The organism is Bacteroides sp. AF32-8BH (assembly GCF_003435205.1).
GTDB lineage: Bacteria > Bacteroidota > Bacteroidia > Bacteroidales > Bacteroidaceae > Bacteroides > Bacteroides ovatus.
The window spans coordinates 1-41,739 of sequence record NZ_QVLZ01000040.1; the positions used below are offsets into that span (position 1 = coordinate 1).

The following is a 41,739-nucleotide window of genomic DNA, read 5'->3' on the forward strand; positions in this document are numbered from 1 at the left end:
CTGTGGATCGGAACGTACCTGATCGGACAGTTAACCCCCTGGATGCTCCAGAATCTTACCCCCGCCGGAACATTCTTCCTGTTCGCCGTTATGTGCGTACCGTATATGCTGATTGTCTGGAAACTCGTGCCGGAGACCACCGGGAAGTCGCTGGAAGAGATTGAAAGATATTGGACCCGTTCGGAATAGTAAAACAAAAAGACCTTAATAACTTAATAATAAAAGATGTATGGATTTTAAGAAACTGGCAAATCAATACAAGAATGAACTCTTGGATAATGTTCTTCCTTTCTGGCTTGAAAACTCACAAGATCATGAATATGGAGGCTACTTCACCTGTTTGGATCGTGAAGGAAGAGTTTTCGATACAGATAAATTTATCTGGCTGCAAGGCCGCGAAGTGTGGATGTTCTCTATGCTTTACAATAAAGTGGAAAAACGTAAGGAATGGCTGGATTGTGCCGTTCAAGGTGGTGAGTTTTTAAAAAAATATGGACATGATGGAGACTATAACTGGTATTTTTCCCTTGACCGTTTGGGTAGACCATTGGTAGAACCATACAATATCTTTTCATATACATTCGCTGCCATGGCTTTCGGGCAATTAAGCCTTGCAACCGGTAATCAGGAATATGCTGACATTGCCAAGAAAACCTTCGATATTATCCTTTCCAAAGTAGATAATCCGAAAGGTAAATGGAATAAACTTCATCCGGGCACTCGTAATCTAAAAAATTTTGCCCTGCCGATGATACTATGCAATCTTGCTATGGAAATTGAGCATATTTTAGGCAAGGACTATTTGGAACAAGCGATGGATACTTGTATTCATGAAGTTATGTCTGTCTTCTATCGTCCCGAACTTGGTGGTATCATTGTTGAGAATGTAGATGTGAATGGTAATCTGATAGATTGCTTTGAAGGACGGCAGATTACCCCTGGCCATGCGATTGAAGCCATGTGGTTTATAATGGATTTAGGGAAACGCCTAAACCGTCCGGAATTAATCGAAAAGGCTAAGAATATCACTCTTACAATGCTTGAATATGGTTGGGATAAAGAATATGGAGGTATCTACTATTTTATGGATCGTAACGGTTGTCCTCCCCAACAACTGGAATGGGACCAGAAACTCTGGTGGGTGCATATTGAAACACTCATATCTCTTCTGAAGAGTTATCAATTGACCGGAGATAACCAATGTCTGGAATGGTTTGAAAAAGTACACGATTATACATGGACCCATTTTAAAGATAAAGAGCATCCCGAATGGTATGGATACTTAAATCGGAGAGGTGAAGTGCTACTACCACTCAAAGGAGGAAAATGGAAAGGATGTTTCCATGTACCAAGAGGGTTATACCAATGCTGGAAAGTATTGGAACAGCTATAAACAATAATGGATATGTTAACCAATCTATATTAATAATCTAAAAATTAATTCTATGACAGAGTTTAACTCAAAAATCAAGAAGAACTCTCGTATATTGAAAATATTTATGTTTTCAATATACGCGCTATTTGCATGTGCTATCAGTAGTCATGCACAGAGTTTAGTGAAAGGAACTGTTACTGATGGTATAGGAGAACCGCTACCAGGAGTAAGTGTTGTCGTAAAAGGAACTACTAATGGCACTATTACAGATGTAAATGGAAAATATAGCATTCAGGCCACCGCAAAAGACATTTTATCATTCTCATATGTTGGAATGTCAGATCAGGAAATAAAGGTAGCAGGTCAGACGACCATTAATGTGGTTATGAAAGATGATGTGGCAGCTTTGGATGAAGTGATTGTGGTAGGATATGGTACTGCCAAGAAGCAATCTTTAACCGGAGCCGTATCTGCGGTGAAAGGCGACGAACTGCTGAAAGCACCGGCAACCAATGTGTCGAGTCTTTTAGGTGGACGTTTGCCAGGTATTTCATCTGTTCAAGTATCTGGTGAACCCGGAGACGATCAGGCTACATTACGAGTTCGTGGCTCTATTTATAATGTTACTTATATAGTAGACGGAATGCCTCGTTCTATTAATGATATTGACCCTAATGATATCGAAAGTGTATCTGTTTTGAAAGATGGAGCTTCTGCAGCTGTTTATGGATTAAAAGGAGCCGGTGGTGTTATTATTATAACTACAAAAAAAGGTCAGGAAGGAAAATCCAAAATCACTTATAATGGTTCAATAGGAGCATCTATGAATGCAAACTTCCCGCAGTTTATGAATGGACCTCAATTTGCATATTATTATAATATGGCTGACATGATGGATAAAATGGCTAATGGAAGCATTTCAAACATTAGTCAATATAATCCCGTTTTTACAAAGGCGAATGTGGAAGCTATGTTGAATGGTGATCCTACTGACGGATGGGATAATGTTAACTATATTGATAAAGTATTCGGAACCGGTATTAATCAGAAACACAATGTAACAATACAGGGAGGTAGTGATAAGATGCGTTACTTTGCTTCTGTGGGTTATTTAGGTCAAAAAGGTAACATTGACAATTTCTCTTACAAGAGATACAATTTAAGAACTAATCTTGAGACTCAACTGGCTAAGAACTTCCAGTTAAGTTTAGGTATTGCAGGAAATGTCGGTAAACGTGAAACTCCGGGATATGCTTCAGGCGGTACGGATTCTAATTCCGAATTGGGTGAACAAGGTTGGTTGTCAGTAGCTCATCAGACTATAATGATGCATCCCTATTTGCCGGAAACATATGACGGACTTTATACTGCTACTACACAGAATAACACAAGTCTGCCCAACAGTCCGTTGGCTGCTATTTATGAATCCGGATACAAGCATACCAATAGCTTTGATTTGCAGACCAACATCTCATTGCAATACAATGTGCCTTGGGTTAAAGGTTTGAGTGTAAAAGTAACCGGAGCTTATGACTATACAACTTCTCATAATAAGAATTTGAATACGCCTTACTCCACATATATACATAAAATGCCGACTTCGACAGCAGATTGGACTTGGTCTAAAGCAGACGATCCTCGCGGCACAGCAAATGGAATAAATTTAGGTGAAGGACAGTATAGTTCTCATCAAATGGTAGGCCAAGGAAGTATAAACTATGCAAGCTCCTTCGGAAAACATAATGTAGAAGCAATGGTATTGGCAGAAATCCGGGATTATAAAGAAAACAGTTTCTCCGGCTATAATAAGAACATGAGTTTCTCTGAACTACCAGAATTGAGCTTTGGACAACCGGCAGACTCTCCAATCTCGGGATACAGTGATGCAAATCGTAGTATTGGTTATGTTTTTCGTTTGAAATATGACTATGACAATAAGTATTTGGCAGAGTTTACAGGTCGATATGATGGTTCTTACAAATTTGCCGGCAATGTTAGTGGGAAACGTTGGGCATTCTTCCCGTCAGCGTCAGTAGCGTGGAGAATATCTAAAGAAGATTTTATGTCTAGTCTGACATTTCTGGATGATATGAAGATACGTGCATCTGTCGGTTTATTAGGAAACGATGCAGTGAGTCCGTATGCTTTCCTTAGTACTTACAATTTGATGGATGGTAACAAAAATGCATACCAGACAATTCTGAATGGAAAAGTAATGCAAGCATTACGCGCCTCTGTAATTGCCAATCCTACTCTAACTTGGGAGAACACCTTAACCTACAATGCAGGATTTGACTTTACGATGTGGAATGGTCTGTTGGGAATGGAGTTTGACGCATTCTATAATTATACCTATGATATTTTGACAGCAATGGGAGGCGATTACCCGCCATCTATGGGAGGATATTATTATACTTATGCCAACTATAATAAGGTGGATAGCAAAGGCGTTGAAGTAACGGTGAGCCATCGTAATAAATTAAACTTGGCAGGCAAGCCATTCTCCTATGGCGCAAGCTTCAATCTGACATTTGCAAGAAACCGTTATCTCCGTTATCCGGATAGTCCGAACACAGTAGAGTGGAGAAAACGCACAGGACGTAGTGTCGATGCTTCTGTTGTGTGGGTTGCAGATGGCTTATTCCGTTCAGAAGAAGAAATAAACAATTCAGCCTGGTATGGCACTCGTCCTAATGTCGGTGATATCAAATACAGAGATTTAAATGGTGATGGTAAAATAGACGAAGATGACAGAACACGTGTTGGACGTGGCAATCGTCCCGAATTAACTTACGGTTTGAACCTGAATTGTGCTTGGAATGGATTCGATTTAAGTGCACAATTTACTGGAGGTGCACTGTTTGATGTATCGTTGACAGGAACTTATTACAATGGATATGACGATAATACAGTCTGGACACAGGCATTTAAAGAAGGAGCCAACTCACCACTATATCTGGTTCAGAATGCATATACAGTAGAAAATCCGAATGGAACATTCCCACGACTTACACTGGGTAATCAAGGACACGGAGGAGATAATGGATTAGCTTCCACTTTCTGGTTGCGTAACGGTAGATACCTTCGTCTCAAATCCGCACAATTGGGTTACACATTCCCCAAGAGATGGATGAGTCCTGTCGGTATTCAGAATCTTAGAATTTATGTAGAAGGTTCTAATTTATTCACGATTTCCGGTCTTCCTGATGGAATCGATCCTGAATCTCCGGGAGTAAATAACGGATACTATCCTCAACAACGCACCATTATGGGCGGTATAACTTTGACTTTCTAAACCTTTAAAAGTTCTATTATGAAAACAAAAGTATTAAGTATCATATTGTTGGGAGCCTCTTTAGGGCTTGGCTCATGTAGTGATTATCTGGACATGACTCCAACAGACAGAGCATCAGATAAACTTGTATGGAGTAAACTCGACTATGCAGAACAGGCAGTCAACGATTTCTATCGCTATATAGATTATTTAGGAGCCTACAGGGATGGACAATGTTTGGCAGGAATGACAGAAGCTCTGACAGATCAGCTTAAATATGGTTCCTACAACTATATGGCTAAATGTCAGATACCTAGTGAAATTGCTTATGGAGGTTCTGTTCTCACAGTGAATTATGTTAGTACTTACCTTGGCAACTGGGGGACGATGTACGAATATGTGCGCCGTGTCAATGAAGGTATCAACAAATTAAAGAAATATGCTTCATTTGGTCAGGCTGATGAAGAACGCTTGGAAGCTGAAATGCGTTTCTTCAGAGGGTATCTCTATACAGATTTATTAAAGCGTTATAAAGAAGTGATTATATACGATGAGAATCTGGATAATATAAAAAAGGATATGCCAGTTAGTTCGGAAGCCGACGGATGGAATTTTGTATATAATGATCTAAAATATGCCGGTGAACATTTGCCTGTTGATAAAACTCCTAACGGACGTTTAACTAGCGGAGCTGCTTATGCAATGTTATCGAGAGCTATGTTGTATGCGGAAAGATGGGATGACGCTCGTATTGCAGCTGAAAAGGTGATGGGAATGGGTTATGAATTAGAAGCAAAAGAAGACTATTCAAATGCCTTTAAAGCAGGAAGCAAAGAAGCCATTCTACAATATTGTTATGATAAGAGTTCCACTGTGACTCATGACTTTGATGGATATATGGTTCCTGGAGGTGATAAAGCGCTCGACGGCAATTCCATGACTGGTGGATTCGGTACTCCGACACAAGAGATGGTTGAATCGTATGAATATGCAGATGGTAGTGGCTTCCCCGATTGGAGTGCATGGCATACTGCTGAAGGTACTACAACGACTCCTCCTTATGATAAACTAGAACCACGCTTTAAAGCTACCATTCTTTATAATGGAGCAACATGGAAAGGCAGACCGATAGAATCTTTCGTAAACGGTACTGATGGTTGGGCTGCATGGAAAACAGATGCCAAACCGGAAGGACGTTCTACTACCGGGTATTATTTACGTAAACTGGTAGATGAAGCTCATAATTTTACTTCCATACAAGCCAGTACACAGCCATGGACAGAAATTCGTTACGCAGAGGTATTACTGAATCATGCAGAAGCATGTTATCATCTGAATGGCTATACGGATAAGGCAAATAAAGACATAAAAGATATTCGTAACAGAGTGGGATTGTCTTACACAGACAAAAGTGGGGATGATTTAATGAAAGCCATCCGTCAGGAACGCAAAGTAGAACTTGCTTATGAAGGACATTATTATTGGGACATGCGTCGTTGGAAATTATCTGCGACAGCATTTACCGGTATTCGTCTTCATGGAATGAAAATAGAGAAAAATGCAAATGGGTCTTTCACTTACATTTATACAGAATGTGATGATAAAGATCGTAATTTCCCGACTAAGATGTATCGTTTCCCAATGCCACAGGCAGAGTTGGACAATAACGGTGCGGTAACTCAATATGCAGAATGGCAATAAATCTAAAATGAAAACATTATGAAAAAGAATATATTATATCTATTATTAGGGATTTTGGCTCTCACGAGTTCTTGCCAGGATCCGGAATATGTGCTTCCTACTGCGGACAGACAGGGAATCACGAGCTTGACTGCACTCTTTACTTCTGGGCCATACGTGGATAAAGAGGCTGTGGTATATACTATTGCAGATGCTTCTGTAGATAAGTATGTAATTCCTATGCCATGGTATTATCCGGAAAATAGTGATAATGAAACTTCAGAATATATGAAAGCGATGAGGATTCAGGCAAAGTTGGCACCAAACTGTACTATTGAACCGGTTCTTTCAATTCTCGATCTGACTAAAGAGAATTATTTCACTTATACAGACGCTCAAGGATATAAGAAACAAATCTGCATCACAGGCGAAAGAGTTAAGTCTACTAAGTGTCAGTTATTAAGTTTCTCAATACCGTCTGAAGACATTACAGGCATTATTGATGAAGACCACAAAACTGTATCTTTAATCTCTGCGGAAGATTTATCTTCTTGCTTGGCAGATTATTCACTGTCGGCTCATGCGACCATGTCACCGGATCCTAAAACAGAGCCTCTTAATTTTAATTCACCTGTTGAGCTTACAGTGATTGCTCACGATGGAGTGACAAAGCAAACTTATACTATTCAAAAAGCAGTACCGGATAAGATTCCTTACGGATATAGAAAAGGTAGTGAGACAGAATTATTTAAATTGGATATGGGAGTTATCGGCTTACCTTGGACTGGAGCAAATGCACCTTCTTTAGCTGTTTCCGGAAATAATCTGGTAGTTTGCTTGGGTGATGGTACCACAACTCCTGCATATTACAATGCATCTACGGGAAATAAGATTGGTAATGTAACTTTGGGTAGTGTGAGTGTTGCATCTTTAGGATGTATGACAAGTGATAGTAGGGGAAATATATTATTAGCAACGAAGGCTACTAATGGCAAGTCTTTCTCAATCTATAAGACTTCTTCTGTTACGACTGCTCCAACTTTATTGACTACTTATACTAATAATACAGGGTTAGATATGGGTACGAAAGTGTCTGTTCAAGGAGATATTAATACTAATGCCTCTATTATTGCTACTTGTGACGGAACAGCCAGTTCAGGTTCCAATAAGTTTGTTCGTTGGATTATAACAGACGGTGTATTGGGAAGTCCTCAAGTAGTAACAGTGAATGGTGTAGGTAATTGGGGAGCTCCCGCATCAAACACTAAAGTTGTGACTAAAGGAACTACTGCTCAAAGTGATTATTTTTTGTCATACTATGATTCTAACATTCTTTATTGGGTGAATGGAACAAATAATAATGCAAGTAAATCTCTGGAAGACTCCGACAATGGTAATTCTTGGGCAATGAATAACAACTGTCTGGATACAAGAAGCTTTAATAATGCACAATATCTTGTATTGGTATGTACAGCTCATTTCCCGCAATGGGGTGGAACTCCATGCTTATATATGTATGATGTAACGTCAGACGGATCATTCACTGGTACAATATCTACTTCAGATGCTCTGTCATTCAATCCTTCACTTTCCTCATACAATTCATCCGATGGTGTAGCTGCAACAGGTGATGTATTGCTTGCTCCGACAACAGATGGATATAAGCTCCGTGCTTACTACGTGGATAACAACTGTAAGGTTATCGGAGGATATGAGTTTGATTGTATCGACAAATAATTAATTGATCTCTTTATCTCATATATGATGAGAAAATACCCATTCATCATATATGGGATAAAAAAATCTGTAAATCATTTAAAGGAGTAGCTATATGTCAACAAAGAAAAAAATGTTATGGTTATTATCATTACTGCCTTTTTTCATAGCATGTGGTGATGATAACACTGATATCCCGGATTGGCCATGGGCGGAGCCGGAGACTCCAACTGAACCTGTTGAAGCCAATCCTGATATTGTAAATTTAGGCTGGACCAATGTGAAAAGCACTTATGGAACCTTGCCTGAACATATCAACGTATATAAATCACCAGAAACACTGGAAGGCAAAAAAGCGATAGCTTATATTGCGGTAGGTGATATGAGTAAGGCAGCATTTGGTGTATTAGGAGAAAAGACTGGATTGAAAAAGCCAAAAGAATTTTATGAAGAGAACAACTCCACAATTGTAATCAATGGAGGTTTCTTCTATGAGGGGTCATTAAGCCTAATATGGCGTAACGGTGAAATGGTGTGTAAGAACAATAATGTAACAGCAGAAGATTGGACTAACGGTCCATTCTGGTATCCTGTATTAGCTGCATTCTGTGAAATGAATGATGGCTCATTCAAATCAATGTGGACTTACACAACACTATCCAATGTTACTTATTGGTATTCAGAGCCCTCACCGGTAAAATCAGAAACAACTCCTGACGAAAATTTTCCGTCTACAGGAACTGTCTTAAATGCTAAAACAGGAATAGGCGGTGGCCCCGTACTTCTGTTGGATGGAAACATAAAGAATACATACGAAGAAGAAATTTTATCAGATATTGGCGCCACGGTGAACAGACCTCGTTCGGCTATTGGTATCACCAATGATAAGAAAATGATTCTTTTTGTGTGTGAAGGAGATGGAATGACAACGGGAGTTGCCGGTATGACCACCGAAAATGTAGCTAATATCATGAAAACACTGGGATGTACGGATGCTATCAATTTGGATGGCGGTGGTTCCAGTTGCATGTTAGTCAATGGGCAAGAGACTATCAAGACAAGTGACTCCAGCGGAGACGAAAGATCCGTAGCATCAGTAGTCACTCTTAAATAAAAAATGTACTGCGGATATATCAGGCAGTATATACCTAATAAAACAAGTATGATATGAGAAAATTTCTAAAAATACTAATACTGACTTTCTTGGGAGCAGTTACAATAACCTCCTGTAGTGATGATTCTGATGGAATTCCCGGATGGCCGTGGAACGATAATTCGACAGAAAAGCCGGACGAGCCGGATGTTGCAGAAGCTAAGCCACGATATATTTGGATTGATGCGGCTGCTAATTTTCCTGACTATGCCAATAGTAAGGAAAACATAGCCAAAGATATGGAAAAGATAAAAGCGGCAGGATTCACTGATATTATTGTCGATGTACGTCCCACTACAGGAGATGTATTATTCAATACTAATGTTGTAGATCAGGTGAAACGTATGGATGTATGGGGTAATTCCGGATATAGTTATTATGAAAGGACGGAAACTTGGGATTATTTACAGGCATTTATTGAGGAGGCTCGTATACAAGGATTAAAAGTGAATGCTTCTATCAATACATTTGTAGGAGGCTATTTATGTCCGTATAATTTAGGACATGATGGAGTCTTGTTCCGTGATGAATCAAAAAAAGGATGGGCTAGTGTAGCTAATCTAGCTGACGGGCTAACCAATACGATGGATTTGTTGGACGATGAAACCGATTATGGAGCGAAATTTTTCAATCCCGCTAATGATGATGTACAAAACTTTGTTTTACAGTTGTTGGCCGACTTGGCTAAATATGATTTGGATGGCATCATATTGGATCGTTGTCGTTATGATGACTATGGCTTAGAAAGCGATTTTTCAGATATTTCCAAACAGAAGTTCGAAGAATACATCGGTGAAACTGTAGCAAACTTCCCGGCAGATATTATGGCACCCGGTACGGATGAAATACCTTCTGACCAGCCTGTTTATTTTAAGAAGTGGTTGGAATTCAGAGCGAAAGTTATTCATGATTTCATAGTAAAGGCACGCGAGAAAGTTAAATCTGTCAATAACAATATCAAGTTTGGAGTTTATGTTGGTGCCTGGTATTCAACATACTATACATCAGGCGTGAACTGGGCCAGCCCTAAATACAACACCTCCGCTTATTATCCGAAATGGGCTACTTCCGATTATAAGAATTATGGATATGCGGACCATTTGGACTATATCTTTTTGGGTGCTTATGCTTCCGTGAACAATATATATGGAAGTGGCGAATGGACCATGGAAGGTTTTTGTAAGAATGGACGTGAACTGTTACAAGGAGATGTACCTTTTGCAGGCGGACCAGATATCGGTAACAGTACCGGATGGACTGACGGAGGACAATCTGCAAAAATTCCGGATACTATTGATGCTTGTATCAGTAATAGTGACGGCTTCTTTGCCTTCGACCTTTGCCACGTTAAGAAATACGACTATTGGAACGCTTTTAAAACAGGCTTTGATAAATATCTGGAATCTATCGAAGAATGAGGTTTGAACTAACCAACTAATTATGAAAATATATTTATTACAATTCTTTTTATTAATAGGTCTGGGCTTGAATTTACAAGCCCAGATTCCTTCTAACCCTATTCGCGGGAAAGTAACCTGTAATGGGACAGGAGTCCCGGGGGTAGTAGTGACCGACGGAATAGACTGTGTTTTGACTGACCAGCAAGGCCAATATACTCTCCCCCCTAATAGGGATGTTCGTTTCATTTATTTATCCACTCCTTCCGGATATTTACCGAAAACAGAACAAACAATACCTTTATTCTATCAGAAGCTGAATCCGGCCAAGCAAGATATTTACGACTTCGAATTGGTAAGAAATCCGCAAAATGAGATCAATCATTTGTTTTTGGTGCAGGCAGATGCGCAGGTTACTTCCGAAGATGACGTAAAGGCTTATGCTAAATATCTGCAAGATATGAAAGAATATATTCGTCCGTATATGGGCAAAAAAGAAGTATTCGGCATAGATTGTGGGGATATCGTAGGAGATACTCCTTCTTTATATCCTTCCTATATAGATACGGTATCATCATTAGAGATTCCCATCTATCGGGCAATTGGTAATCACGACATGACGTATGGAGGGCGTACTTTTGAATATTCTTATCGCACTTTCGAAAGTTATTTCGGTCCTATCTACTATTCATTAAATAAAGGTAATGCTCATTATATCGTGCTTGACAATTGCTTTTATGTCAACCGTGATTATCAATATATAGGTTACATTGATGAACGTACTTTCCAATGGCTGGAGAAAGACCTCTCTTATGTGCCAAAAGACAAACTTGTCTTTGTAGTGATGCATATTCCTTCCAGTCTTCAGAAGAAGCTAAGATATAACACGCTAGATCAAGATGAAACGGTCAATACAGCTGCACTATATAAATTATTGGAAGGTTATAATGCCCACATCATTTCCGGACATACACATTTTAATGTAAACGTATGTTTTAATGACTCATTAATGGAACATAACACAGCTGCCGTATGCGGTACTTGGTGGCGTGCAGATATTAATGTGGATGGTACTCCGAGGGGATATGGGGTATATGAAGTAGACGGGAACCAAGTGAAATGGCTATATAAAAGTGCAGGCTACCCGAAAGAGCATCAATTACATGTATATCAGGCCGGATCATCTGACGAGTACCCTTCCGATATTATTGCTAACGTATGGAACTGGGATGAACAGTGGAAAGTGGAATGGTATGAAAACGGAAAGCGAATGGGAGAAATGCAACGCTACAAAGGATATGATCCTGCAGCCAAAGCAATCTGTTCTGACAAAGAAAAGGTGAAATATGAATGGATTTCCCCAGTTCTTACCGAACATCTATTTCATGCTACTCCCCGTAATAAAAATGCTAAAATAGAAGTGAAAGTAACAGATCGCTTCGGCAATGTGTATACTGAAGCTGTCGAAAACAAATAAGAATCATATGTTGAAAGCCAAATATTTTATATTATTGATATGCTTCTCCTTTCTCCTGAAAACAGAAGCGAAAGTAACCCTTACTTCCATTTGGGGGGATAATATGGTGTTACAGCAACAATCGGAAGTTACTTTTTCCGGAACAGCGACTTCGGGAAAACGTGTGCAGGCTACCGCTTCATGGAATAATAAAAAAATCCAAACGAATGTTGATGCAAAAGGTGAATGGAAACTTTCTCTCCAAACACCGGTAGCTGGAGGTCCGTATAGTATTACGTTCTCGGATGGAGAGGACCTCACATTGCAGAATATTTTAATAGGAGAAGTCTGGTTCTGTTCCGGACAGTCGAATATGGAAATGCCAGTGAAAGGATTCCGTGGACAGCCTGTGTTTGGTTCCCAGCCATACATTGTATCTGCTAATCCCAAACGTCCACTGCGTCTCTATACTGTAAAAAATGCCTGGAGTACCATTCCACAGGAAGCTGGGGTGGACGGAGAATGGAAAGAAGCCTCTCCGGAAGATGTTGCTGATTTCAGTGCAACTGCCTATTTCTTTGGCAATCAGTTACAGCAATCTTTGGATGTTCCTGTCGGTCTGATACATTGTTCCTGGAGCATGTCAAAAATAGAGGCTTGGATGAATAAAGAGACTTTATCGGGCTTTCCGGAAATAGCATTGCCTGATGTAATACAGAGAGAGTTCGGGTGGACGGCAGGGACTCCTACATTATTGTGGAATGCAATGGTGAATCCATGGAAAGGATTTCCTGTTAAAGGAGTGATTTGGTATCAAGGTGAAGCAAACACACCCGATCCCGGATTATATAAGAGATTATTTCCTGCAATGGTTTCTCAATGGAGAACATTCTTCAACAATCCCCAAATGCCATTTTATTACGTACAGATTGCACCATGGAAATCGGAAGGCAATGATAAACTGGATTGGGCTTGGTTCCGCCAGTGTCAGTTGGAGTTGATGTCAGCTGTTCCAAATGTTGGAATGGTGACCACAGGTGATGCCGGGAGTGAAAACTTTATTCATTCGCCCTATAAGATAAAGGTCGGTGAACGACTGGCTTATTGGGCATTGGCAAAAACGTATCATCGTAAAGGTATTCAATATTCCGGTCCTATATACAAATCCCACCGAGTAAAAGGGAATGTAGTAGAAATAGACTTTGAACATGGTGAAGAAGGATTGATCCCGGAAAATCAAAACGTGAAAGGATTTGAAATAGTGGGGACGGATGGTATATTCCGACCGGCCAAAGCGGAAATTATCAATGGTTCTTCTACTGTAGAGGTCTGGAATGATTCGATCAATGCCCCCATAGAGGTACGTTATTGTTTCCGGAATTATATGTTGGGAGAATTATGCAATAATGCGGCTATTCCTGCTTCTCCTTTCCGGATTGTAATCAAAAAGAAACCTGCGTTAATGTGGTTCGATGCCGAAGCTAACTTCGAACGTTTCAGCCATAAAGACTCGATTGACTATTATTTGGAGAAAATCAAATCAGTAGGTTTCACTCATGCAATAGTGGATATACGGCCCATTACGGGAGAAGTACTTTATCAAAGTCAGTTTGCCCCACAAATGAAAGAGTGGAAAGGCGCAAAGGCCGGGAATTTTGATTATTTGCAATACTTCATTAAAAAAGGGCACGAATTGGGTCTTGAGGTTCATGCTTCATTAAATGTATTCTGTGCCGGGCATAATTATTTCGATCGTGGAATGGTATACAGCGGACATCCGGAATGGGCATCCATGGTGTATACTCCCGAGAAAGGTATTATTCCGATTACGGAAGAAAAACATAAATATGGTGCTATGATCAATCCTTTGAACGAGGAATATCGTACGCATATTCTAAATGTACTGAAAGAAGTGGTGACCAAATACTCTGATTTGGACGGTTTGATGCTCGATCGTGTACGTTATGATGGTATAACAGCCGACTTCTCACCGCTGTCACGTGAAAAGTTTGAAGCATATATAGGTAAGAAAGTGGCGAAGTTCCCCGAAGATATTTTTGTTTGGAAGAAGAATACGGATGGAAAGTTTATCACACAACCGGGAAAGTATTTCCAGAAATGGATGGAATGGAGAACGAAAAACATTACTGATTTTATGGCATTGGCACGTAAGGAAGTGAAAGCCGCCAATCCAAAAGTTTCTTTCGGCACATATACCGGAGCTTGGTATCCGTCTTACTATGAAGTGGGAGTTAATTTCGCCAGCAAAAAGTATGATCCGGCTAAAGACTTCAGTTGGGCCACTCCCGAATATAAAAATTACGGATACGCGGAACTGATCGATTTGTATGCAACCGGAAATTACTATACAGACATAACGATAGAGGAATACAAGAAAACGAACCGCAACATCTGGAACGAGACTGATTCGCAGGCTCAAGCCGGTACATGGTACTGTGTAGAAGGTTCCTGTCAGCACTTGCGTCAGATTCTTAAAGACAACAAGTTTATGGGCGGCATCTTGGTGGATCAGTTCTATGATAATCCGGGGAAATTATCCGAAACAATAGAGATGAACCTTCGTCGATCGGATGGACTAATGGTATTCGATATAGTACACATCATCCAAAAGAATCTTTGGAAAGAAGTAGAAAAAGGAATGCGCGAGGGGGGAGCTTTATGAACAACAGAGCTTTAGCTTTAGATGCCTTACGGGGATATGCAATTATTACGATGGTGCTTTCGGCTACCATCGTAACGCATGTTCTTCCCGGTTGGATGAGTCATGCTCAAACGCCTCCGCCAGATCATGTGTTTAATCCTCTGTTGCCCGGTATTACTTGGGTAGATCTTGTGTTTCCTTTTTTCCTGTTCGCTATGGGAGCCGCGTTTCCTTTTTCCATAAGGAAGCGTGCTGAAAAAGGTGATTCAAAATTAAAACTTGTTTATGAAGCTGTCAAACGGGGGATTCAGTTGACTTTCTTTGCTATTTTCATCCAGCATTTTTATCCGTATATGTTAAGTTCTCCGCAGGATATCAGAGCATGGCTGCTGGCTATACTCTGTTTTGCTGTTCTATTTCCCATGTTCATGCGCATTCCTTTGAAAATGCCGGATTGGGTACATATTTCAATAAAAGTGGGAGCTTACATTGTCGCTGCCATTATGTTGGCTACCACTTCTTATGCGGATGGGAAAACATTCAGTTTATTCTCCAGCAACATTATCATTTTGCTGTTGGCTAATATGGCTATTTTCGGTTCTATCCTTTACATTTTCACAATGCATAATCGTTGGATGCGTTTAGGAATTCTGATATTGCTGATGGCTATGATAGTAGGGAGTACGGTTGACGGTTCGTGGACACAGAGTGTATTTAATTATACTCCTCTGCCGTGGATGTATCGGTTTGATTATTTGAAATACTTATTTATCGTTATTCCCGGCAGTATAGCCGGGGAGTATTTAGCGGAGTGGATGAAAGCATATCAAAAAGAGACGGATGATTATGCTACATCTCCTTATCGTAAAATGAGTATTATGTTGATGATATTATCCGTTGTTATCATCATTAGCAATCTTTACGGTCTATACACTCGTAATTTGGTTGTCAACCTTGTGTTTACTGTTTTATTGTTATTAGCTGGTAAGTGTATATTTCCACGTAAAGTGGATGGAATAGCTTTATTATGGAGAAAGTTGTTTAACGCAGGGGCATATTTACTTCTTCTGGGTTTGTGCTTTGAGCCTTTCCAGGATGGTATTAAAAAAGATCCAACTACTTTTAGTTATTTCTTTGTCACTTCCGGACTGGCTTTTCTAGCTCTTTTATTTCTAAGTATCGTTTGTGATTATTTCCGGTGTGTGAAAAGTACTCGTTTTTTGGTGATGTCCGGTCAGAATCCGATGATAGCTTATGTGGTCGGCGATTTGTTGATTATGCCATTGGCTAATATACTTGGAATTGCTTCATTATTATCTTATTTTCAACAAAATGCCTGGTTGGGATTTCTTCAGGGAGCAATCCTTACTTCTTTAGCTGTTTTAGTAACTATGTTCTTCACAAAAATCAAGTGGTTTTGGAGAACATAAATATCAATATGATTAGTTTATATCAAATTGATCGACATATTGTCGTTCTTTCTTTGATTTTATTATTTCTCACTTTTTGTAAATGAGAGAAAGTAGAAAGAGAAAACAATAAAATACGGTATTTATATGCATAATTACGAATAAAAGAACGGTCATTTGCATATAAATTACCGTATTATTATAGAAAAACACACGCTTGATTGTAATGAAACGTACGGTTAGTTTTAAAGAAACACACGGTTGGCTTTAAAGAAACGTCACGTACATTTAAAAGGAAGCATATTCTGCTCGTAAAAACATGATTTATTGATTTATTAGAAGTGCTTTGATGAATTTGTTTTATTAAACAAAAAGCACGAAAAGATTGATAAATATATTCACTATGTAATGCATGATATTAAATAGAAATGATTGTGCTCTATAAAGGAAGGATTTCTTTAATTTCTGAATAATACTAATGCTTAATCTACGCGATTCTTTTCTATGTCCAGTTAACAAGCTGAATAAATTCAATTATAGCATCATTCAAATACCAAAATGATATTTTACCATTTTGATATTTGGAGATTTGTTTTTACCGATATAACATATAAAAAGCCATCTATTAGGAGTATTAAAAATAGTGACGCTATGTCAATAGGATAGCGTTGCTATAAGCTTCATATAGTGACGCTATACCGAGCCGATAGCGTCACTATTTTATTTGATTGCTTTCTTAATGATTGGACAAACTAAATCTGCATATCTCATCATGCCTAAATCTGTGAAATGAATACCATCAATTGTGGCTTCTCCATCTTCTCCCAGCATATTCTTTGAAGAGATTAAAATGATATTTTTCTCATTTTCCTTTTTTAGCCGATTGAATATCTCCTTTAATGTGTCATTCTTTCTTTGCACTTCTTTAGCTATTCTCTCATCATAAAGTGTATGAGTGAAAATAGGATCTTCTATAAAAATAACTGGCGTATCCGGATGTTTACTACGAATGATACGATAGAATGTCTCCATGCGTTCTTTCATCTGTTCTACAGAAGCATTAGGCACAAAGTCCAAAACAAAAACACTGGCATCTACCTCGGCTATCACTTTGGCAACTTCTAAATCTAAAAGTGCATTTCCACTGAATCCCAGATTGATACATTCACGGTTCAGTCTTCTTGATATAATGTTTGTATGTGCCATTCCGGGACGTGAAGCACAACCTCCTTGAAGAATACTGGTTCCATAAAATACAATCGGCTTCTGGCGAATCGGATAATCAATTAAAGGCTGATCGATAGTAGCTAACGAATCAATCCCTATAGATAGGGAAACCAAACCGTCATAGAGAGGAAGATAAAGCATATATTCTCTCTCTTCCGGTTGCATGTTAGCAATGATTGTTGCTTGATTTGTTTTTCCATTTGGACGACCACTGTTTACAAAACGCCACTCCCCATTCTTCTGAAGACAATAAAGGTCTAAGCCTTTTGCACCTGTGTCAGTCATGTGATTCATATGAAAATTGATAAGAGCTTCCCATTTTGCAGCTATCGTGGTAGAATTACTGCGAAAACGTATCGCCATTCCGGCAGAATTACGACTTAAATTCCATAACGGAGCACGGGAGATATTCTTCAATGAATCCGGAAGTCTTTCATATCGTGCTCCGGTGGCTTCGGTGGCTTTTCCTAATAGAGGGAACTTTGATGCATCATGATATACTAGTTGGGCATATATATGACACATCAAAAAAAGCATTATAAAAACACAAATTCTTCTTTTCATATTTTGAATATTATTGTTTTAAGTTCTCCAAAAGCATTTTATTCGGGTAAAGAACATAGTTACCAATACTGATAATGCCGTTAATACTACCCCTCGTAAAAATCCCATCCATGCATTCTCATTGAAATAAACAAGCAATGATGCAATTCCTAATAAATTGATTACGGGCATAATCAACAGATCTCCTACTACATAGGCCATCATGGGATTTTGTCCGGGCATTACAAGAAAACGGGTACTCTTTACACAACGAAAATAATCACATATCACATTTAAAAGCAATAAAGCCATAAATGCCAGACCTGAAGTGAGAAATAAATAACTCAAAGTGGCGGGATCTTTTTTTATACCTCCCTGAAAAGGTTCAAAGCATAATCCCAAAACAACTAAGAAAGCTCCGGCTGTAAAAAGTTCTCTCCAAAGCTTTATAAATCCTGTGCCCTTTCTCAATAAAAAGACTCCACTTATCAGCAACGGAATATTTATTATCAGGTTCAAGACTGTACAATGTGTATAAAGTCCTGCCAAATTTACAATAATTATAGCTAATGTCAAAAGAATCATTACGATAGCTTTCCATTTATTTGTAGATTCAACAGACGAATCATTGTGCTGCTTCAGCCACTCCATCAAATACTCTCCGGCGATGCTTCCCGGAATCACGATAAGGAGATATTGTAAATACTCAAAATGAAAAGCCCAAGGTAGAGGTGTGTAGGTGTATATAGCTTGTGTCCAGGAATTGTCAACCTGTCCACTTAATAACAAAGCCATCAATATTAGTAATACACCTATTCGTGCCCGGAGATTTTGCATTGTGAAAATATATATGACCGAACCAAAAACAGCCATATTTGCCAGCAGTAATATGATTATGTTGTTGAATGATACATCAAAAGTTCTTTCATTTGCATATTGAGTTGTCAGTAACAAGACAATGGCTATTACATAGGCCGTTACCTTGATAACTGTACGCATCCAATCTGGCATTTTCAGAGGGATGCGAATGAACATAGGAAATAGTATAATAAAACAAAGAATGGATAATAACCAGGCACGCACGTCTTGTGGATTACTTAAAACATACGGATAAAAATGTTGAATAAAAATAGCAAAGAAAGTCAATTGCACACCTCGCTTGATAGCTTCATATACTAATCGTAACTTAGTATCCCCTTTCTCAAATCTTTTTTTGATCGAGAAAGGGAAAGCAGCACCCATTGCAAACAGGAAGAATGGAAAAACAAGATCCACCCAGGTGATTCCCGATAAACTGGCATCGAAAGCTCTGTCCGGAGGAGGAGTTTGTGCGTGATACATCCATCCGGGTAGAGAATTCCATGCAACAGTTGCCGAAAGCACCATCGTGATGATGGCATAACCTCGTAGGGCATCTAAAGCATAAGCACGTTTATTCATATATCTATGGATTGATTGTTTGAATATATTCTTTGCCAAAACGGTCGGTTACTTTAACCGTTATATGAGCATCTTTATTTTTAGGAGTTGCCCGAAACATATGTTGGGTAGGTCTTGGGGTAATCCATGTATATACCATCTTTTCCCGGTCCGAACATACTACTGATGCGTATGGATCTAAACCAGTATATCGTGTCATGTTTCCCATCAACTGACCGTCTTCCAGCCATTCCACTTTCCACAGTTTATCCCAGTTCCATACATTAGCAATAATATCTGACGGATGTTCCTTAGAAGCTCCTACAGGATAAGAACGAAATTGATGTTCTTTGGGATATCCGGAACTTTTGTAATACCATTTTACATCGTTATCATTTACTTCATATATGCCATAACCACGTGGAGTACCATCCAGACAAATATCCGCTTTCCACCACGTACCACAAACTGCAGCCGTATTATGTTCCATCAGATTCTCATCGAATACGACATTAAGATTGTAATGAGTATGTCCTGTGATAAGATGTGCTTTGTAGGGTTTCAACATCTGATGCAGTGCACCTGCGTTGACCATCTGATTACCAATCATATCATAGTTATACAAAAAAGCTTCTTGTTTTTCTGTTTGGCGGGAAGGGATATGCATAATGAAGAATACGAGTGCCCCTTTCGGTACGTATGATAAATCCTTATCAAGCCATGCAAATGTTTTCTCATCCAGATAACCCATATAGAAATAATCACGTCCGATAAAGAAATTATTGTCTACTACAATATAATGGGCATTTCCCTTATTAAAAGAATAGTAAGAAGGACCAAAAGTATCTTCAAAAGTCTTGTAGGAAGTTTCATGCGTGCGACCGTCATAATTCATATCATGATTGCCAACTACACGATAGATAGGTATATCCAGTTGATCGGCTCTTTTCAAATAATCGGGATATAATTCTTGATGATCGCCTACAATGTCTCCACAATCAATTCCAAAAACTTCTGTTGTTGCATAAGAAGAGAGAAGTTGTTTGCAATCGTCGACTACATGTTGATAAATAGCCAGTTCGTCTCTGGAAGTAACTTGTATATCAGATTGAGCTACAAAAACATGGGAAACATCATCTTTGGGATTCTTCTTCAGATTAAAATTATAGTTTTGCTTTTTAGAATAATCAATAGGTAGATAGAAAGAAGGGATAGTTCCTTTCCGGTCTGTCAGATAGCCTGAAGGAGTACAAATATATACAAAACGACTGTCTCCCAAAGTGGGGATACTATATTTCCCTGAAGCGTCGGTCTGCACACATATATGGCCGTCGGTAACCATTACTCCCCCCATTCCTTTACCTTCGCAGGTGACTTTACCTTTGATAATGTTGATAGAGGCTTCCGCCTGAACTGAAAGGTTCAGGCAGAAACACATTAAAAGAAATAAAAACAAGTGTAGTTTATTCGTTCTCATATTGAGGTATACTTTATAATTTTATCGAATGATTTCTTTTGCGTATTTTTTATAGATTTGGCGGGCTAGTTTTATTCCGTCACCGCCTTCGTTGTAGCTGATTCTGTTACTAGGATTTACCCATTCGTTTTCATAAATCCGTGATTGATTAAAGAATTCTTCTTCATCAAAATTCTTCTTCTTTTCAGCAGCCTCGATTACTTTATTTATAAAACGATCCCACCGAACAGAATAATATTGATTGGTTAGACCTGCCCATGATCGATTAGCATAGTCGGTCAGGTGATAGCTATCTCCCCAAATGGTAATCAGAGAACGGGCATTCATTTCATAATAGTTTTTAGAAGCGGCATCATGTCCCATATCACGAGCATCAGTGATCCATTTATGCAATGAGAAAGTTGGATGACAGCTAACGAGTTTATCAAGGTCAGCAAGAATCTCTCTCATCTTATTCCCCCGGTTTTTCATCATCGGTATATCTCCCGCTTCATATGCAAGGGTGAACTCATCACGGACTACATTAAAATAATTCCCTAAAACTTGTCGTCCAATATTGACCAAATCAAACTCATAGCTATCTCGTTGACAGTCTTTTACTGATAACAGTAATCTCCATGCTTCAACTAAATCTTTGGGTTGATATTCAATCGTAGGTTTGGTAGTCCAGTGTCCATTTCCTTTCAAACAAGGGCGCGCATTGGTGAGTGTGCCTTGTCCCACTTGTGCCGGTTGAACGTACACTTTATTTGCTAGTATTTCCCATGCTTTTCTCGCTTCGGGAGATATCTTGCCAATTCGTCTGTCTGCCAGTTTAAAGAACCATTCTTTATCTGTCTGACCTCCATTCCATGCTTTGTCAAGAACAAATTCATACATAAACTGATTCAGGTCTATGCCTTCGAGAGTGGAACCTACTCCTTTAAGATTACTGCCGCCATTCTTTAAAGCATCTGCCAATCGTTCGCTCACCAAATTTACCGGACCTGACAGAAAGGAATTGCCACCAAAATTACCCAGATAACACCAAAGATAAGGTTGACCGAAATAACTGTCTGTCTGTTTCCAGATTTCTGTATATTCACAGAAATAGTCTAATAGAATCAACCTGTCTTGAGGCACAGAACGAAGATAGGATTTGATACGTGGAGTGGTCCAATGCTTGATGTCAGCATAAAACAGCCATGTCATCTGCAACCATACCGCTTCAGGATCTACAGCAGCTACAGATTCATAGATATGCTTAGCCATCATTCCCAAAGAATCGGCATCCCATGAAGGAGGATCTATTTCATTGAACGGATCGATGCCATAGATATGGTTTGTACCATATAAACGAGTCTGTTCGGTAAGATATTCTTTTTGTATGATCGCATACAAAGAATCCATGGGATTCAGGAAAGTACAACGATATTGATCGGCAAAACCTCCCCATTCGCTTACTCTGGTTGTTTTTATATTGGGATAAACCCGTTTCAATGCTGCCGGTACATGCCCGGCAAAAGCCGGCAATACAGGTCGCATATTAAATTCACGTTCACGGGCAACAATCTGTTCCTGCAACGCTGCCTGACTTGACAACCACTCTTTAGGTAAAGGACTTTGCCAGCCATCCAAGTTACACATTCGATGCCATGGAAGATGTGCAGGACCTGTAAAGTATCCCCGTATTTCTTCATCTGTCAATCCCAGTTTACTCCAGACTTTATACCAGATAGCTTCCTGACCGGTAATAGCAAGAGGCATATTGATTCCATTTAAAGCCATCCAGTCGATAAAATGTTCCCAATCACTCCATTTCCACCAAGTCATTGAATACCCGAACGTACAATAGTTTAGAAAGAAACGGGTCGGGACATTTGCCTTAATAGTGACTTCTGTTGATATGGAAGGGAGAGTTTTAGGTAATTCTATCGGATCATCCTTATACCATGAAATAGTGGTCAGACAGTAGTTTTTCAAATAATGATTCAAACCTACTGCCATAGAGTTAGCGTTATTTCCGGAAATAATAATTTTATTCCCTTCACTTTTGATGGTAAAAGTGTCTGCAGAAGTATTATTCAACAGACGGAAATCAAAAGATGAAGCATGTTGAGGAAACAACCGTTGTGTCATTTTACGCATGGTAGTGATATTAGCATCTTCCGCACGTATTTGGCAGACAACAACTAGAAAAAGGAGTATACTTAGTATTTTCTTCATAATCATATTATTGTTTGATAAAACGAATAGCACATCCACCGCTTGTTGCCAGTTTGACATGAAGCGTGTCAGAAGCTGTTACTATTTTCTCTCCATACTTGAAAGAAGTCGGATTCGTTTTCCATTCCGCATCGTCACCGTCAGCATATATTTGCGCAGTATACTTTGAGTCCGCATCCAAAAAGCTCAAAGGAACATCTAGCTCTCTTGCATTTTCGTCTGTGATGCAGCCTACATACCAATCGCTGGTGTTACGGTCTTTCCGCGCAAACACGGAATAATCACCAATTTTGGCATCTACCACATAAGTTTTATCCCAGTCGGTAGGTACATCTTTAATGAAATCGAACGCTTTGATGCCTTTGTAGTTTTCTGGTAAATCCGAGGCCATTTGTAAGGGGCTGTAGATCACGACAAATAGCGCTAATTGCTTGCAAAGTGTAGTATTGACACGAGTCCCCGGATATGCTTCGTTAGTAAAGTTGAAAGTTCCGAATGTGAAGTCCATGGGGCCGGCTAGTCCTCTGGTAAAAGGAATAACAGTTGTATGTTCCGGCGGATTTCCTCCATCGGGAGACCATGCATTGTGTTCCTGTCCGCGCACGCCTTCCTGGGTCATAAGATTAGGCCATGTGCGCTCAATACCGGTAGGCATAACAGGCTCGTGGTTGTCAATAGCTATTTGATATTTGGCAGCAGTTTCTATCACTTTCCGATAGTGACGTACACCATACTGCCCGTCATGAGCTTCTTTAAAATCCATTAGGCGATTCACATATCCGGTTTTCACGACATGCACTCCATATTGTTGATAGAAAGCAAAGGCCTTGTCTAATTGGTTCTCGTAGTTGCGGGTTGCAGCTGCTGTTTCATGATGTCCAATCAATTCTACGCCTTTCTCACGTGCATAATCAGTGATTGCCTTAATATCAAAATCCGGATAAGGTTTGGTGAAGTCTAAAGAATCCCCGTGTTTCATCCAGTTTCCTTCCCAGCCGACATTCCATCCTTCTACTAACACACCGGAGATACAATTTTCTGATGCAAAGTCTATATATTTCTTTGTATTAGCAGTGGTAGCGCTGTGTTTGGGACCATAATACCATGTTCCTTTTCCTAAATGCATTTCCCACCATATACCGATGTATTTCCCTGGTTTTATCCAGGAAGTATCTTTAATTTTGGAGGGTTCGTTGAGATTCAACATCAAATAAGATGTAACCAGATCACCCGGTTTATCACCAATAACAACTGTTCTCCAAGGGGTAACAAATGGAGCTTTGATGTATGCTGCTACTCCATTAGACCAAGGAACTAATGAAGCGCAGAGTGTGGCAGAATCCTTGACTGTCAGATTCATTTTGGGATAATCTGTCAGGTTAGCTTCGTGAATGGCAAGATACTTTCCTTCTGCAGTTTCCATTGTTAGAGGAGTGCGTACAGTATCCAGTTCATTTATGGAAGAGAATGTTGCTATACATTCATAATATGGATCGGATGCGGGAATCCACCATGCTTTATGTATACGCGGCATTTTAAACTCTGTTGCTTCGCTCATAATAACTAATGAATCCATGGATTCCTGTTGCGGAAACTCATAACGATATCCGATACCATCATTAAAGAGACGGAATATTACATTAAGTTTACGTTTTCCTGCTACCTCTTGAAGTAGTACTTTCAATTCATTATAGTGGTTACGTACATATCGGCTCTCTCCCCAAGGTTGTTCCCAAGTTTCGTCCAAGGAGGAACGTTCGGTGCCTTTAATTACAAAATGGTTTAAGCTATCTCCATGTTCCAGGATAAACCCTAATTTAGAAGGGAGTATCATGGTTTCATTCTCTTTATTTACTGCGTATGATATTGTATTATCATTCTCTGTGACTGTTAGTTGTATCTTACCATCCGGGGACTTTAGTACCAGATTATCAGTTTGGTTACAAGCTGAAAGGAAGCTGGTGATTCCCACAATATAAAACACTTTTCTTAATGCAGTTAGTTGATTCATTTTCTTTCCTTTTTTATGTTTTTGCTTATTTAGGTTGCTGCATTTTACGGGTATATACATTACCGCAATGATCTGTAACTTCTACACGTATTTCGGAATCCTTCATTTCAGGAACCGCATAAAACAAGTGTTCAGTAATGTCTGCTCCCAAATACTTATGTTTAAATGTAGAACTGTTTTTATCACAGTATTCATAAATAGCAGGGTCGTATCCGGAAAAACGACTCATTTCTCCTCTGTCAATACCGTTTTCATACCATTTCACTTTCCAGGTTGGGTCGTAATTCCAAACATTTGCCACCACTGCTTCCTTTTTATTTCGACTGGCACCTACCGGATAAAGTTCAAATTGATAGTCCTTATCTTTTCCTACACATTTGTAATACCAGTTAACTTTACCTCCGTCAAACTCGTAGACGGCATATCCGCCCGGAGTTCCATCACAAGCCGAGGGAGCTTGCCAAAACAATGTTGACAAGGGGGCGTGCACGTGTTCGTAAAGATTGTCTGCCAACACATAATTTTCATTATAGTGTTCATGTCCTGACATGATATGAGCATTGTAAGGTTTTAGCAACTCATACAAATGAGAGCGGTTATTCATTACTTTCATAGTAGACTCCTTTCCCCATTCCTTTCGGCGTGCTTCTCTTGAATAGGTAGGGATATGTGTAGCAACTACTACTGTGGATCCCGGAGTGACTTGTTTCAAATCCTGTTCCAACCACTGGAGTTGTTGTTCGGTAAGATAACCAACATACAAATAGCTTTTTGCAATAAAGAAAATATCATCGAGAACAACATAATGCACATTTCCTCTATTGAATGAATAGTAAGTGGGACCATAATAAGATTTATAAGTAGTACGTGCATGTTCATTGGAACGTACATTTAAATCTAAGTCATGATTTCCAATTACATAGAAGAAGGGAATTTCCGTTTCGGCTATTGCATCTATCATGGGCGCAAAATAGCTGGGCTTTTTATTGATGTCACCAATAATATCTCCACACACTATTCCATACGCAGGGATTCCCTGATAACTAGTTGCCAACAGCTCTTTCACATCTTTTGAGGCCTCTCGTACTTGTGGCATTTCTTCGTCAAAATACACTTGTGGGTCAGCCCATACAACCAAAACGTGCTTTTGGTTATTCGTAGATGATTGTGTCAGCTCAAAATCAAAATGTACTTTCTTTGAAGGTTGAGCAGGCACTTTTTGAAAGAATACAGGGACTTTACCTTTCATCGGAACGTCATAGCCATCAGGAAGGGTAATATAGATGTATTCTGCATCAGAGGTACTTGTCATAGAGTATCGTCCTTTATTATCTGTAAGGACAATCTGCGTACCATCTGTCACAGGTACATTAGCCACTCCCTTACCTCCGGACAGTACTTTCCCGTAATAGACTACGGGAGTAGTTGCAGCCTGTACACTAACGCAGGAAATACTCCATTGGAACAGACATAAAAGTAATAATAGTCTTAATTTCATTCTTTAATCCTTTCTATTTTAATCAAACGCGTAAGAGGCTTGTTTATTTTATATATTTGAGTTATCAACTGGGCTATTTCAGCCTGCCAGGCTTCACGTATCTGCGGAAACATGGCTTGAGTATAATTGGTATATAAATACTTCACCAGATAATGACTTTCCCGTTCCGCTTTGGCAGCATCAAGAGCAGCTTTATTATCTGCAAAAAGTAATCCTCTATGTTTAAAAAAGACATACTGCATAGCCATATACTGACGTAAACGTTTTTCTATGGCGCACCTTTCTTCATTCAGATACATGATAGACAGACTCTGTTGGTATTGGGGCGTACATGATATTTCTGCCAGATTAACTCCTTTACTCAATTCGTCGCCACTCCAACAGCCAATTTCTATTCCATCAATAGTAACCCGGAAAATGCCATGCAAATCAGTTACTTTCATTATTTCCTGATTCATTTCCTGCATAAAGGGAATTTGTCTGATAGCATCCCGAGCTGTACCTTTCGTTCCCCAGCGAGGAATCGTGTCGATAGGGAAAGGCAATGAACGGGATAAATATCTGAAAGATATTGTGTCATTTTCATTCTTTATATGAGATATTCGGCAGTTTCGCTCTTCCATTGCTTTCCTGTTAGTGGCATTGATTTGGAAAGAAGCGATTTCCTGTCCTGCAAGTCCCTGTGCTTTCAGGAATAAGTATGCCATTACCATATGACCGTCTTTATCAGGATGAATCCGGTCACCGCCACAGAAAGTAGCTGTAGAATCAGATAGCTGAATCTGCTTATTCAACCCGCACATCACAGTATTGAAATTGACAAATCCCCATCCTCTCTTTTGGGCAACTTCTGCCTGCATTTCAATAATTCGTTTGATCGTCTCATTCTTTCCGTGTAGTACTTCTACTCCTTTCAATTTCACATTCTCATCATAGGGAGGAGAACCTAGAAGTACTACGCTTTTTATTTTTTTGTCAGCAAGAATCTGTCGTTGCAGTTTTTCAAACTCTGTGTGAGCATACTCTACCTGCTGATTCGCATACTTATCATATCCGGGCTTATTATATCCGTCGAATCCGGAATCATTCATCCCGAAAGAACAGATCAAATAGGTCGGCTTTTTGATTTTAATATCTGAATCGAAACGATAAACCATGTGGCTCACACAATCACCACCAATTCCTCCATTATACATACGAAGAGGTAAATTGGGGAAGTGCGTCATGTAATACAGCCATATATAAGAATGATAATGCCCTCCTTCCGTTATACTATTTCCAAGAAAAACAATTCTGTCATTTGCTTTAAATGACGGAATTTGCTGCGCACTTACAGGAAACGATAAAATGCAACAGGTATATAATATAAATAGTATTTTCTTCATTACTAAACCTTTTTATTCAACTGGAGTAAGAATTGCTGCCCAACCGCCACCTTTAGCCATGGTGATGTTAATTAGTTCATCTTTTGAAACCATTACTTCTTCTGTTTTAAAATCCGAGGCGTAAACGTCTGCATTCACACCGTCTTTGAAAATTTCCATTTTATATTTGGATGCTTCAAGGAAATCCAGTTTCACTTCAATATTACGGGCATTCCAGTCTGTTAAACCTGCCAAATACCAATTCTTACCATTCTTACGGGCAATAACTAATTGTTCTCCGATTTTAGCTGTTATAGCTTTAGTATCTTCCCAAATGGTAGGTATACGGGAAATAAAAGAGGCAAATTCTGGAGCTTTATAATAATTTGAGGGAGAATCTGCTAACATTTGTAACGGGCTTTCATACACTACATATAAAGCTGCCTGATGGGCGCGTGTACCTAGACTGATCGGATGTACGAAATTGATGTAAAAGTCTTCCGCTGTTGCATTGTTTACTGCACCGGGAGTATAATCCATCGGACCGGCTACCATTCTTGTAAACGGAAGAATCAAGTCATGTACCGGATTAATATCTCTTGAATCCTTATCGTGCTCTAATCCAAGTACACCTTCAAAAGTCATCACATTGGGATATTTCTTCTGTAAACCGGAAGGTTTGAAAGAACCATGGAAATCAACGAGTAATTTACGCTCCATTGCGGCTTTTCCTACCCGTTCGTAGAAATTAACCATATATTGATCCGAACGTTGCATAAAATCTACTTTTATACCTTTGATTCCCCATTTTTCATAAACATCCAGAATTTCGTCCAATTCTTTATCAAGTGGGTTCCATAAAGTCCATAATACAAGACCTACATTTCTTTCCTTTCCATATCGTACCAGTTCCGGTATATCCAACCCGGGTATTGGCTCCTTAATATTCCAGGTTCCGGCTGACCAACCTTCATCTAATAAAATATATTCAATTCCGTATTTTGAAGCGAAATCAATGAAATATTTATAGGTATCCGTATTCACACCTGCCTTAAAATCTACCCCGTATACGTTCAATGTACTCCACCAATCCCAAGAAATCTTTCCGGGTTTTATCCAGTCTGTGTCTTGAGTAACAGATGGAGAGGCTAATTGATACACTAAGTTATTTTCAATAACCGCTTTGTCGTCTTCGTTAATCATTAACACACGCCAAGGGAAAGTTCTTGTTCCTTCAGTTTCAGCAATGTAAGAGGCTTTCTCCAATAATACTTCGTCACGGTCGGCACCTTCCTTTAAGGCACTTTTTAAAACTACAGGAGGAAATTCACCGGATAGCGTGTTATTACGATCACCCGTTAAAAATAGATTGGGATAATCGAAAAGATCGGATTCCATAATAACAACTTTCGTTCCTTTAGGAGTAGAGAGGTAAATGGGTAGATAGCCTTTCATATCCTTAGTGAGCGAGGAGATGTTTAATTCATCAAAAATGGCTTCGCAGTGTGTGAGGTATTCTTGATTCTTTTCTCTTGGCCAATATAGCTTACACCCTTCAGTCCAGTTCTGTTCAATAGTTTCGGTATTAATAATAACTTTAGGTTGCTTTAATGAAGTCTCAAAACGATAAGCGGCTCCATTGTTATATACTCTGAAGACTATTGCGTAGTTACCTTTACAAGTCAGAGTTAACTGGTTATATTGATCTTTGATAATTCTTTGTTTAAGTGGAATGACAGCTGTTTGCTCCGAATTTACTTTAAGTGTTTTAGCTTTTATTACTTTCGGATTTACTCCCGGTTGTTCAGTCTGCCCTTCAATATCCATCTGCATCAGACTGGGATTTAGTATACGTTCACCATTGTAATTAATACTCCAACTCAATTGTTTTCCGGCTGTTACCGTCACCTTGATTTTTCCATCCGGTGAACTTACAGTGTAGTTTTTGGCTTGAGTTACTATGCATGTGCATAAAATAATGTGTAATAATATAAGTACTCGTTTCATTTTATATATTATATTTTATTGAATATTCTCTATTTAAAGACTCTCTGCTCGTTGAATTCCTTCTTTAATGGGTGTCCATTGATTGAATTCTATTACTTGCACAATGTCAAACACCATTAATCCTTCGGATTGGGAAAGACAGACATAAACAGCATCTGCTATATTGTCCTTATGATTTAAAGCATACAAAGTGCCATAGACTTTACATGCTCCATGAACAATGCGTTGTGCACGCGCTATTCCATATTCTATGGATTCGGGATCGTTCAATCCAAATATTTTGGTTAAATAAGTTCCACATAGAAAGGTGTCTAACAATCCGGCAAAACCTGTATTTTTATATTCAGGTGAAGCCCAACTGTATTCTTTGGAAAAATCGTATTCGGTGGATGCCCAATTTTGTCCTTGCCCATAAATAGCATGAATCCATGAGGCAGCCCAATATTCTAATTGAATATCCGGTTTAATGTTTTTAATTTCTGTACGCACCCGTTCTACAAAATTACGTATGACCATAGAGCGGAACTCCCACCATTTCTTATAATAAGTCCCTGTCCGTTTAGTGCCATCTGTATTCCAAATGAAAATATCATCCGGGAACCGATCTAATTGCTTTCCGATGTATTGTTCGAAAGCTATTTTTGTTGCCTCCGAAAAATCACTTTCATCTCCCGGATAACGGCAATAGTCTAAGGCAAAGCCATCAAAATTGTAATTTGTAACTAACTCTTTTATAAAATTCAGACAAAAGTCTTGTACTTCCGGTAAAACTGGGTTTAAAAAGGCGGAGACTTTTGTTTTATCGTCCTTAATATCTATCAAACCCTGATCTTTGGTATATTCCAAACAAGTTTTTCCATCCCATGTATCATCACGGTACGCCATTCCATTTTTAGAAGAAGGTAAGCCTGCCGTAAATATAGTAGCAGAGACCGTTACTTTAAGTTCACGTTTATGAGCCTCATCAATAAAAAATTGAAGATAATCCCAATCTCTTTCGATATGTGTACCGGCAAGATCGGTCAATGGGGTTAAATAAGAACTTTTAAACAGGGCATCGCCTTGTACAGGACGCACATCTACTACAATTTTATTAAAACCTGTTGATTTGGCGAGATCAAGATAATATGTGATATTCTCTTTTTTTGAGAAACGTTCAAAATTTGCTTCTGCATCAAACCATAGCATTTTTTCTTTTTCAGGAGTGGGTTCTTCCGGAATGACAGGAGTGGGAGGATTTGGCTCGGGAAGCTCGGATTCTACAGTCTTTGTAGAACAACTACTAAATGATAGAAGAAAAAAGAATAATAAAATGCTTGGAATGTATTTCATACTTTATTGTTTTTATTTCTCGACTTCAGGCTGATATTTAGAAAAAAATACAGCCTGAAATCGAGAATAATAAGAAAGCTAAATAAAACAAACTTGTTATCCTAAAGATCTTTCGACCGTTATTTTAAAGCTACTGCCGTAGTTATAGCACGTTGGGCACCAGCACTTGGCTTTATCACCGGTTGACCGTTGACCAACATACAAGTTGAACCACCACCATCAAGATTCATAGCATCTACACAACCTAAACTCTTCAGGATATTAGCCATCATAGCCATATTCATACCTTTTACACCTTCCGTTACACTGCGGCCTTCACAAACGAAAAATATCACCTTATTATTGGCTGTTACTCCGATAGCGGTTCTTGGATGATAATTTTCGGGAGCAACTCCACTTTCTTCATCAAAAAGTTCTTCAATAAAAGTATTTCTCACACTTCCGTCTTTCAACAGGATCGGTCCACCTCCAATCGCCGTTTCTGCATTTAATTTCACGCCTCTCGTCGGAAAATAAGCCGAAGGTGCAGGTTGAGGCTCATAACCGGACTTATTGGGAGAAGGTTGTTCATAGGTATATGTCACACCATCAGTTGTTGTATAAGCCCAATCTGTGGAGAAATAACCATTCTTCGACAGCTGAAAGATACCTCGTGTAGGATAATAACTCTTTTGAGAACGTATTTCCTCCTGCGAGTTCACAGCTAAGACCTCTCCTTCACGGCATAGCAGACTGACAGACTTTCCGGCTCCCATTACAAAATATCCACCATTCATAATTATCGGATATTTTTGTTGTTCTGCTTGCCAGATTTGATTGGGAGTCTTAGAATATATCTGGTCTCCGATAGTTGCAAAATTTGCTTTTGACATATCCGCAACAGCAATAAAAGCTATGGCTTTCATGCCTTCCAGTTCTGACGGAGATTTGTATACACTTATGTATTCAGGTAACGTGCCAAACTCTGTTGTCTGTTTAACCCAGCCTAATGTTGTCGGATCAGGATCCGGCATTACCACCTTTTCATTATCATCATCTGAACAACTTGTTGCAGACATGGCAGCAATCATGAAAAGAAGCCAATATTTTGATATATTTTTCATTATCATATCGATTTAATCGTAAATATTTATTTCTTATTATCTCTGTGCTTCCGCACGTTCAATACCTTTTTGGATATCATCCCACAGATTCATTTCAATAACCTGTACTATGTCGAATATCATCAAGCCTTCCGATTTTTCAAGACAAAGACTTACTGCATCGGCTATATTGGTTTTATGATTTAAAGCATATATCGTTCCGAATACTTTGCAATCATTACCAACTAATCTCCGTGCACGGGCAATACCATACTCTATCGATTCCGGATCATCCATGCCATAGATACGTTCTAAATACGTTCCACATAAGAAAGTATCCAGATAAGGTGCAAATCCTGATTCATTGTAGGCTTTCGATCCCCACGGATAATTTAATGAGAAATCAGATTCTGGACTGGCCCAATTCTGGCCTTGTCCATAAATACCATGAATCCAGGAAGCAGCCCAATACTCCAGTTCTACTTTATTATTGATAGAATGAATCTCTTTACGCACTTCTTTCACAAAACTTGTGATAACATTAGCCCGGAATGCCCACCATTCTTTATAATAAACACCAGGATTTTTCGTTCCATCGGCATTCCATGTAAAAATATTATCTGGAAAGTTCCGGACTTTTTTTCCTAAGTAGTGTTCAAAAGCTTTATGACTATCAGCAGAGAAGTCACTATCATCTCCCGGATATCGGCAATAATCTAATGCATAAGCATCAACATCATAGTTTTTCACTATTTCACGAACAATACTTAAAGCAAATTTGCGGACATCTTTACGAACCGGATTTAAAAAAGCTCCTACTTTTTTCTTGTCCTCTCTGATGTCAAGCATCTTTCCGTCAGGTGTATATTCCAAGCATGTTTTCCCATCCCAACGTGACTCCTCATAGACCAAACCTTCGTTGGTAGCGGGATGTCCGGACGGAAACATTGCAGTAGAAACAGTGACTTTTAATCCTAACCGACGAGCTTCATTGATAAAATACTGCAGGTAATCCCAATCACGATGAATTACTTTGCCATTTACTGTTGTAAGTGGAGGTAGAATTTTACTTTTATACAGTACTTCCCCGTATATAGGTTTGACGTCTACTACTACTTGATTGAATCCTACTGACTTGGCTTTTTCCAAATAGTAAGAAATAGAATCTTTAGAGGCAAAGCGTTCAAAATTAGCTTCTGCATCAAACCAAAGGTATTTAGGTTGTTTTTTGCCCCTGTTCCCGGCAAAGGAACAGGTAGCAAATAACAATAGAAAAAACGATATAATGCTTTTATTCAACATATTTCAATTCTATATAATTAGGAGTATGCCTATTTCTCGTATTTTGTAAGTTCATAACAACGAATACCTACACCATAACCGTAATAGAGATATAATGATTCTCCGTCATCACTTGGTGAACAAGTAGTCCAGATACAAGAGTTGGTAGTCCATGGCTCGAGTGTTTCTGTGATAGGTAATGAATGATTACTAGACGGGTCTAGCAGGTGTAGTCCAACCCAGCCCCAACCGCAAGTTATGGTTGCTCCGTACCATCTGCCATTGAATGGAATACCTCTACCGGAAATAAGTACATGATTTCCCCAGCCAGCGTATCCTTTCTTATTCCACATGTCTATATATGGACCTGTGATGCTGTTAAATGCCCCTGCCGTATTTGCTTTATAACCGATTTCCGGTCCCATTACACCTCCGGCATTCACTGCGTCTATAACATAAAATGGCGGGTTATCTGACACTCCGAGTACAGCCACAATCTGTCGCCAGTTACTATCATTACTGGGACGACCGGTAACCAAGGTTGAAGTGCCTGTATATGTACCATTCTCAAATTTGTAAACTGCATGTGTACCTACACCATCAGGTTTAGAATCATAAACATATCCCACTTTGTCAATATCACCGATTGCAGAAACTTTATTTGCTCCGGGAGTTACATTAGCAACCTTTTGTGGAGCTCCCTCAACAGTAGTCCATCTGTATAATCCTACGTTTTTTACTACACCGATCAAATTACCAGCGTCATCATTGACTAACTGGCACAAAGAAGCGTCTATTCCTGTCACATTTAAAGTCTTATCTACTTTCTGCCCTGTATATTTATCATAGAAATTAAATTGGGTGTCTATTATATAATTACCAAACACTGCACCGAAACCATCTTTGTCTTTATTGGATGGAGTAGGTAGACTAATTTCCCATTTTTTGAAAAAATATTCAAAACCTTCTCCATCATTTACTTTTCCGCCATAAGTCCATTTTACGGTCCAGTCAGTGGTTGTGCCATCTTGCGCCTTCACTGTGTAATGTACATCTTTTGAAAAATCTTGAGGTACATCGGGGGTAGGTGTAACTGTTGCATATGGAGAGATAAAGAAAGAACAAGTAACTCCATTGAGTTTGCTCAAATCCAAGTCCGGAGTAATCTTAAATTCAATGATGTTACCATCCTTAATGGTACCCTGTTTATAATTACCCTCGCCCAATCTAACTTTGAATCCGGTTATATCGGTATCAGAGTATAATGTTGGATCATCCGAGCATGCGGAAAATGCAACCATTGTTGCCATGACAGCAACTTGAAGCCAATTATGATATTTTATTTTCATAACATCTACTTTTTTAGTTATTTGGGTGTTTAGCAGTCAGAGTATACTCCTTTTGCGTTCCATCACCTGCTACAATAGTTAGTTTAAATGGAGTAGATAAATCTTTAGCACCAGTCAATGAAGGATAAGCAAATGCTGCTACAGGCAAATTGGCTGTTACATATAATTCGCTCAATTTCACTTTTGCCGGAAGTTCGAAAGTTATATTTCCATTCTCTGATATAACCCCATCATAAGTAGTACCATCTTCCGGAGAATTAGCACGAACCATAATGGATATGATATCACAATCAGAATGATAATGGATATCATCATGCTTTTCACAAGAAGAAAAGGAAAAGCTAAATGCTATCATTAATATGATGTATGTAATTACTTTGAAATTTTTCATAACTATAATAATCTTTTAATATTACCAAGGAGCATTATTCTCACATAACGGATTATTCTGTAATTCATCTACAGGAATAGGTAGCAAGTAATAGCGTTCTGGAAAGAAGCGGTTTATATTGTCGTCACATGACACTTGTTCATAAGTATAAGAATTATCATCTTTTTTGGTTATTTTTGTTCCATGTGCCTGTTTTCCATCAATAACTTCGCCAGCCAAACGCCATCTGCGTAAATCCCAATAACGGAATCCTTCAAAGGCCAATTCACAAATACGCTCCTTACGTAATAGTTTCATAAATGAGTCTTTATCCGGTGCTTCCTGTGTTGTACGTTCCGGTAGGTCAACACGTCTTCTTACTTCATTGAGAGCTTCCAAGGCATCATCCTGATTTTTAGCATAATCCTGTTCTGCCAGAGCTTCAGCCAGATTTAACAAAACCTCCGCATAACGCATTTCAATCCAAAACTGATCGCTTCCCTTATCATCAAATTCGGTATTGTTTTCTTGTAGATATTTTCTGATGAAATATCCGGTAACAGTTTGTTTTTCTCCCGGATTCATATTATCTCTGTAAGCAGCAAAACCGTTTTCAGCGTCTACATAGGTATAAATAGTCTTTTCTTTCCAAGTAGCCCCATTATATATAATGGATGCATAGAAACGAGGTTCACGACCTACATAAGGATCTTTGGCCATGGAGCCGCTCCACGAGAAAGGAGTTCCGTCAGCCATATCATAAGAATCAACCAGTTCACTTGTCGGGACAGCTCTTCTTATTCCTTGTTTACCGTCAGGAGCAAAATAGCGATCGAAATAATGGGGCATATCCGGAATTTTGTATGCTATGGAGAAAATAATTTCTTTATTACCTGCCACTTTAAATACATCTTTATATTCATCCATTAAGTCATACTTATTGAGCTTTTTAATCTCATCAGCAGCGGTAATAGCAATATCCCAACGTTTTGCAAAGAGTGCTGTACGACACATATAGGCATACGCTGCTCCTTTAGTCAAACGCCCATCCCATTTGCTGTCCCATTCTTTCGGAAGGTGTTGGGCTGCGAATTCCAGGTCCTTCAGAACAAAATCCCATGATTCGGCTTCAGTTGCTCTTGCTTTTGCTTTTTCCCCTTCTGAATCAACTCCATTTGTTTCGTCACGAAGAATAACTCCTCCGAAAATTCTAATCATACGTGCATAATTCACAGCGCGAATAAAACGAATTTCAGCAATACGAGTATTGAGAAAATCTTCATTAAACTTACTTCCATAGATACCGGCATCACGCAAAAATACATTTTCTCTAAATATGTCAGTATAAAGTCCCCACGATGACATCGGATTATTATCTGATGTTATTGTGTTTTGCTGCAACAGAATCTTGTTATGAGCACTCCATGTTTGTGGAACTCCATTTCCATACTTAACTAAATCTGTATATCCATCGGTTAAGGATAAAGAAGAAAAGTTGGATAAGCCATTGAGAGGCTTATATAAGTAAGTCACATACATATCTAAAGAAGATTCCGAGCTCCAGGCTACTGTTTCTGAATATGAGTCTGTGGGATCTTTCTCCAACAAATCATGGCACGAGATTAGAAACTGTGACGTAAACATCAGCCCTATCCCTAATAGATATAATCTTTTTATTTTCATAATTATTGATTTAATTAGAATGTGATATTTAATCCAACACTATAATTCTTTTGTTGGGGATAATAACCATTATTTATAATAGCCATTTCAGGGTCGCAATATTTGAATTCTGTGAAAGTAAACAGATTGGTGCCTGCTACATATACACGAACGTTAGATAGTCCAATATTGGCTTTCGCAAGTATTTTTTTAGGAATTGTATAACCAAACTGTAAATTCTTCAAACGCAAGAAATTACCATTTACCAACCACCAGGAAGAGGTATATGCATTATTTCCATTATGAATGGCACTTAATCTGGGATAACGGGCACTCGTATTTTCCGGTGTCCATGAATCTTCTACCAGATAATAAGGAGCATTTCCTCCCGAGTAGAATGGTCGTGTATAGACCGTATTGTCCATTGAACCATGATTATAAGTACCATTCAACGTATAACTAACAATAGCAGCTCCTTGCCATAATGCACTCAAATTGAACCCTTTCCAGTTGAAGTCCATAGACAGAGAGTAGTTTAACTCTGGTAAAGTGCTGTGGCCGATTTTAACTTTATCCCCATCCTGCGTAATTTTACCATCTCCATTGATATCCTCATACATGATATCTCCTAAACGTTGAACTCCATTACCAACAAAAGGACGGTTATCCAATTGCTCTTGTGTTTGATATAAGCCTATAGCTTTATAGCCATAAATTTGTCCTAAAGGTTCACCTATGTTTGTCCGGTACCAAGGAGTACTTTCACTTTCAATCCGCGACAGAACTTTATTTCTAGCCCACGCTACACTACCGGTTATACTATAATAAAAATCATTAACGTGGTTTTGGTGCTTCAATACCAATTCAAAACCGCGATTGTCGATCTTACCCGTATTTCCTTTTTGAGCATAATTTCCTCCTAATGAAGGAGGGAAACCGCCACTCCGGCTTTCTTGTATATCTTTTGTCAGCTTATAAAATAAATCGAATTCTACTCCCAATAATCCATTCCACATTGTCAGATCAGCACCAATATTGTAACTGCGGGTAGTAGACCAGGTTAAGCTGGAAGTAATAGAGTTGGATGCACCTAATCCTGCATAAGGAACTCCTCCGAATATATACGCATTCTTCTCTACCTTAAAAATGCTTCTATGCAAAAAAGCATCTGTATTATCACTACCCAATTCACCGACAGAAGCACGCAACTTTAACAGGTTGATAGAAGAGAAATTGTTTTTTATGAAGTTTTCTTCAGAGATTACCCATCCTAAAGATACAGAAGGGAAGAATCCCCATCTTTTATCTTTTGCGAATTTATAGGATCCATCTACACGAAAAGCAAATTCTGCAAGATATCTTTTATCGAAAATATAATTGAAACGCCCTACATAACCAATAGTAGCTTTATCGCTATGACTACCTGTAGGATTGGATATAAATTCAGTACCTAATGAAAGATCAACCGGATCATTAAAATTATAGCCACCCATCTTTCCTGTCATTGTAGAGCCTTTCAGTTGTGTCTGTTCATATAAGAATAGGGCTGAAACTGCATGCTTGCCAAAGGTATTAGCATACTCCACACTCGGGCGGACCATAAATCTTCTGAAAGAAGATGCAGATTTAGTGTAATTACCTTTCTCGCTTGTAGAAGAGGCACGCATTAAATTATATGATTTAGAATCTGCACTATAAGCATTAACATTGTATCCTACCAAGAAACCGTTATCTTCCGAATAACTAGTATCATAAACTAAACCGAGAGAAGCTTTCAACCCTTTTACCCAAGGAAAGGCATAACTAATTTTCATTGTACCATCAAACTCATGTCTTTGGTTTTTCTGAAATCCGCTATTCCTTAAAGTAGCGAGTGGACTCTGTGTGGTGGAACTACCAGGACCAATCCAAGCTGTATATTCTCCTTGATAATAGATAGGAATAATAGGGGCTGAATAAACAGCCTGCTGAATGGGATTTTGTTCAGCCTGTGCGCTTGTGCTAATTCCGGGCCAGTTCTTTTCTTCATAAAAGCCAGAAATATTAAGTTCGAACGTTAAATCTTTGGTAATATTACCTTCTACGTTAGAACGGACATTGTAACGATCATAATTCACATTTTCGATGATACCGGATTGATCCAACATGCCTATACTGGTGAAGAAACGGATATTCTTGTTACCACCGGAAGCTGAAATATTATGTTGATGTGTGAAGCCATAATCCTTAAAAACTTCTTTTGTCCAGTTTGTATTTCCATATTTACCTTCTGGATCATAGTTGTTAGCCACTTTCGTCTGAATATCAGCTCCATAATATGGCCCGTTACCATCAAGTTCACTTGCCTTATTATACCAATAAATATAGTCAGGACCATTTAGCATTTCAGGCATGGCTGTATTTTTCTGGAAAGTAACAGAACCGTCATACGAAAGAGTTACTTTACCTTCAGTACCTTTCTTGGTCGTTACCAGGATTACTCCATTTGCCGCTGCCAAACCATAAACGGATGCTGTAGCTGCATCTTTCAAAATAGATATGTTTTCTACATCATTAGGATTCACAGTATTCAACATACGTTCAACGCCATCCACTAATATCAGAGGACTAGAATCTAAAAAAGTACCTAAACCACGGATGTTGATAGATGTCTGGTCGTTTCCGGGAAGACCGGAACGTTGAACACTCGTTACCCCCGGTAACTTACCTGTCATCATATTAGAAAGGTTAGCTTGAGGAGCCATCATCAACTCTTTAGAGCCTACTTGAGAAACGGAACCTATTAAGAATTTCTTTTTTTGAGTTCCATACCCCACCACTACAACTTCATCCAATGCTTGTGCATCTTCTTGAAGTCTAATAGTAATTTCTGAACGACCATGTAAAGCAACCTCTTGAGTCTGATACCCGACAAAGGAAACTACTAAAGTCGATTTTAAATCCTGTACATTTAGGCTAAACTGTCCGTCAATATTGGTAATAGTACCGTTGGACGAATTCCCTTTTACACTAACAGTAGCACCGACAAGCGGCTCATTGTTTGAGTCATACACTGTCCCTTTCACGTTCGTGTTTTTTTGAGCATGAACGTTTAAGAAAGAAAGCGAACAGATGAATAAGGCTATAAACCTTATACTCCATGTGATTTGTTTCTCCATATTAAATATTAATGTTAATAAAACAAGATAGTTATTTATAATTCATCAAATCTTCTAATGTTTTCCAGCACTGATACAGTCCTCTTGGCACATGGAAGCATCCTTTCCATTTTCCTCCTTTGAGTGGTAGCAATATTTCGCCTCTTCGGTTCAAGTAGCCATACCATTCAGGATATTCTTTATCCTTGAAATGCTCCCAAGTGTAGTCATGTACCTTTTCAAACCATTCCAGACATCGTTTATCTCCGGTCAGTTGATAACCTTTTAATAGGGAAATAAGCGTCTCAATATGCACCCACCAGAGTTTCTGGTCCCATTCCAGTTGTTGGGGAGGACAACCGTTACGATCCATAAAATAGTAGATACCTCCATATTGCTTGTCCCAACCATAATTAAGCATCGTGAGAGTAGTCTCTTTGGCTTTCTCTATCAATTCCGGACGATTCAGACGCTTGCCCAGATCCATGATAAACCACATCGCTTCAATGGCATGCCCCGGAGTCACCTGACGACCTTCAAAACAATCGACCAGATTACCGTCTATGTCCACGTTTTCAACAATGATACCTCCGAGTTCAGGACGATAGAAAACTTCCATCACTTCATGGATACAAGTATCCATTGTTTCCCGCAGATACGTTTCATCCAATAAATGCTCTATCTCCAGTGCCAGGTTACAGAGGATCATTGGCAAGGCAAAGTTCTTCAGATTACGGGTACCCGGATGAAGCTTATTCCATCTCCCTTTCGGATTATCCACTTTGGAAAGGATTATATCGAAAGTTTTCTTGGCAATGTTCGCATATTCCTGATTACCGGTTGCAAGGCTCAACTGTCCGAAAGCCATGGTGGCGAATGTATACGAGAATATATTATACGGTTCTACCAATGGTCTACCCGAACGATCAAGGGAAAAATACCAGTTATAGTTACCATCATGTCCGTATTTTTTTAGAAATTCACCACCTTGAACGGCACAATCCAGCCATTCCTTGCGTTTTTCCACTTTATTGTAAAGCATGGAGAACATCCACACCTCACGACATTGCAGCCAGATGAACTTATCCGTATCGAACACTTTTCCTTCACGGTCCAGACAGGTGAAATAACCACCATACTCGTGGTCTTGGGAGTGTTCAAGCCAGAAAGGGAGGACACTGTCCAGAAGTTCATTCTTGTACAGACTTGCCAGTTTCTCGAAATCCATACTATTATTTCCATTATAGATTGGTATGGACAATTCAGCAGTGAAAGAGATGTCCGCTGAATGACCAATGTTATTCTTACTATCCATATTTATAAAATGTTAGTTTATTGTTATTAAGGTCTGTTTTATATTTATTCCGAACGGGTCCAGTATCTTTCAATCTCCTCCAGCGACTTCCCGGTGGTCTCCGGCACGAGTTTCCAGACAATTAGCATATACGGTACGCACATAACGGCAAACAGGAAGAATGTTCCGGCGGGGGTAAGGTTCTGGAGCATCCAGGGGGTTAACTGTCCGATCAGGTACGTTCCGATCCACAGAGCGAATCCTGCTATCGACATGGCCAGTCCGCGAACCTTGGTGGGATACATCTCCGAGAGGAGCACGAACACCACGGCACAGATGGATACGGCACAGCAGAATAC

General features: G+C 39.1%; 27 protein-coding genes. 10 read left to right on the forward strand and 17 right to left on the reverse strand.

The genetic code is table 11. The features are described from left to right. The 10 genes from DWZ47_RS23205 to DWZ47_RS23250 all read left to right on the forward strand — a co-directional run. Positions 1-189: MFS transporter (locus DWZ47_RS23205; protein WP_147330794.1), on the forward strand; the 189-nt coding region annotated here is incomplete at its 5' end. Between the two features lie 40 nt (positions 190-229). Beyond that, positions 230-1,393: an AGE family epimerase/isomerase gene (locus tag DWZ47_RS23210; RefSeq protein ID WP_117514842.1), complete on the forward strand. Its 1,164-nt coding sequence runs from the start codon at positions 230-232 to the stop codon at positions 1,391-1,393. Between the two features lie 52 nt (positions 1,394-1,445). Then, positions 1,446-4,670 carry a SusC/RagA family TonB-linked outer membrane protein gene (locus DWZ47_RS23215; RefSeq protein WP_117514843.1) on the forward strand — a complete coding sequence of 1,075 codons (3,225 nt, stop codon included), beginning with the start codon at positions 1,446-1,448 and terminating at the stop codon, positions 4,668-4,670. Positions 4,671-4,688: 18 nt separating this feature from the next. Beyond that, positions 4,689-6,350: a RagB/SusD family nutrient uptake outer membrane protein gene (locus DWZ47_RS23220; RefSeq protein ID WP_008644147.1), complete on the forward strand. Its 1,662-nt coding sequence runs from the start codon at positions 4,689-4,691 to the stop codon at positions 6,348-6,350. An 18-nt stretch (positions 6,351-6,368) separates the two neighbouring features. After that, entirely contained in the window at positions 6,369-8,066 is a 1,698-nt protein-coding gene (locus DWZ47_RS23225) for a DUF5018 domain-containing protein (protein ID WP_004308394.1), read from the forward strand. Between the two features lie 94 nt (positions 8,067-8,160). Further along, positions 8,161-9,159 carry a phosphodiester glycosidase family protein gene (locus tag DWZ47_RS23230; protein WP_117514845.1) on the forward strand — a complete coding sequence of 333 codons (999 nt, stop codon included), beginning with the start codon at positions 8,161-8,163 and terminating at the stop codon, positions 9,157-9,159. 53 nt (positions 9,160-9,212) lie between these two features. After that, positions 9,213-10,616, forward strand: a complete 1,404-nt coding sequence (locus DWZ47_RS23235) for an alpha amylase family protein (protein WP_008644145.1) — start codon at positions 9,213-9,215, stop codon at positions 10,614-10,616. Positions 10,617-10,638: 22 nt separating this feature from the next. Then, positions 10,639-12,072 carry a calcineurin-like phosphoesterase C-terminal domain-containing protein gene (locus DWZ47_RS23240; RefSeq protein ID WP_004297569.1) on the forward strand — a complete coding sequence of 478 codons (1,434 nt, stop codon included), beginning with the start codon at positions 10,639-10,641 and terminating at the stop codon, positions 12,070-12,072. A gap of 7 nt (positions 12,073-12,079) precedes the next feature. After that, entirely contained in the window at positions 12,080-14,734 is a 2,655-nt protein-coding gene (locus DWZ47_RS23245) for an alpha amylase family protein (protein WP_061448114.1), read from the forward strand. Next, a complete protein-coding gene (locus DWZ47_RS23250) occupies positions 14,731-16,143 on the forward strand; it encodes a DUF5009 domain-containing protein (RefSeq protein WP_004307221.1) in 1,413 nt (470 codons plus the stop codon). Before DWZ47_RS23245 ends, DWZ47_RS23250 begins: the two co-directional genes overlap by 4 nt. Positions 16,144-16,842: 699 nt before the next feature. On the opposite strand, the gene DWZ47_RS23255 is transcribed toward DWZ47_RS23250, so the two are convergent. The 17 genes from DWZ47_RS23255 to DWZ47_RS31105 all read right to left on the reverse strand — a co-directional run. Continuing rightward, the gene (locus DWZ47_RS23255) at positions 16,843-17,913 is read right to left on the reverse strand and encodes an SGNH/GDSL hydrolase family protein (RefSeq protein WP_004308397.1); all 1,071 of its coding nucleotides are present in this window, start codon (positions 17,911-17,913) and stop codon (positions 16,843-16,845) included. An 18-nt stretch (positions 17,914-17,931) separates the two neighbouring features. Next, the gene (locus tag DWZ47_RS23260; RefSeq protein WP_004308398.1) at positions 17,932-19,332 is read right to left on the reverse strand and encodes a DUF5009 domain-containing protein; all 1,401 of its coding nucleotides are present in this window, start codon (positions 19,330-19,332) and stop codon (positions 17,932-17,934) included. A gap of 4 nt (positions 19,333-19,336) precedes the next feature. After that, positions 19,337-20,788, reverse strand: coding sequence for a calcineurin-like phosphoesterase family protein (locus DWZ47_RS23265; RefSeq protein WP_117514847.1), 1,452 nt, complete (start codon positions 20,786-20,788; stop codon positions 19,337-19,339). A 21-nt stretch (positions 20,789-20,809) separates the two neighbouring features. Continuing rightward, positions 20,810-22,993 carry an alpha-N-acetylglucosaminidase gene (locus DWZ47_RS23270; RefSeq protein WP_117514858.1) on the reverse strand — a complete coding sequence of 728 codons (2,184 nt, stop codon included), beginning with the start codon at positions 22,991-22,993 and terminating at the stop codon, positions 20,810-20,812. Between the two features lie 7 nt (positions 22,994-23,000). Then, positions 23,001-25,004 carry a glycoside hydrolase family 97 protein gene (locus tag DWZ47_RS23275; RefSeq protein WP_032846415.1) on the reverse strand — a complete coding sequence of 668 codons (2,004 nt, stop codon included), beginning with the start codon at positions 25,002-25,004 and terminating at the stop codon, positions 23,001-23,003. Between the two features lie 25 nt (positions 25,005-25,029). Further along, a complete protein-coding gene (locus DWZ47_RS23280) occupies positions 25,030-26,502 on the reverse strand; it encodes a calcineurin-like phosphoesterase C-terminal domain-containing protein (protein WP_117514849.1) in 1,473 nt (490 codons plus the stop codon). Then, entirely contained in the window at positions 26,499-27,887 is a 1,389-nt protein-coding gene (locus tag DWZ47_RS23285; protein ID WP_032846401.1) for an SGNH/GDSL hydrolase family protein, read from the reverse strand. Before DWZ47_RS23285 ends, DWZ47_RS23280 begins: the two co-directional genes overlap by 4 nt. Positions 27,888-27,899: 12 nt before the next feature. After that, the gene (locus DWZ47_RS23290) at positions 27,900-29,873 is read right to left on the reverse strand and encodes a glycoside hydrolase family 97 protein (RefSeq protein ID WP_004308405.1); all 1,974 of its coding nucleotides are present in this window, start codon (positions 29,871-29,873) and stop codon (positions 27,900-27,902) included. 33 nt (positions 29,874-29,906) lie between these two features. Next, positions 29,907-31,205 carry a family 10 glycosylhydrolase gene (locus DWZ47_RS23295; RefSeq protein WP_080706947.1) on the reverse strand — a complete coding sequence of 433 codons (1,299 nt, stop codon included), beginning with the start codon at positions 31,203-31,205 and terminating at the stop codon, positions 29,907-29,909. A gap of 119 nt (positions 31,206-31,324) precedes the next feature. Next, a complete protein-coding gene (locus DWZ47_RS23300) occupies positions 31,325-32,308 on the reverse strand; it encodes a phosphodiester glycosidase family protein (protein ID WP_182281641.1) in 984 nt (327 codons plus the stop codon). Positions 32,309-32,344: 36 nt separating this feature from the next. Continuing rightward, positions 32,345-33,589, reverse strand: coding sequence for an alpha amylase family protein (locus DWZ47_RS23305; RefSeq protein WP_032846405.1), 1,245 nt, complete (start codon positions 33,587-33,589; stop codon positions 32,345-32,347). 29 nt (positions 33,590-33,618) lie between these two features. Beyond that, positions 33,619-34,917, reverse strand: a complete 1,299-nt coding sequence (locus DWZ47_RS23310) for a DUF5018 domain-containing protein (protein WP_032846407.1) — start codon at positions 34,915-34,917, stop codon at positions 33,619-33,621. A gap of 13 nt (positions 34,918-34,930) precedes the next feature. Further along, complete coding sequence (locus tag DWZ47_RS23315; protein WP_229090530.1) at positions 34,931-35,272, reverse strand: hypothetical protein; 342 nt, start codon at positions 35,270-35,272, stop codon at positions 34,931-34,933. 57 nt (positions 35,273-35,329) lie between these two features. After that, positions 35,330-36,970: a RagB/SusD family nutrient uptake outer membrane protein gene (locus DWZ47_RS23320; protein ID WP_032846409.1), complete on the reverse strand. Its 1,641-nt coding sequence runs from the start codon at positions 36,968-36,970 to the stop codon at positions 35,330-35,332. Positions 36,971-36,984: 14 nt separating this feature from the next. After that, positions 36,985-40,014, reverse strand: coding sequence for a SusC/RagA family TonB-linked outer membrane protein (locus DWZ47_RS23325; RefSeq protein WP_233525096.1), 3,030 nt, complete (start codon positions 40,012-40,014; stop codon positions 36,985-36,987). Positions 40,015-40,138: 124 nt separating this feature from the next. After that, positions 40,139-41,314, reverse strand: a complete 1,176-nt coding sequence (locus tag DWZ47_RS23330; protein WP_032846418.1) for an AGE family epimerase/isomerase — start codon at positions 41,312-41,314, stop codon at positions 40,139-40,141. A gap of 131 nt (positions 41,315-41,445) precedes the next feature. Next, positions 41,446-41,739, reverse strand: a 294-nt coding sequence (locus DWZ47_RS31105) for an MFS transporter (RefSeq protein ID WP_233525097.1), incomplete at its 5' end; no start/stop codon positions are given.

Excerpts from the sequence above, each read along its gene's own strand:
- DWZ47_RS23210 (WP_117514842.1), top strand. The coding sequence starts at position 230 with ATGGATTTTAAGAAACTGGCAAATCAATACAAGAATGAACTCTTGGAT.
- DWZ47_RS23215 (WP_117514843.1), top strand. The coding sequence starts at position 1,446 with ATGACAGAGTTTAACTCAAAAATCAAGAAGAACTCTCGTATATTGAAA.
- DWZ47_RS23220 (WP_008644147.1), top strand. The coding sequence starts at position 4,689 with ATGAAAACAAAAGTATTAAGTATCATATTGTTGGGAGCCTCTTTAGGG.
- DWZ47_RS23225 (WP_004308394.1), top strand. The coding sequence starts at position 6,369 with ATGAAAAAGAATATATTATATCTATTATTAGGGATTTTGGCTCTCACG.
- DWZ47_RS23230 (WP_117514845.1), top strand. The coding sequence starts at position 8,161 with ATGTCAACAAAGAAAAAAATGTTATGGTTATTATCATTACTGCCTTTT.
- DWZ47_RS23235 (WP_008644145.1), top strand. The coding sequence starts at position 9,213 with ATGAGAAAATTTCTAAAAATACTAATACTGACTTTCTTGGGAGCAGTT.
- DWZ47_RS23240 (WP_004297569.1), top strand. The coding sequence starts at position 10,639 with ATGAAAATATATTTATTACAATTCTTTTTATTAATAGGTCTGGGCTTG.
- DWZ47_RS23245 (WP_061448114.1), top strand. The coding sequence starts at position 12,080 with ATGTTGAAAGCCAAATATTTTATATTATTGATATGCTTCTCCTTTCTC.
- DWZ47_RS23250 (WP_004307221.1), top strand. The coding sequence starts at position 14,731 with ATGAACAACAGAGCTTTAGCTTTAGATGCCTTACGGGGATATGCAATT.
- DWZ47_RS23255 (WP_004308397.1), bottom strand. The coding sequence starts at position 17,913 with ATGAAAAGAAGAATTTGTGTTTTTATAATGCTTTTTTTGATGTGTCAT.
- DWZ47_RS23260 (WP_004308398.1), bottom strand. The coding sequence starts at position 19,332 with ATGAATAAACGTGCTTATGCTTTAGATGCCCTACGAGGTTATGCCATC.
- DWZ47_RS23265 (WP_117514847.1), bottom strand. The coding sequence starts at position 20,788 with ATGAGAACGAATAAACTACACTTGTTTTTATTTCTTTTAATGTGTTTC.
- DWZ47_RS23270 (WP_117514858.1), bottom strand. The coding sequence starts at position 22,993 with ATGAAGAAAATACTAAGTATACTCCTTTTTCTAGTTGTTGTCTGCCAA.
- DWZ47_RS23275 (WP_032846415.1), bottom strand. The coding sequence starts at position 25,004 with ATGAATCAACTAACTGCATTAAGAAAAGTGTTTTATATTGTGGGAATC.
- DWZ47_RS23280 (WP_117514849.1), bottom strand. The coding sequence starts at position 26,502 with ATGAAATTAAGACTATTATTACTTTTATGTCTGTTCCAATGGAGTATT.
- DWZ47_RS23285 (WP_032846401.1), bottom strand. The coding sequence starts at position 27,887 with ATGAAGAAAATACTATTTATATTATATACCTGTTGCATTTTATCGTTT.
- DWZ47_RS23290 (WP_004308405.1), bottom strand. The coding sequence starts at position 29,873 with ATGAAACGAGTACTTATATTATTACACATTATTTTATGCACATGCATA.
- DWZ47_RS23295 (WP_080706947.1), bottom strand. The coding sequence starts at position 31,205 with ATGAAATACATTCCAAGCATTTTATTATTCTTTTTTCTTCTATCATTT.
- DWZ47_RS23300 (WP_182281641.1), bottom strand. The coding sequence starts at position 32,308 with ATGAAAAATATATCAAAATATTGGCTTCTTTTCATGATTGCTGCCATG.
- DWZ47_RS23305 (WP_032846405.1), bottom strand. The coding sequence starts at position 33,589 with ATGTTGAATAAAAGCATTATATCGTTTTTTCTATTGTTATTTGCTACC.
- DWZ47_RS23310 (WP_032846407.1), bottom strand. The coding sequence starts at position 34,917 with ATGAAAATAAAATATCATAATTGGCTTCAAGTTGCTGTCATGGCAACA.
- DWZ47_RS23315 (WP_229090530.1), bottom strand. The coding sequence starts at position 35,272 with ATGATAGCATTTAGCTTTTCCTTTTCTTCTTGTGAAAAGCATGATGAT.
- DWZ47_RS23320 (WP_032846409.1), bottom strand. The coding sequence starts at position 36,970 with ATGAAAATAAAAAGATTATATCTATTAGGGATAGGGCTGATGTTTACG.
- DWZ47_RS23330 (WP_032846418.1), bottom strand. The coding sequence starts at position 41,314 with ATGGATTTCGAGAAACTGGCAAGTCTGTACAAGAATGAACTTCTGGAC.